Here is a 40,998-nt window from a genome sequence, read left to right as displayed (position 1 = left end):
TCTACTGGAGTAGACATCGTGTCGCTCGAATCGACTTGAACTTGCAGATCGTGACGGCAGGTAAGAAGATCTAAAACCGTCCACCATGTCTCCGAACATGTGTCCACCATGTCCCCGGTACATACACTCCCGGAGGGAGAGGGGACTGACCGTGGGATATTCGAGAGATACACCGACCTGAAAGTAATGCTTGGAATCCATAATCGATGCGATTTTTCAGGTCGATGTACACCGCAAGACACCTCGGTCGGCCCCCTCTCCCTCTGGGAGAGGGCTGGGGTGAGGGGAATGGGGTTACCGCAAAAACGCCTGCCGATACTCGCCCGGCGTCCCACCCAAAACCTGCCTGAACCGATTAGTGAAATGGCTGGCACTGGCAAACCCGCACGCCAGCGCAATTTCGCCAAGCGGCAACGCCGTGCCGCGCAACAATTCCCGCGCCCGGCTCAAGCGCCGCGCCAGCACATATTGATGTGGCGGCAGGCCGAAGCTCAGGCGAAACATCCGCGCAAAGTGGTATTCCGACAGTGCACACAGCCCGGCCAGTTGCCCGAGGCTGATCGGCTCAGCCAACTGGTTGTCGATGAACTCCACCAGTTGTCGGCGCTGGTGCGGCGCCAGCCCGCCCTTGAGGCGCAGGCCCTGACGCGCACCCACCTGGCTGAGCAGCGTGTGGCTGATCAATTCATGGGCGAGGCTGCTGGTCAGCAAGCGCTCGGCCGGCTCTTGCCAGTTCAGATTCAGCAATTGCCGGAAGCGCTGCGCCTGCTGCGGATCTTCGAGAAAGGTCTGCTCGCGTAATTGCATCTCGCGCGGTTCGCGATCGAGCAAAGTGACGCAACCGAGGGCGAATTGTTCGGCGCTGAAATACAGGTGCGCCAGACGGATATCGCCATTGATCACCCAGCCCGATTCGTGATCGGCCGGCAGGATGCACAGCTTGTCCGGCCCGCCCTTGCGGCCCGGCTGGCCACGACGGAATGTGCCGGTGCCGCCGGCGACGTAGCACGACAGCGTGTGATGACTTGGCGCTTCGTATTCCTGGGCATCGTGGTGGTTGGTCCACAAGGCCGCAGACATGCCGTCACCGAGCTCGGCGCTGTGCACAAGGCGTGCATTCGGCGAGCGGTTGAGGGCTTGAAAGACTTGCAGGGTATCGATAGCGGCCATGTTCGGTTCTCTCCAACGCCTTGCATCCTACTCCGTAGACGCCGCCCTGCCAGCCTGCCGCCAGACAAAAGCGCAAGATTGTGCAAGCGTCGAAGGCTGCCCGAGGCAGACACTCAAGGCCTGTTTAAGGAGTGTGTGCCATGAACCTGTCGTTGTACCTGCTGACCGTGCTGATCTGGGGCACCACCTGGATTGCCTTGAAATGGCAATTGGGCGTGGTCGAAATCCCGGTGTCGATTGTCTATCGCTTCGGCCTCGCCGCGTTGGTGTTGTTTGCGTTGTTGCTGCTCAGCCGACGCCTGCAACCGATGAACCGCCGTGGGCATTTGATTTGTGTGGCTCAAGGGTTATGTCTGTTCTGCGTGAACTTCATGTGCTTTCTGACGGCCAGCCAGTGGATTCCCAGCGGGCTGGTGGCGGTGGTGTTTTCCACGGCAACGCTGTGGAACGCGCTGAATGCGCGGGTGTTTTTCGGCCAGCGCATTGCCCGCAACGTGTTGCTGGGCGGTGCGCTGGGGCTGTCAGGTCTGGGGCTGTTGTTCTGGCCGGAACTGGCCGGGCATGAGGCCAGCCCGCAAACCCTGCTCGGCCTTGGATTGGCGTTATGCGGCACGTTGTGTTTTTCCGCCGGCAATATACTCTCGAGTCTGCAACAGAAAGCGGGATTGCGACCGCTGACCACCAACGCCTGGGGCATGGCTTACGGCGCAGCGATGCTGACGGTGTGGTGTCTGATCAAGGGCATACCCTTCGACATGGATTGGTCGCCGCGTTACGTCGGGGCACTGTTGTATCTGGTGATTCCCGGTTCGGTGATCGGCTTCACCGCGTACCTCACGCTGGTCGGGCGCATGGGCCCGGAGCGGGCGGCTTACTGCACGGTGCTGTTCCCGGTGGTGGCGTTGAACGTGTCGGCGTTTGCCGAAGGTTATCAATGGACCGCACCGGCGCTGGTCGGGCTGGTCTTAGTGATGTTGGGCAACGTGCTGGTGTTTCGTAAACCGAAAGTGCTGTTGTCTGCGGGTCAAGGGAAGTTGGCTTGATAAAACGAGCGCTGATACTCAGCGCTCAACTTTCAAAGTGATGTAGATCATCACCGGGAAGATGAAGTCGACAATATGCCTTGCCCAGTCCTTGGCATTCCAGGATTGCGAAGTGTCCATGTCGAACCATTCGACACCTACAGTTTGCAGACATACGTAATAAATGAAGATGGCGACCAATATGCCCATGATTGAAAACTTCTTGGCTTCATGGAATGCCGCTGGCGAGGCATCGATGTAGCGATACAACTGGTAAGTACCGATCAGGCAGAGCACGGTATAGATGACTTCCATGGTGATGATGAACCAGTAGATCCGGTGATGGATCATCGGCGAATCAATGGCCCGATACATGATGTTTTCACTGGCGTTGGTGGTGTCCATGCTCAGGATATGTGCAACGTAAGTGTAGTTGGACTCATAGTCAGTGAAGTTATGGATCATCACCAGCAGGCCAAAGAAACTTATATAAGCCATCAAGATGACTTTGCTGTAACGGATGAGTTTGTCGGTGGTCAGGGTGTTCACGGGATTGGCTCTCCATGGCAATTAATCAATAAGTTGATAAGTTGCGAGAGCTTATATTGCTGTTACTTGGTCTGGCGTTTTGTTCGGTTGCAAGTTATGTAAGGTGAAGGCCGGCGCAATGTTGCGCCGGCCTTTTTTTTCAGCCGCGCCAGACTTGCGGGTTGACCAGATCCTGCGGCCGTTCGCCGAGCAGGGCGCTGCGCAGGTTGGCCAGGGCGCGGTTGGCCATGGCTTCGCGGGTCTCGGTGGTGGCCGAGCCGATGTGCGGCAGGGTCACGGCGTTTTTCAACTGGAACAGCGGCGATTCGGCCAGCGGTTCTTTTTCGTAGACGTCCAGGCCGGCGCCACGGATGCGGTTGTTTTGCAGAGCTTCGATGAGTGCCGGTTCGTCGACCACCGGGCCGCGCGAGATGTTGACCAGGATCGCGCTCGGCTTCATCAGCGCCAGTTCGCGATGGCTGATCAGGTGGCGGGTCTTGTCGCTGAGTGGCACCACCAGGCAGACGAAATCGGCTTCGGCCAGCAGCTCATCCAAGCTGCGGAACTGCGCGCCGAGTTCCTCTTCCAGTTCGGTCTTGCGGCTGTTGCCGCTGTAGATGATCGGCATGTTGAAGCCGAAGCGTCCGCGCCGGGCGACAGCGGCGCCGATGTTGCCCATGCCGACGATGCCGAGGGTCTTGCCGTGCACATCAGTGCCGAACAGCGGGGCGCCGACGCTGGCCTGCCATTGGCCGGCCTTGGTCCAGGCGTCGAGTTCGGCGACGCGGCGGGCGCTGCTCATGATCAGGGCGAAGGCGAGGTCGGCGGTGCTTTCGGTGAGCACGTCGGGGGTGTTGGTGAGCATGATCCCGCGTTCGTTGAAGTAGTCGAGGTCGTAGTTGTCGTAGCCGACCGAGACGCTCGAGACCACTTCGAGTCTGGTTGCGCTTTCCAGTTGTGCGCGGCCGAGTTTGCGGCCGACGCCGATGAGGCCGTGGGCGTGGGGCAGGGCTTCGTTGAACTGGGCGTTGATGTCACCGGTCTTGGGGTTGGGGACGATGACGTCGAATTCTTCTTGCAGGCGTTCGATCATGGGCGGGGTGATGCGGCTGAAGGCCAGGACTGTTTTTTTCATTGGGCTTGGGCTCGTCGGGGCTTGATTGCAAGCACGCTAACATTTTCTCGCTCGGGTTGTCTTGGCGGCCTCTGGGCCGACCATGCCTTGGTTTGTCTGGTGTGAATATCCGAAGGTTTCGGTGCGGCGGCTGGCGGTTTCGCCTGACGGCGACTTACTTTTTTACAAGCGCCTAAAAAAGTAAGCAAAAAACGCTAGCTCCTACGTTCGGCCCTCGCAGGCTCGGGTCCCTTCGCTCCGGGACTGATCCGGGCGCAGCGGCTCCGGTTTGCTTCGCTGCACCTCCTTCCGCTGTGTCTGGCTGCGCCAGACGGTCGCTGCGCTCCCACGCCCGGATCAATCCCTCCACTCAGCCTTCCGACGTCGCCGGTGGATCAAGATCAAAAGCACTCGAGCTTGCGCTCATTGTTGAGTGGGGCGGCTTCGCCGCGGGCAGCTGCGCTGCTTTGCTTTTCTGTGGAAGTGAGCCTGCTGGCGATAGCGGTTTATCTGACACCTCGAGTTTGAATGTGTCGAGTCCTGGGCGGGCTCCGGCCAATTGATACGCTACCAATTCCATCCTTCTGCACTTTGTCTAGAACCAGATCGTAAGTTTCTTATAGCAAAAAATTTTGTTTTACTGTCATTTCTGTCAGGTGCGATCAGAGTTCAATCATGCAATCTTGTGTCTGCACACTATTTTCCTGTGTGTACCGGATCCATAGAGAGGGAACTTGTCATGCAAAATAAAATTCGGCTCCATTCGAAATCAAAAAAATCAGTATCAGGTTCGGCCAACGTGCTGATTGACAGCCTTCCACCGTTCAATGGCACTGTTTTGAAATTCTTGACTGATGGCAAGGAAGTCCTAGTTAGTGCAAATCAACAATTTGACGAAAAACGGTCGGCGTCGTTGAGCATCAGTTTTCCAGAGTCAATTGACAACAAAGAACATGATTACGTTAAAGACGGCGGTATCGACATTATCTATGTACTGATTGAAAAGGATGACGATGGGGAGACATATACTCCTTACTCAGCTGTTTACGGAAGCGGAAAAGTCACAGTTGCATTCGATTTGGAACGAGGCACATTCCATGCGACGTTCAATTTAAAGGTACAGAACGATCCAACAGATCCCCAGCTGGGAGCAAACGGTGCGTTCAGAGACGTTCAAGGTCTTGAGCACGTACAGAAGTAACACTCTGTCTTTATCGCCGATTAGTGCTATCGCAACGACGTTGCATTGGGAATTCCGCGTCATCGGAGCGCGGAACTCCCTCCGGGTCTTTGAAAGTCAGGTCGCAACGCGCGCGCCAGCCAGGCTCCCGCTCAACTCATACGCAACCAGTTCCGCCTGATGCGCCGCCAATATCTCCGGCAACGATCCGCGCAAATATTCCACCCAGGTTTTGATCTTCGCATCCAGGTACTGCCGCGACGGGTAGATCGCGTAGAGGTTGAGTTCCTGCGAGCGGTAGTTCGGCATCACGCGCACCAGGGTGCCGTTGCGCAGGCCTTCGATGGCGGCGTAGACCGGTAGCACGCCGACGCCCATGCCGCTGGTGATGGCGGTTTTCATGGCGTCGGCGGAGTTCACCAGGAACGGTGAGCTGTTGATGGTGACCGTTTCCTGGCCGTCCGGGCCGTCGAAGGCCCATTTTTCCAAGGGGATCACCGGGCTGACCAGGCGCAGGCAGGCGTGGTTGAGCAGGTCGCTGGGTTTCTGCGCGGCGCCGTTGGCTTTCACGTACGCCGGCGAGGCGCAGACGATGCTGTAGGTGATGCCCAGGCGTTGCGAGACGAAGCCGGAATCGGGCAGTTCGCTGGCCAGCACGATGGACACGTCGTAGCCCTCGTCGAGCAGGTCCGGCACGCGGTTGGCCAGGGTCAGGTCGAAGGTCACGTCGGGGTGGGTCTTGCGGTAGCGGGCGATGGCGTCGATGACGAAGTGCTGACCGATGCCAGTCATGGTGTGCACTTTCAGCTGGCCGGCCGGGCGTGCATGGGCGTCGCTGGCTTCCGCTTCGGCTTCTTCGACGTAGGCGAGGATCTGTTCGCAGCGCAGCAGGTAGCGTTTGCCGGCCTCGGTCAGGGCGATGCGCCGGGTCGTGCGATTGAGCAGGCGGGTTTGCAGGTGGGCTTCCAGGTTGGAGACCGCGCGCGAGACGTTGGCGGTAGTGGTGTCCAGTTGCACGGCGGCGGCGGTGAAGCTGCCCGCTTCGGCAACACAACTGAAGGCGCGCATGTTTTGCAAAGTGTCCATGGGGTGCTCTCAAGGGAGATGGCAAATTGTGACACGAAGTTTCAGGGGCTGAGACCCCCGACCAAGGGATTATCTCGTTAACCGTAACAAAGATTCACAGAAATCCCAGCTTATCGCCGCAGAGGCAGCTCCATAGAATTGCGCCGATCCTGTGCCGGCGCTGCCGAAGGCTGCGATCTGTTGATTTTGTTTTAAGGGAAGCAAGATCAAAAGATCGCAGCCTGCGGCAGCTCCTGCACGGTCCTCGATCTATCCCTCTCTCAGGAATTCGCAGCTGTGCCGCGTCGCATCAACAGAGCGCTTTTGCCGCTCAGTGTTCTGGCTTTAACCCTGGCTCTCGGCGGCTGCATCTCTACCCAAGGCATTGCCCCTCACGGCGAGGCACTCGCGGCCGATTCACTGGCCACCGACGCTGCCATTGCCGAGGCCGCCAAAGACGCCCACTGGCCCAGCGCCCAATGGTGGCAGGCGTTTGGTGACGCGCAACTTGATCGCTGGATCGACCTCGCCGTGCAAGGCAGCCCGAGCATGGCCATGGCCGCTGCGCGGGTGCGTCAGGCCAAGGCTATGGCCGGTGTTGCCGAAGCGGCCGAGGCGTTGCAGATCAATGGCGAATCGACCCTCAAGCGCCACAACTGGCCGACCGATCAGTTCTACGGCCCCGGCGATCTGGCCAACACCACCACGTGGGACAACAACGCCGCGCTCGGCTTCAGTTACGCCCTCGACCTCTGGGGCCGCGAGCGCAATGCCAGTGAACGCGCAGTGGATCTGGCCCATGTGAGCGTGGCCGAGGCGCGCCTGGCGCAACTGGAACTGCAGAACAACATCGTCCGCGCCTACATCGAGCTGTCGCTGCATTACGCCCAGCGCGACATCGTTGCCGCAATGCTCAAACAGCAACAGCAGATTCTCGATCTGGCGCAGAAGCGTTTGAGCGGTGGCATCGGCACGCACTTCGAAGTCAGCCAGGCCGAAACGCCGTTGCCGGAAACCCATCGCCAACTCGATGCGCTGGACGAGGAAATCGCCCTGAACCGCAACCAGATTGCTGCGCTGGCCGGTAAAGGCCCGGGCGCGGCGGCGCAACTGCAACGGCCGACGCTGTCCCTCGCGGCACCGTTGAAGTTGCCCTCGGCATTGCCCGCCGAACTGCTCGGCCAGCGTCCGGACGTGGTCGCCAGTCGCTGGCAAGTGGCGGCGCAGGCGCGCGACATCGATGTCGCCCACGGCGGTTTCTACCCCAACGTCGATCTGGTCGGCAGCCTCGGCTACATGGCCACGGGCGGCGGCGCGCTGGAGTTTCTGACCGGCAAGAAACTCAACTACAACGTCGGCCCGGCGATCTCGTTGCCGATCTTCGACGGCGGTCGACTGCGTGGCGAATTGGGCGAAGCGGCGGCCGGTTATGACATCGCTGTGGCGCACTACAACCAGACTCTGATCAACGCGCTGAAGAACATTTCCGATCAGTTGATCCGCCGCGAGTCGATGGACAAGCAGCAGGACTTCGCTGCCGAATCCGTGGCCGCAGCACAGAAAACCTACGACATCGCGATGATCGCTTATCAACGCGGCCTCACCGATTACCTCAATGTGCTGAATGCGCAGACCTTGCTGTTCAAGCAACAGCAGGTTCAGCAGCAAGTGCAGGCTGCGCGATTGAGTGCGCATGCCGAGCTGGTGACTGCCTTGGGTGGAGGCCTCGGTGCGGGTAATGACGTGCCGACAGCCGAGCAGACCCAGGCCCCGAAAACCCCGGCGCTCCTGCGTTGAACACAGCATCCATTGTGGGAGCGAGCCTGCTCGCGAAGGGGGCGTATCAGTCAATGAACATGTTGCCTGGGACTGCGCTTTCGCGAGCAGGCTCGCTCCCACAGGTTTCGAGTCCGCATTGCATGCCTGAGTATTTTCAATGACCTCCTTGCCCGCCCCCCTGCGCTGGCTCCACTCCCTGGAATGGCGTCGCGGTTTTTTCGACTGGGCACGCAGCGATGGCGTGACCTGGGTGTATATCTTCAAGGTGTTGCTCGCCGCGTTTCTCACCCTGTGGCTGGCGATGCGGCTGGAACTACCGCAACCGCGTACGGCGATGATCACGGTGTTCATCGTCATGCAGCCGCAGAGCGGTCAGGTGTTCGCCAAAAGTTTCTATCGCTTGCTCGGCACGCTGGCCGGGTCGGCGATGATGGTCACGCTGATCGCTTTGTTCGCGCAGAACACGGAGCTGTTTCTCGGCTCGCTGGCGATCTGGGTCGGCATCTGCTCGGCCGGTGCCGCGCGTTGCCGCAACTTTCGCGCCTATGGTTTTGTTCTCGCCGGTTACACCGCAGCGATGGTCGGTCTGCCGGCGCTGGCGCACCCGGACGGCGCCTTTATGGCGGCGGTGTGGCGGGTGCTGGAGATCTCGCTGGGGATTCTCTGTTCGACGCTGATCAGCGCGGCGATTCTGCCGCAGACCGCCAGTGCGGCGATGCGCAACGCCTTGTATCAGCGCTTCGGTGTGTTCGCCTTGTTCGTCACCGACGGCTTGCGCGGGCGCAGCAAAGCCGAGGCGTTCGAAGCCAGCAACGTGCGCTTCATTGCCGAAGCCGTCGGCCTGGAAGGGCTGCGCAGTGTGACCGTGTTCGAAGACCCGCACATGCGCCGGCGCAACGGTCGTCTGAGTCGTTTGAACAGCGAGTTCATGGGCATCACCACGCGCTTCAACGCCTTGCATCAGTTGCTTGAACGCCTGCGCGGCAATGGCGAAGAGCATGTCGTGGCGGCGATCAAACCGGGCTTGCAGGACCTCGCCGAAGTGCTCGACAGCTTCAGCGGTCGCGCCCTGACCAGCCCCGATGCGGCACGTGTGGCGACCGCGTTGGCCACCTATAAGGAAGGTCTGCCGGCACGTGTCCGAACCCTGCGCGGGATCTTTCAGGACACTGCTCCGAGCGAAGCCGAACAACTGGATTTCCACACCGCCTACGAATTGCTCTACCGCTTCGTCGATGACCTGCACAGCTATGCACAGACCCACGCGTCCCTGGCCGAGCACCGCCACGAACGCGAGCGCTGGGACGAGCCCTTCACCCCGCAAACCAACTGGTGGGCCGCAGCCGCGTCGGGAATTCGTGCCTCGTTCATCCTGATTGTGTTGGGCAGTTATTGGGTCGCCACCGCGTGGCCGAGCGGGGCGACCATGACCCTGATCGCCGCCGCCACCGTCGGCCTTTCCGCCGCCACGCCGAACCCCAAACGCATGGCCTTTCAAATGGCCTGCGGCACGTTTCTCGGCGCACTGATCGGCTTCGTCGAGATGTTTTTCATCTTCCCGTTGATCGACGGTTTCCCCTTGCTCTGCGTGATGCTCGCGCCGGTGATCGTGCTCGGTTCGTTCCTCGCCTCACGACCGCAATACGCCGGTGTCGGCCTCGGTTTGTTGATCTTTTTCAGCACCGGTTCAGTGCCGGACAACCTCACGATTTACAACCCCTACACCTTCATCAACGACTACATCGCCATGGTCATGGGCATGCTCGTGTGTGCGGCGGCGGGGGCGATCATTCTGCCGCCGAACAGTCGCTGGCTGTGGCAGCGCCTGGAGCAGGATCTGCGTGGCCAAGTGGTCTACGCGATCAGCGGCAAACTCAAGGGCCTGGCCTCGCGTTTCGAGAGCCGCACCCGCGATCTGCTGCATCAGGCCTATGGCCTCGCGGCAGGGCAACCGAAAGTGCAAAAAAGCCTGCTGCGCTGGATGTTCGTGGTGCTGGAAGTCGGCCACGCGATCATCGAGTTGCGCAAGGAACAGGCGATCCTGCCGGTGCACCCGGCGTATGCCGAATCGCAGCCGTGGCGCCAGGCAATCCGCGTGATGGGGCGCGCGTTGGTGCGCCTGTTTCTACAGCCGAACGCGAGCAATCTCGAACGCGCACTGGTGGCGGTCGATCACGCGATCAGCCGCGTCGCCGCCACCGATGAGCCGTTCGCGCCGCACTTCGATACCTCGGCGTTGCGCCGGGTGAAAAGCTACCTGCACTTCATCCGCACCTCGTTGCTCGACCCGCAATCACCCCTCGCCCAATTCGCTTCTGCCCGGCCCGAAGGACTCGCCCATGCCTCGTGAAATCGCCTTCCACGGCGTGTACATGCCGACCATGACCCTGATGTTTTTCATTGCTGCGGGACTGGCCTGGGCAGTTGACCGCTTCCTCTCGGGGTTCGACCTGTACCGTTTTTTCTGGCACCCGGCGCTGCTGCGTCTGAGCCTGTTTACCTGTCTGTTCGGCGCCATGGCGCTGACTGTCTACCGTTGAGAACATCTTGATGAAAAAGTTTTTCAGCCTGCTCGCGACCCTGCTGGTACTGGCCCTGGCGCTGTGGATCGGCCGCACGCTGTGGGAGCACTACATGAACACGCCGTGGACCCGCGATGGTCGCGTGCGTGCCGACATCATCAACGTCGCCGCCGACGTCACCGGCGAAGTGGTCGAAGTGCCGGTGCGTGACAACCAGTTGGTGAAGAAGGGCGATCTGCTGATGCGCATCGACCCCGAGCACTACCGCATCGCGGTCAAGCAGGCGCAGTCACTGGTGGCTTCGCGCAAGTCGACCTGGGAAATGCGCAAGGTCAACGCCCATCGCCGCGCCGACCTCGACAATCTGGTGATCTCCAAAGAGAACCGCGACGACGCCAGCAACATCGCCGACGCTGCGCTGGCCGATTACCAACATGCCCAGGCGCAATTGGAAGCCGCCGAACTCAACCTCAAACGCACCGAAGTGCGTGCGGCGGTGGACGGCTACGTGACCAACCTCAATGTGCATCGCGGCGACTACGCGCGCATTGGCGAGGCGAAGATGGCCGTGGTCGACATGAATTCATTTTGGGTTTACGGCTTTTTCGAAGAAACCAAACTGCCGCACGTCAAAGTGGGTGACCAAGCCGACATGCAATTGATGAGCGGCGAAGTGCTCAAGGGCCATGTCGAAAGCATTTCGCGCGGGATTTACGACCGCGACAACCCTGAAAGCCGCGAGCTGATTGCAGATGTGAATCCGACGTTCAACTGGGTGCGGTTGGCTCAGCGGGTGCCGGTAAGGATTCACATTGATGAGGTGCCGGCGGGGGTGTTGCTGGCGGCGGGAATTACTTGCACGGTAGTGGTGAAGCAGGACCTGGCAGACAATTGATTGACCGGGTCGCCCTTGAACCGGGCGACGCGGTGATCCTGCCACCTACTGAGCAATGTTGTAGCGATACAGACAACCCAGAGGATTTTCTGGATTGATGTTGAGGGCAACAATCAATTTGCCAGGGTCCTGCTGATAATGAAGCCTGGAGAGAGAGTCGGTGGTCTCCTCGCGGGGGATGACGCCACCCGCGTCTGAAAAATCGGAGTTGTAGCCACCGCTGCGTGCTTTCACACAGGCAATATAATTGCCCTTCTCGTCTCCACCAGAAACTACGATGTTATCAGCGAAAGGAACATGGTCCGCCCAGTTGACTCGCCTGTCGCTGCCGAGATCTGCTGGAAGCGGCATGATATTCGGACTGCCGAAAACGTCGAAATCGGGCTTACCTTCTTCATCGAAGGCGATCAACATGCCGTATCGCTCACTCAAGGCGTTGCCCATGTTGGTGTAGCCGGATGCCGTGAACCTATTGGGGGCTCGCTGTCTCACAGTATTGAGTTCGGCACCCCTGGAGTTGTACCGGACTACCAGAACTCCGGGTCTTTCCGGGTGACCGAAATTCTCATGGGGCGCGCCACTGTCTGAATTCAACATCACGACGAGACCGTCCGTGTTCACGTCGGGCTCGTATTTTTCGTAGCCTGCAAATAACAACAGTCCATTGTCGAGCACGCAACCGTCGCTGAGTGAGGTCGATGCATGCCGTAGCCCGTGCTTTATTTCGACTCGGCCATCTATGCCGAATGCCTTAACGGGTGCTCCCTGCGCATCGAACTTGTAAAGGTGCGCCCTGAGCACGGCAGGCGTGTGGTAATCAACGCCGACAATAACGCTGCCGTCGGGTAGCGCGAACACGAATGCCGGGCCTTTTTTCGTAAGCCGTTGTGTGTTTGGGGGATCGATGATGACTTGGCCATTGTCGCCAAAGCTGCTCACTCGATTGCCTTTGCTGTCGAGGCAGAGAATCGCGGGGCTAACCTCGCTCGACTTCCCATTGGTTGTGCTGCCCGCCATGAACAGCCGCCCATCGGCACCTTCTGCAATAGGCCCGCCAGCGGCCTGCTCATTGGCCAGGAACGAACCCATGACACGCCCTTCGACCCCAAACGCCAGGTCTACGGCACCCAAGTGGTTCAGCTTGGAAATGAAGAAGGAGCTATTGTCGAAGGTACTGGTAACCAGCAACGATTTATCGCGCAGCAGCGTCGATCCGGTGAGCGGCCGGGACTTCGCCGGGTCGTCCTGAAATATATCGTCAAGTTGAAGTTTGCCCTGGCCGCTTCCCCATGTAGCGTCGATTGTTGCCCTGATGTTCGTGGCCTTCTTAGCGGTTGTCATATACGTCCCTGCGCGGTTGTCGTGAGGTCGGATTACTCGCCGGGCTTTAACACCGCCACAACACCGTTCACCTGGCTTGAACTCACGATAGGCCTTCCTTTAGAGGGCGCCTACTGTCAACTCTGACAGGTCGGGATACCGCTCGTCGCAACAACTGGGTATCAGAGCTTTGCGCGCAATCCGAAGCGCTTCATCAACGTCGATTCCAGCAAACCCTTCGGCAACAACGCCGCCAACAACGGCAACGCCCGACTGCCGTTGCCGATGCGAACCAGCCGTGACGGCTTGCTCTGCCGCACCGCTTTCAACAGCTCGGCAGCAAACTCACTGGCCGGGGTGGGTTTGTCCTGCGATGCCTTGGCCCGTGCCCGAATGCCTTCACGCAATGGAAACCACGGCGATTGCTCGTTGATCAATTGCTCGGCTTCATGTCCGGCATTCTTCGCAAAGCTCGATTCGATGGCGCCGGGCTGGACTTCCATCACACGGATGCCAAACGGTGCCAGTTCCATGCGCAAGGCATCGCTCAATGCATGCACCGCCGCTTTCGAAGCGCAGTAGGCGCCGGCAAATGGCGTGACCAGCACACCTGACACGCTGCCGATATTCACCACCAGCCCCTTGGCCCGACGCAGCAGCGGAAACAACGCGCGGGTGACGCCGACAATCGAAAACACGTTGGTCTCGAACTGGCGCTGCATCGCCTGCACGCCGCCGTCGAGCAGCGGCCCCATCGCGCCGTAACCGGCGTTGTTGATCAGTACATCAAGGCCGCCATGTTGCTGGCTCAGACGCTCGGCGAGTTGTTCCAGCGCGGCGCCATCGTTGACGTCCAGCTGAATCGCGGTGAAACCGGCGGCGCTGAGCGCAGCGACGTCTTCAGTCTTGCGCGCACTGGCCCAGACTTCGTAGCCGGCGGCTTTGAACGCGTCGGCGAGGGCGCGGCCGATGCCGCTGGAACAACCGGTAATCAACGCAACGGGCATGGCGCATTCCTTGTGCAAAAAAGTCGGGGGAGGGGATCAGTCGGCAAAACTACCCTGCAAATGCTCGGCGCGAAACTCCAGGGTTTGCGGGCGATAGCCGGAACGCAGCGGCGGCAAGGGCAAACAATCTTCCCAGGTCGCGCCGGCCTGCAGTTCGCCGGGGCCGCGATAGCGCGGGGCGGTGTATTGATTGTCGGCCAGATTGACCGTATCGCCCGGCGCGTACGCGGCGATGCGCCAACGCAGTTCGGTCAGCGGCACATCGTTACCGTTGTTCATTTTCAATTGCAGTGGACGGTCGGCCGGACATTGTTCGGGAGCATAGGCAATGCGCAGTTCCAGGCGCGCCAGTTGTTTGATCTCGCGGTTGTCCAGCCACACCACCCACATGGCTACGAAGCCGAGGCCGATGGCAGCGGCCACCGACACCGGCAAGGCCTTGGCCGGATAGCGCAGCAGCAGGATCAGCCAGGTGATGACCAGCAGGATGCCGATGAACATGCGGGAACGCTCCGTGAGTGAGTGAGCTTCATCCTACCGAAGGTGTCGCACAATGGATATTCGGAGCGGCAACAAGCCTGCCGTTGGTCGGGACTGTAATTTCTGACAGTAGGCATCCACGTCCGGGCTTGCTCTCATGCGCGAAGGGCACACTGGGACGTTGACGCACTATGGGCATCCACCGCAATACGCCAACGCTTGCCGTGAACGATCCGCGCGGTTTGGCCATCCTCAACGTCAACTACTGGCGCGCCGATGCGGCGCTGGCAAGTGAGCCCCGAATCGAGCGGAAGTTGCGGGACGTTGCCGGGCGTGTAGTCAAACAATGGGATGCGCGATTGTGGGCGTTGCAGGTGATCGATCCGCAAGCGCCCGCCAGCCTTACCACCACCCATGCCTTGAACGATATCGCGCTGCGCTCGGACAGCAGCGATGCGGGAGTCCAGGTCCGGTTGCCGGGTTTCGCCGGCCAGACGCTGTTCAACTGGGACAGCCGTGGCACATGCCGCGAGATTGCATACGATGACTTGCTGCGCCCTGTCGCGGTGTTCGAAGAAGGCACAGGCGTACCTCGCCGCTGCGCCGAGCGTTTTGCCTATGGCCGGCCCGGCTTTGGCGAGGCGCTGCGCAATCAGCTCGGTCAGTTGATCCGGCATGACGATCCGGCCGGTAGTGTCCTGTTCGAGCAATTCGCAATTACCGGCCAGTGTTGTGAAAACACCCGACGCTTCGCGCTCGATCCGGTTGTGCCGGATTGGCCAGATGCTGACGTTGAGCGCAAGGTACCGCTGGAGTCCGAAGGGGCAAGCACGCAATGGCGCTTTTCACCGCAGGGCTCCGTGCTGGAACAGGTGGATGCCGCTGGTCATCGGCAGGTATTCGCGCTGACTCACGACGGACGATTACGCGGGGTTGATCTACGGCTCAGGTATCAGACTTCAGACCATCCTGTGGTCAGTGATATTCGGTACAACGCCGAAGGTCAGGTGACCCAGGAGCTGGCAGGCAACGGCGTTCTGACCACGCTGAGCTACCGCCCTGAAGACGGCCGTCTGCTCATGCGTCATGCTCAGGATCAAGAGGGCAACGTTTGGCAGGACCTGTTGTATGCCTATGACCCGATGGGCAATGTGCTGAGCATCGAAGACCAGGCATTGCCGGTGCGCTGGTTCGCCAACCAGCGCGTCGAGCCGGTCAGTCGCTACCGCTATGACAGCCTTTGCCAGTTGATTCACGCCACTGGCTGGGAGGCCGGCGCTGCCGGTGGCGGGCCGACCGCTGTCGCCAACTACAGCCAGAGTTATCGTTATGACGCCGGGGGCAATTTGCTCGAGCTGACTCACGTTGGCCCACAGAGTCCAGGTCATCAATTGCAGGCCGCGCGCTACAGCAATCGTTGCTTGCCGTGGCATGACGGTAAGCCGCCATCTGAGGCCCAGATCGCTGAGGCGTTCGATGCGCGAGGCAATTTGCTGTTGCTGGATCAGGGACGCCGGTTGCAGTGGAATCTGCGGAACCAGCTGAATTCGGTGGTGCTCGTGCTGCGCGTATCAGACGCCGATGACTGTGAAAACTACCTCTACGACGGCGCCGGTCAGCGGGTATTGAAAACGCGTTCGTCACGCACGGCTGCGCGCAGTCTTCTTGCACAGGTGCGGTATCTGCCAGCGCTGGAGTTACGCACCGACACTGGCACCGGAGAAAGCCTGCAAGTGCTCACCGTGCATACCGGACTCAACACCGTACGCGTCCTGCATTGGCAAAGCCCACCGCCGACCGGCCTGAATAATCTCTACCGATACAATTTCAAAGATCACCTGGGTTCGATCAGTGTTGAGCTGGACGCCGATGCGCGGCTGATCAGCCGCGAGCATTTTTATCCGTTTGGCGCGACGGCGTGGGCCAAGGAGCCCGACGTCAGCTACAAGACCGCGCGCTATTCGGGAAAGGAACGTGATGCCACGGGGCTTTATTACTTTGGGTTTCGCTATTACGTGCCGTGGCTGCAACGCTGGTTGAATACCGATCCTGGCGGGGCGATCGACGGTCATAATCGCTATCGCGCGATGCGCAATAACCCAGTCACTTACAGAGACAGCGACGGGCGCAAGCCCGACAAGCATGCTCCCGATCGGGTGTACCACGATCTTGCCGACCAGAAACTGGTCAATCCCGTGCAAGCCGCCGGCATGCAGCCAGTGCGCCGTTACTTCGAGAATGACCCCAATCCCGACGTCCAGGCCTATCGCCGCGAAATACCGGTAGCGCTGGCAGAGCTGGGAGCCCGGGACAACTCCGTGCTCAACACACATCAGGCACATGTCATTGCCGCCGCGCGGACGCACACCGCGCCACCTTCGGGGGCCGTGCTGTACCACTCCGGTGAATTCGTTTCTTCGACAATGAATCGGGTGTTGGGGGAGGAGACCACCAGCCGGATCATGGGACCCATGTCCGTTGCGTTCAACAGCCCTGTCGAAGAACCGCAAGTGCTTGCAGCCAGGCGCGGTGCCGTGGCCAAAGGCTTCCAGATCGGCGGAAATCTGCTGATGCACGCCGCTAACCCCGCAGTTCAGTTGGTGGGCTCACTGAGTGTGGCAATGGGCAATGCCATGCAGGTTTCCGAGGCTCAGACGCGGATCCAGTACAAACTGCTCAGCACACCCGTTGCCGTGCCTCTTGCCATCTCCTCGAACAGTCCGGCGGTCGACTTGCAGTCCTTCAATCGATCGACCCGGCGGCAGCCGTTGTTTGCAGAACCGGAATCAACACCCACACCGTTGGCCCAGCAACTGTTTGCAGCCGCGTTTACACAAGGTCCCGCGGGGCTGGCGCAGGGGACGGAAGGCGAGTCGGTCGATGAAGATTCACCGCTGGCGAGACGCCGCAATTCAGTCTTCGGCTAGACAAAAAAAGCCCCCGCCCAGCCCGCTGCGGATAGGGAACGCAACGGGCTGGACGAGGGCTTCTCGTTTTAGTGATCGATTACTGCGCGATGGTCTTCACCGACACGCCGCGTTCGATCGGGGTGGAGCGGCCGTAGATATCTTCGAAACGTTCGATATCGTCTTCACCCAAGTACGAACCCGACTGCACTTCGATGATTTCCAGCGGGATCTTGCCCGGGTTGCGCAGGCGATGCACCGAGGCGATCGGGATGTAGGTCGACTGGTTTTCGGTGAGCAGGAACACGTTCTCGTCGCAGGTCACTTCGGCGGTGCCGCTGACCACGATCCAGTGTTCGGCGCGGTGGTGGTGCATCTGCAGCGACAGGCACGCGCCCGGCTTGACCGAGATGTGCTTGACCTGGAAACGCCCGCCCATGTCCACCGAGTCGTACGAGCCCCACGGGCGATAGACTTCGCAGTGGTTCTGGGTTTCGCTGCGGCCCTGGGCATTGAGGGTGTTGACCATCTGCTTGACGCCCTGGACCTTGTCCTTGTGGGCAATCATCATCGCGTCCTTGGTTTCGACCACGACGATGTTTTCCAGACCGATCACCGAAACCAGTTTGCCGTTGCCGTGGATCATGCAGTTCTTGCTGTCCTGGATGACCACATCGCCTTTGCTGACGTTGCCGTTGGCGTCTTTCTCGTTGACTTCCCACAGCGACGACCAGCAGCCGACATCGCTCCAGCCGGCGGTCAGCGGCACTACGCAGGCGCGCTGGGTTTTTTCCATCACCGAGTAGTCGATGGAGTTGTCCGGGCAGCAAGCGAAGGTGGCTTCGTCGAAGGTGATGGTGTCGGTGTCCTGCTGGCTGCGCTCAAGGGTCAGCAGGCAGGTGTCGTAGATGTCCGGATCGTGCTTTTTCAGTTCTTCGAGAAAGCGGCTGGCGCGGAACAGGAACATGCCGCTGTTCCAGTAGTAACCGCCGGATTCGACGTACTCGGTGGCGCGCTTGACGTCCGGTTTTTCGACGAAGTGCGAGACGCGGCTGACGCCTTCGGGCAGCAGCGAATCGGCGGTGGATTTGATGTAGCCGTAGCCGGTTTCCGGTTTGGTCGCCGGTACGCCGAACAGCACCATCTCGCCGTTCTCGGCTGCGACAGTCGCCAAGGCCAGCGCACGTTGCAGGGCTTTCTGGTCTTCCAGCACGTGGTCGGCCGGCAGCACCAGCATCAGTTCGTCGCGGCCTTCATTGACCAGCATCATCGCGGTCAATGCTACGGCCGGCGACGTGTTGCGGCCGAACGGTTCCATCAGGATGCGCTGGCATTCCAGATTGCGCGCGGCCAGTTGCTCGTTGACGATGAAACGGTGTTCCTTGTTGCAGACCACGATCGGGGTGTCCATGCCTTCGAACACCAGGCGCTCGAGGGTTTGCTGGAACAGTGTGTGTTCGCCGGTCAGAGCGAGGAATTGTTTAGGGAACTGCTTACGCGAAAGAGGCCACAGACGCGAACCGCTACCACCTGACAAGATCACCGGAATCATAGTGTTTACTCCATAAAATCAATTTGGTTAGAGCAACGAACGTTGTGTCGTTTCACTCTTGTTTTTGTCTCGTGTCCGAAGACGCCGCATCCCTTGTAGGAGCTGCCGAAGGCTGCGATCTGTTGATCTTGATCTTCAAAATCAAAAGATCGCAGCCTCGTTTCACTCGACAGCTCCTACAGGGATCAGCGTCTCTGCGGGAAATTGGTTAGCGAGTCGACACCGGGCGTTTCACCCAGACTGGCGACAGGTTGCTGCCGTTGCCGGTGACGTACAGTACGGCTGCCTCACCACGCTCCAGAGCGACCGGTTTCACGTCGCCGACTTTCTTGTCGCCTTCGTACAGCGCCAGGCTGACTTTCACCGGGTTGATTTCACGTTCGCCACGGCCCTTGGCAGCGACGTTCGGCACCACTTCGGTCTTGCCGTCGGCGGTCTTCAGGGTCAGCGGTTTGTCGCTGAGGTTCTGCACGCGTACCAGGGATTTCTGCTTGTTCTTGAACGGCGGCTCTTCGATCAGTTGTGGCGCGCCGGAAGCGTTGTTGACCAGGGTGTAGTAGTGGTCACCGGCGAGTTTCACCGGCAGGGTCTGGCTGCCGACTTTGGCGCTGTAGTCGCCGCCTGGCATGAAGCTGAAGTCACTGCTGGCCAGTGGCGCGATATCGCTCAGGTTGGTGCTGCCGACAGTCGCGCTGACTTCAGCGTTGCTGGCGTTGTAGACACGCACGAAGGTCGAGCCTTTCGGTGCGGTCGGGCCGTACAGCGCGGCGTCGCCGCCGGCGAAGGCTGGGACGGAAAGTACGCTGAGGCCAGCAACCAGTGCGAAGCTTTTAGCGAGACGACGAGGAGTAGTAGTGAAAGTCATGGTGTACCTCTCTTTCAGTTTTGCGCCCGATCGGGCGTCTCGGATTTAGTGTTGATGGCTACGTTTTGTTGGCGGGCGCCGGCTTGTTTAAGCTCTGCGACCCACTGCGGGTCGGCGTCGCCGATTTCGTTGTTCACAGGCAGATATCGTTCAGGAAACTCCCAGATCAGCACTTGTGGCGGGCTGTTCTTGAAGTCATCGCTTTTCAGGTAGCTGAGCATCGGTAGAATCGGGCCATGGCCGTCTTCGGCGTAGTTGACGACGTCGCTGTGCAGCGCTTGCTTGAGCGCACCGACGAAGTTCCAGTTGGGGTTGGCGCTGTAGCTGGTGCCGATCAGCGCGACCGGTACTTCGCTGTTGGCGAACAGGGCGTCGTCACCGGCAGGCTGCTCGGCGGCAACGGTGTTGCGTTTGAGCAGTGGCTCAGGCGCCGGCATCATGTTTTCGAACAGCGGATCGAGCGGCAGGAACAAACGCAGATCGCCCTTGTGCGTGACCTTCTCTGCTGGCGTGGTAACGAAGCGCTGTGGCTCGCCGCTCAGCGGGAATTTCTCGGCAATGGTTTTCGCCAGCGTGTTGGCGGCGATCTCGGCGCCTTCCGGCGTCCAGTGGGTGTCGGTGCGCAGGAACACTTGCTGACCGTTCTGCTTGGCCTGTTGCAGCGGGCCGAGCAGGTCAGGGGCGAGGATCTTGTCGGCCGCGACACGGGCGTGGAAATCCTGATACAGGTTCTGGTGAATGCTCGAAGGCTTCACTTCATCCAGATGCTCCGGATACAGACGCACCTTGGCCGGCACGATCGCCATCACCAGTTTCACGCCTTTCTCTTTCAGGGTCTGGCGCACGCCTTCGACCAGCGCGTAGTTGCCTTGCAGGTTCTGCTGTTCGTTGACGATCGGGTTGAATTCCTCATCGCTGTACAACCACTGGTCGCGGCCGAGCACGACGCCCGGACGACCTTCGTTGAACAGTTTGAAATCCAGCGCGGCCCAGAGGTTGGTGCCCAGACGCTTGATCGGGAATTCATCGTCGTAGTGGGTTTCCACCGCCTTGGTCCAGCGGCCATTGAGCACCGTCGCGTCGGCGTTGGTGCTGAAGCCGAAGAAGCTGCGAATCGACCACAGACCGAGGACCAACAGCGTCACCAGGAACAGGGCGATGTAGAAGATGCGTAATGAGCGGGTCATGTCAGATCCCTCAGAACTGGAAGTAAAGGAACGGCGAGAAGCTTTGCGCCGAGAGTTTGAGAATCGAGGCGATGAACAGCAGCAGGATCAGCCCGCGCATCACGTAGCGCGACCAATCGGCGGTCCAGTAGGCCGGTTGCACCTGGGCTTCGACGCCGACGGTGTAGCCAGGTTCGTGGATGCTCGCCGGATTTTCCCCAGGCGCTGCCTTGATCATTCCCGGCGTCGCCGTGGCAGGGCCATCGGCCTCGACGTTGACTTCAGGTTTGGTCTTGGCTGGCGGCTGATTGGTGTACAGATCACGCAGGCCGAAGAAGGCCAGGGTCACGTAAGCCACCACCAGGGTTGCCACTTGCAGGCCGGTGAGGCTGGCCTGATTGAGTTCCGACAGCGACCAGTCGCCGAAGCTGAACATTGCACCGTACATGCGCCCGGCAACGTGCAAGTTCTCGGCACGGAAGATCACCCAGCCCATCACTACCAGCAGGAAAGTCAGTGCCCAGCGGATCGGGTTGAGACTGCGCGGCGAAGTGTTCAGACCGAGCATTTTTTCGATCGCCAGCCACATACCGTGCCAGGCGCCCCAGATGATGTAAGTGATGTTCGCGCCGTGCCACAGACCACCGAGCAGCATGGTCAGGAACAGGTTGCGATAGGTCATCAGCGTGCCTTTACGGTTACCGCCGAGGGTGATGTACAAATAGTCACGCAGCCAGGTGGAGAGGCTGATGTGCCAGCGGCGCCAGAACTCGGTGATCGACTGGCTGATGTACGGCTGTTTGAAGTTTTCCATGAAGCGGAAACCCATCATCAAGCCCAGACCGATGGCCATGTCGCTGTAACCGGAGAAGTCGAAATACAGCTGTGCGGTGTACGCCAGCGCACCGAGCCAGGCATCGCCCGTGGTCGGGTTCTGCAGGGCGAAGCAATGGTCGGCGACCACGGCGAGGGTGTCGGCGATGAAGACCTTCTTGATGAAACCCTGCATGAACCGCGTGCAGCCCTCGGAGAACTTGTCGAGGGTGTGCGTGCGGTTGTTGAACTGATCGGCGAGATCGCGGAAGCGCAGGACCGGGCCGGCAATCAGGTGCGGGAAGATCGCCACGAATGCCGCGAAGTCGATCAGGTTGCGCGTGGCCGGTGTGTCGCCACGGTACACGTCGATGATGTAGCTGATCGATTCGAAGATGTAGAACGAAATACCGATCGGCAGCAGCACGTGGGTGAGGATGAACGGCTCGAGACCGAACGAAGTCATGATCTCGTTGATGCTGTCGACACCGAAGTTGGCGTACTTGAAGTAGCCAAGAATGCACAGGTCGACGGCCACGCCGAGCAGCAGCCAGCGCTGCGCCGGTTTGGTTCTGACGCCAGCGGCACCGACTTTCAGGCCGATCCAGTAGTTCCACAGCGTGACCGCTGCGAACAGCGCGAGGAAGTCCACCCGCCACCAGGCGTAGAACACATAGCTGGCGATCAGCAGCAGCAGGTTGCGATAGCGTTGCCCGCTCAGGTAGTACAAGCCGAGAAAGATCGGCAAGAACAGAAACAGGAACACGTTGGATGAAAATACCATCCCGATCTCTCCATGTTTGAACCAACAGTCAAGGGCCAAAGCCCCCCCAAACCCCCCACGTAAAACCGGAGGGTCAACTCAAAAATCTCAAACCTGACACCGGCACCCGTGGGAGCGAGCCTGCTCGCGAAAGCGTCGTGTCAGTCGACATCACATTCTGAATGTCAGACCGCATTCGCGAGCAGGCTCGCTCCCACAGGTTTTGCGTCTGGCCTTACGAACCCTTATTGCCCTTTTCATGCGACGGGTCGTAGACCTTGGTCAGGTCGCCGCCAAGACGGAAGGTCTTGAACGGTTGCATGTCGCGCTTCTTCTCGATCACATCCGGCGCACAGGTGTAGAGCGTGCAGAACGGTTCGAGCCAGGCGAATTTCATGTCCTCTTTGAGGTCGGTCATGTCCTGCTTTTTGCCGTTCTTTTCTTCGAACTCGTCAGGGTCCTTGACGCCGGCCAACACGCGGTCACCCAGCCGCTTCAGTGCGCCATTGTTTTCCTGACGCAGATCGACACCATTGACTTGGGCGAAACTGGCGATCATCGCCAGCGGCGGCAGGGCGTAGTTGTGATAGGCGAGGGCGCGTTGCTGGCGCTTGAGTTCGTTGGGCAGGAAGCCATCGGCATCGACTTGATTGACGCCGACCTTGTATTCCTTGACGGCCCAGTCGAACAGGTCGCGGCGGTTGGTGGCGACGGCGGTGGCCATCACCGACCAGGCGGCCCAGTACGAGTGGTTGTTGGTTTTTTCCAGCGGCAGGTTGTCCCAGTCGCTGACCACCTGATCAGCCATTTTGCTGAACCAGGCTTCGATCAACTGCGCTTCCTGCTGGTGCTGGGCCAGTGGATGCGAGTCGGAAAATTTCAGGCGAATGTACGACGAGGCCATGCTGCCCAGCGCCCATTTGCGCATCGACTTGCCGGTGTGGTTGAAGTCTTTGGACATCAACGCGTCAGCCTTGGCCCACGCGGTCAGCCAGTCGAGCGTGCATTCGAGCTGCTCCGGGCGACCGTCGCGCATGAACTGCATGACGCGCTTGGCGGTGCCGCGCTCCAGCGTAGTGATGTCTTTGGTGGTGTCGCGAAAGGCTTTTTCCGACTGCACGTTCAGCGTCGCGCGGGCCTTGTCCGAACCTTCGTACTTGCTGCGAAATTGCAGCGGACCGGTGTACGGCGCCGGCATCGCGTCGCAGCCATCGCTGTTGTCGCCGGTCTTGAATTTATCCACCGGGGCGAAGTAGCCCTGCGGTGGACGCAATGGCGCGGCGGCCTGAGTTGCCCCGGCGAACATCGCCAGGCTCAGGAGTGTCGGTGCCAACAGATTTTTCAGTTTCGGATTTCGCATAGCAGACCTCATTGCCCGAGCTGCGCGGTCTGTTGACCGACGCCCGGGAATACGTTGCGTTTGCAGATTTTCGCTTCGACTTTTTGTGGCGCGGCGTCAGGTCCGGCTTCAGGACCCTGGACTTCAACGGCCAGCAGGTTTTGCGAGGCCCAGTCTTCGTCCGTGCGCAGCTCAAAGGCGAAACGACCGTCGGTGTCGGAGGTTTCCGGTTTCTCGATCTTGATGTCCTCGTGGCGACCGTTCATGTACCAGAGGGTGGCTTGCAGGGTTTTCACCGAGGTGTCGGCGAAGCGGATGTCGACCTGATGGTTGGCATTTTGCAAGTTCAGGTTCTTGCTGTTGACCAGCAGTTCTTGCTTGCTGCCCGGCTTCAGCGTGGCACTGGCGGACATTTGCGCGTCTTTGCCTTCGCAACCGTTATCGAGCAGCGCCATCATCTGGCGATAGATGGTTTCCTGGTCGAGGCGATACAGCGGCGAGAATTCCCAGATGAGAATCTTCGGTGGAGTCTTCTGGAATTCCTCGCTGCCCAGGTATTGCAGCATCGAACCTTCGAAACCGCCGCCGGGGAAGGCCACGTTGAGGATGTCGGCGCCGATGGCTTCTTCGAGGAAACCGGCGAAGTTGTAGTTCTTGCCGCTGTGCGATGTACCGACCAGGGTGATCTGCGGATTGCCGGAATCGCCGAACAGGTCGCCGTCACCGGCCTCGCCTTTCGGCTCGGTGGTGAACTGGTCCATGTACTGGATCGCATAGCTGGTGCCGCACAGTTGCCCGGCCATGTTGTGCAGGGTGCCGGTCTTGCCCATGCGCCCGGAGCGCTTGGTCTCGAATTCACGCTTGGGAATGTCGGCGAAGGCCGGGATCTGCTTGACCTTTTCGGCGACGATTTTTGCCGTGCGCTGGGCACCGTAAGGTGTCCAGTGCTGGTCGCCACGGAAGTAGAAATCGTGGGCGGGCAGGGTGTCCGGCAGCGATTCGTTGGTCAGTGGCGACAGGTCCGGCACCACGTAGCCCATCTTGGCGAAACGGCCAAGCATGGTCTTGTAGTTGCCCAGCGCTTTCTCGTAATCGAACGCGGCTTTTTCCTGCGGGTTGAGCTTGTTGCGGTTCACCAGGCCACGGGTCGGCTGGTAGACGATCACCAGCTCGACGCCTTTGCTCTTGAACGCATCGTGCAGCTGTTGCAGGCGCTTGTAGCCGGCTGGCGTGGTGTTGAACTCGGTGCGCAGGTCTTCCTGGGTACGGAACAGCCAGTCGCCCTGGGCCTGTACCAGGGTGGTGAAGTTCTGCTGATAACGCGTGGTGTAGTTCTTCGCGTCATGGGCCGCCGGGCACAGGTTGCAGCACGGCTCGGCGGTGAACTTCGGTGGCGTGACGCTTGCGCCGTCAGCGTCGGCGCGAGCGTTGCCGGCAGCGAGAATGCCGAGGGTCAGGGCCGAGAGGCTGAGCAGTTTGATCATGTGTGGGTGCATAAAATTATCCTCAGTCCTGCAATTCGGTCTGGCGTTCGACAGGGTCGATCAGCACGGCTTTCTGCTGGCGCACCAACAGATCGAGAATCTCATCCTGGCGCTCGCCGAGGATGCCGTTGAAGCTGATCCCGCTGGACTTGGTCGGCGCCAGCATCGACACGCGATACAGCTCGACACTCAGCGGCGAGTCGATCGACAGCGGGCCGCTGCCATTGGCCGCCAGCTCGCCGCCGACGACGATCAGCGAGACCTGCGCGTCGAACGGGTCGAGCTTGATGTCACGGTCGGTGTCGGTCAGGTCCTTGATGTGGCCGTAGATACCGGTCAGGCCGTTGGTCATGGCAACGTTTTCGTAGAGGCGGATGTTCACGCTGTTACGAATACGAATGCCGTGACGGGTATTGCTGATGACCTTGTTGCCCCACAGCAGGTTGTCGGCGGACTCGTAGAGCGTGATGCCGTCGGTGTGGTTCTTGTAGATCTCGTTGTAGGCAATGATGTTGTTGACGCTGTTACGGTCGATCACCAGGCCCGACAACTTGTTGTCGAAACTCTTGTTGTTGAAGATGAAGCTGTCGTTGACCTCACGGGAAATAATGATCCCGTGCTTCTTCTTCGTGCCGTGAACGGTGTTCTCGGCAATGATCAGACGGTGCGAGCGGTCATGCGGGTCGATGCCGTAGACGATGTTGTCTTTGTAGGTGTTGCCCTTGACCACAAAGTCGCTGGTTTCGTAGCAGTAGAAGCCGTACCACATGTCCGAGAACTCGGAGCCGACGATCCAGCCGGTCGGTTCCGGGCGTTTGAGGACCTTGGCCATGTTCGGCGTGTACTGGGAAATACTCACCCCGTACGACTTACTGTTGGCGTAACCGAAACTGGCCATCTTGCTGTTGACGATGTAGGTCTCGGTGCCGCCCCAGGAGAGCAGGAACGGACGGAATTCCTTCGGCGAACGGAAGGTCGCCGGGCCGTTGTCCTTCTCGCGCCAGCCGGTGACTTTGGTGTCACGCACGAACAGCTTGCCGTCGTTGACCAGGAACGAACCGGCTTCCTGGGACAGGCGCAGTTCCTGGGTCTGACCATCGATTTCGAGGATGCCTTTCTCGCCGACCACGATCGGCAATTTTGCCAGGTACACGCCAGGGGACGTCTCGCTGAAATACTGCTTGGGCAGTTTTTTCGCCAGATCCTTGAGGTTCATGTAGCCGTCGTCGATGAAGATGGCCTGCGGGATGCCGTGCTGACGCACCACCCATTCGGCCATCTTGTTATCGCCGCCGATGAAGTCCTTCAGGGCGTTTTCCTGCATCATCCGGCGCACGCTGATCTTGCCCGGCTTGCTGCGCACGATCTTCGCGGCAGCGGCTTCGGCGGTGAAGCCGGACAGGTCGGGCAGTGTCGGCTTGGCCAGTTTCAGCGCGTCGGTCGGCGCGCTGCTGACGGTGTAGGTCTTGGCCTGTTGCAGTTCTTTGGCCACGGTCGCAGGTTTCGCCGGTTCAACATTGGCGAAGGCGCCGGCGCTGGCCAGCAGCATCGCGCCGGCCAGCAGGCTGAGTGAGCCTGTTCTGGTGCTGATCATGTCGGGCACTCCCTTGGCGGTTTGCATCAGAAGCGCCAGATCACGTCAATGAATGCGCGGTGCATGTAGGAATCAACCTGGCTGCCGTAGGCATCGCCCGGTTTGAATACACCGCCACGGAAACGCACCAGTGCCGAAGGCTCGTCGATCGACTGGCTCAACGCCGCCGGCAACAGGCCTTGCTTGAAGTACTTGGTGACGACCAGGTCCATTTCCTGACCCAGGTCCTTGTTGCCATCTTCAAGCGGCAAGGATGTGCTGGAGAGGATTGCGCCGGTGACGTCGTCGGTGTTGTTTTCCACCGCGTTGATGCCGTTGCTGCCGACCGGCTTGTTGCCGTCGACACGCCAGAACTTGTGGTAGATCAGGCTGGCGTCGTACTCGTCGTTGACCATCCACGAACCGAACAGGGTGGCGGTCTGCATGTTGTTCATTTCGCCACGGAACGCTTCGCCGAAACGGTGCACGCGCGAGCGGGTACCGGTGTAGTTGGAGCGGTTGCTCTCCAGACCGTTCTGTTCGTAATCGGCACTGGCGCGGGCGTATGCACCGCCGACTTGCCACTGCGGATCGAGGCGCAGACGCACGCCGACATCGGCTGCCCAGCCGCTGATGTCATCGCTGCGCTTGGCTTGTGCCGGGCGCGTGCCGTCGGCGTTCAGCGCATTGACCGTGTCGCGGTCGCCGCTCATGCCGGTGATGCTGCCCCAGTAGTTGACAGTGTTGGTGTTGCGCCAGTTGTAGGCGTCGCTGTCGGCAGTCAGGCCGATCCAGCTGATGTCGCCGTTCTCGGTCTTGTCCAGCGAGTCGCGCGGGACGCCCGGCTCGGCGTAATCGAGTTTGCCATCATCGTGAGTGTGGTGGCCGCGAATGCCGACCCACTGGCCCGGTGTCCACTGGTAAGCAGCGTCGGCGTAGGCGTGCAGGCGATCCTTGTCTTTCGGCGCCAGCTCTTTCAAGTCGGTGCGGTATTCGCTGAAACGCTCGGCAACACCGGCATTGGCCCGCAGCAGGGTGGTGTCAAAGGTCCAGTTCAGCGCTTCGATGTTGGTGTCGCGCCATTGGCCGTCGTCATTGCGCAGACGCTGGCGACCGAACTTGAGCATCTCGCCCGGGTACGGGGTGAGGCCGCTGTAGCCGACCCAGAACTCGCGCATCGCCAGGTAGTTCTTCTTGGTTTTGCGATCACTGTTGTCGGTGGCTTGTTCACCGTCGGATTGTTGCAGGGTGTCGGTCTCGATGATGTCGGTCGAGGTCACCGCCTGACCCATCGCGTAGGCGCTCCACGCGCCGCTTTCGCCGTAGATCCACGGACGCAGGTCGAGGCCCACGCCATTGACGTCACCGCCGCCGGCAGTGCCGAGGTCACGGTCGTCTTCGGACTGGCCGGTGAGTTTCACTTCCAGACCGAAGTTCTTGGTTTCAGTCATCGCAGCCAGTGTCGGGCAAGACCAGAGCAGCGCGAAGGTGAGGCCAATACCGGCCTTCACGAATGGGTTCAGCTTCATAGTTTTTCCTCGCCGTCTTCTTCTTGCAGGGCGTGCAGTTGCAGCGTGTTCGAGTTCAGGGCGCCACGGCTGGCCTGTTCCTGTTGCAACAGGCGGCGGGCTTCGGGCAGGCGCTCGGGCGGCAGTTGCGCCTCGAGGGTCGCTGCCAGTTCATCGGCTTGCGGGGTGTTCTGGGCCTTGGCCAGTTGGCTGAACACGTAGGCGTTCAGCGGGTCGGGCTTGGTGCCCTTGCCTTGGGAAAACAACTGGGCGATGGCGAAGTCGGCACTGTTCTGGCCGTTGCGCGCAGCGGTCAGCAGGTGGTCCAGAGCCTTCTGCGGATAGACCTTGCCCAAGTAGCCACGACGGTAGATCTGGCCGAGGTAGTAATCGGCGGCGACTTCGCGGCCAACGGCTTTCTGGAAGTGTTCCTCGGCGACTTTCGCATCGGCCGGGACCATTTTGCCTTCGTAGTAGACCTTGCCCAGCAGCAGTTCGGCGCGCGGCTGGTCGGCGGCGCGACCGTTGTCCAGGTACTTCATCATCTGGTCGACGTCGCCCAGTTCGGGGAAGTCGTAAAGCAATTGCGCGAGGGTGACCCACGACGCCGGGTAGCCCGGAGCGATCGGCTCGAGCAACGACTGCGCGGTTTTTTCGTCGGTCTTGCCCAGGGTCGAGTCGGCCAGCACGCGGGCCACGGAGTCGACACGCTGCGCAGTGACGGTGCCACGGCTGTAACCAGCCTGCATCTGCTTGATCAGCTCGGCCTGTTGTTCCGGCTGGCCGCGTTTCTGGTAAACGGTAGCCAGTTCCACGTAGCAGATGTCAGTGGTGTTGAGCGCGGCCTTGCAGATCTTTTCCACGTCATCCAGATGCTGGTCGTAAGTGCCTTGGGTGCGATACAGCAGCACCTGCGCCAGACCCGCTTCCGGGTAGCCCGACTTGCGCCACTGATCGATCTGCTGCTGCGCGTTGATGTTGGGGAAGCTGTGCGGGTATTGCAGGTACAGCATCGCCAGCGGGATCAACGTGTTGCCTTCGCCATTGGCGGCGGCTTTTTTCAGCAGGGTTTCGGCTTCGTGGTGCTCGGCTTCGGTGGAGCCCGGCTTGGCCACCAGCAGACGACCGAGACGTGCCTGGGCACGCGGCGACACGCTGGCCGCTGCGCGGTAAGTCGCCTCGGCCTGTTTCATCTGCGCCGGGTCGCGGCTGTCGACCTGGATATCGGCCAGGCCGACTTGCGCCTCGCTGTAACCCAGATCGGCCAGTTGCTGGTAGTTCTGCGCAGCGGTGGCGGTGTCGCCACGCTTGAGCGCTTCGTTGGCCAGACGCTGATCGGGCAGCCCGGCGCAACCGGCCAGACTCACTGCCAATGCCAATGCGCACACTGACCCCATGTGGGAGCGAGCTTGCTCGCGAAAGCGGTGTGTCAGTCGGCACTGAGGCTGAATGTCAGAATGCATTCGCGAGCAAGCTCGCTCCCACAGGGTTTGTGGTGTGCTTGAGATGGGTGGAGTAGTCACAGGCATGTCCTCGACTTAAAGACCGGCAGCCATGGCTTTGTCGATCAGCCAGTTCAGGTTCGGGCCACGGTCGCTGTTCACTTCCACCGGGCGGCCGGCCAGGCTGCTGTCGAGCGGCTCGTCAGGCTGGATCTGTACGCGAATGTCGGAGGACAGGTCGGCGCTCTTCAGGCTGGTGCTGCTGACGATCTTGCCGGTGCGGGTCTTGTCTTCGCCAGCGATCTGGAAGCTCACCGGAGTGCCTGGACGCACGTCGCCGAACTGGCGATAGGAGAAGCGTGCTTCAACGTTGGCCTGGGTGTTGCGCGGCACCAGTTGGAAGATCACGTCGCCCTTGCTCGCGTACTGACCGTCAGCCACCAGTTGCTGGGCCACGGTGCAATCGCACGGCGAGGTCAGGGTGCCGGTCATTTGCTTGCCGAACAGTTCTTCAACCTTGGCCGGGGCCAGTTGGTCTTCGGCCAGATGGCCCTTGAGCACGTCGAGCATGCTGGTGCTGAAGGTCGCCAGCGGTGCGCCTTTGGCGGCAACGCCGTCGGACTTGACCAGGCTCTGCACGGTGCCGTCACGCGGCATGGTGATGTTCATCCCCGGCACGCTGACCAGACCGGCCTGGGCGTGGCTGACGAAGTACATGCCGTACACCGACTTGAAGATGAAACCGGCGGCGACCAGACCAACAGCGAAAATACCGGCGCTGAAGGTCACGGCTTTCAGGCGGCCGAACGGGGTCATGCCGGTGTCGTTGGTCTTGTTCTTGCGCGCCTTGGTGAAATTGTCGCGCTGCAGGGTTGCCAGCACTTCGCCGATGCTGACGATGTCGCCGGCCAGGTGCGAAGTGATCAGGTGGCGCAGGGTGGAAATGTCCTGCGGCTCGAGGTTCTGGAACTGGCAGCCGGCGCGGCCGGTGGCGCGGTCAAAGGAACGCACCTGCAGTTCAACGTCCATGGCCAGGCCGAGGTTGTCGATGACAAATTGCAGACGCGCCTTGTACACCTCGCCGATGGTCAGCGGCATCTGCCCGGCGTTGAACGCCAGACCGCCAGCCGACAGATCGAGGACCCGCGCTTCGAGCGGCGTCCGGTCAGGTCCGAAGAAACGCAGCTTGGCCGGGATTTTCACGCGAGCGTGCTGGCGCTGGGCTTCGGATTCATGCACTACGTTGACGTTGACGGCGGTATTCATAGGGGCGATTTCCTTGTTAATTCAATAGGAGCGGGTCAGACCATCATCAGCAGCACGGCGACAAAAATGCTGCCGGCGGAGAAGGTCATGGTCCGAGACGACCAGGTGTTGAACCAACGTTGAAAGCTGGCGAGATCACGGGTCAGGGATGTGGGCTGGCGAGTCCAGGATTGTTGGTCGAGGCGGAAGAACACGTAGATCTTCACCAGGGCGCCAACGATCTGGTTGTAATACAGAATCGCCGGGTAAGCAGGGCCGATGCGGTGGCCGGAACACGACAGCAACAGCGTCAGGATCAGGCGGGTGATGCCGATCCACAGCAGGTACACGAGAATGAACGCGGTGCCGTACTTGAAGCTGGCGATCAGTGCGACGGTCAGGCCGAGCAGCGAGGTCCACATCGACACGCGCTGGTCGAACAGCACCACCGAGGTGAATACGCCGAGGCGGCGGATACCCAGACCCAGTGCACGGGAGTTCTGGCGCAGGTTGTTGCCGTACCAGCGGAACATCAGCTTGCGGCTGGCCTTGATGAAGCTCTTTTCCGGCGGATGTTCAACGGTGTTGATCGCGGCGTCCGGCACGTAGAAGGTGTCGTAACCCAGGCGCATCAGGCTGAACCAGCTCGACTTGTCGTCACCGGTCAGGAACTTGAAGCGGCCCAGACGCCAGTGTTGCAGCGAGTCGCTTTCAACGTCGGCGATGAACTCCGGATTGGTCACCACGGAGGCTTTGAACACCGACATCCGACCGGTCATGGTCAGTACGCGCTTGGACAGGGCCATCGAGCACATGTTGATGTGGCGCTGGGCGAAACGCAGCTTGTGCCATTCGCTCATGATGTAGCCGCCGCGCACTTCGCAGAACTCGTTGGTGGTCAGGCCGCCGACATTGCCGAACAGCTGGAACCACGGCACGGTCTTGCGCACGACGCCTTCGCCGAGCACGGTGTCGCCGTCGATCACGGCCACCACGGCACGGTCGTCCGGCAGGTGACGGGAGATCGCGCGGAAACCGAAGGCCAGACCATCGCGCTTGCCGGTCCCGGGAATCCGCACGAAGTCGAGCTTGACCCGCTCCGGCGGATTCATCCGCGCCCACAACGCCTTGACCAGCAGCTCGTCGGACATTTCCACGATCGAGCAGACAATGGTGGTCGGCAGTTCGCAGTCGATGGCTTCGCGGATCACCGAGCTGTAGACCTGCGCGGTGGTCAGCGCGTCAATACGAAAGCTGGTGACCATCAGAAACACATGCGACGGATCGGCCGCTTTACCCAGCTTGCGTACTTTGCGACGCAAGTGCGGGTAAACGATGTAGAGAAAAATCATGCCGCGCACAAAGTGCGTTGCACCCATCGAGTAGCGCCAGATACCCACGGCGCCAATCAGGAAAATGAAGTCCTTCGACTCGGAGTCGAATGTGGACGTGGGCAGCATCAAGGCCAGGCCCATCAGCAGACTGAGATAAAAAAGCCAGCCGGCTGATTGCAGAAAAAAATGTTTGAGCTTGGTCATAACCGTCATCCGAAGGTGATGGAGGCTTCAAGCCGCAAGCGTGTTGCCTTTGCTTGCGGCTTGAAGCTTGAGGCTTGCCTTACCAGCAAATGCCTTCGGTGCGGCTACCGGCGCTGGTGGCCTTGGACATGAAGCCCACCAGGTCGATGACTTGCTTGCCCTGCGGCGCTTCCTGGGCCAGCGAACGGAATTTCTCGTCGCGGTTGCCGAGGATGATCACGTCGGAGTTGTCGATCACCGAGTCGAAGTCGGAGTTGAGCAGGGACGATACGTGCGGAATCTTCGATTCGATGTAGTCCTTGTTCGCACCGTGGACACGGGCGTATTCGACGTTGCTGTCGTAGATGCTCAGGTCGTAACCCTTGCCGATCAGCATTTCCGCCAGTTCGACCAGCGGGCTTTCGCGCAGGTCGTCGGTGCCGGCCTTGAAGCTCAGACCGAGCAGGGCGACTTTGCGTTTTTCATGGCTTTCAACGATGTCGAAAGCGTTCTGCACTTGCGATTCGTTACTGCGCATCAGCGAGTTGAGCAGCGGTGCTTCGACGTCCAGGGAACCGGCGCGGTAGGTCAGCGCACGCACGTCTTTGGGCAGGCACGAACCGCCGAAGGCGAAGCCCGGGCGCATGTAGTACTGGGACAGGTTCAGGGTCTTGTCCTGGCAGACTACGTCCATCACTTCACGACCATCGACGCCGACGGCTTTGGCGATGTTGCCGATCTCGTTGGCGAAGGTCACTTTGGTCGCGTGCCAGACGTTGCAGGTGTACTTGATCATCTCGGCAACGGCGATGTCCTTGCGGATGATCGGTGCGTCGAGTTCTTCGTACAGCGATTGCAGAACGTCGCCCGACGCGGTATCGAACTCGCCGATGACGGTCATCGGTGGGTGATCGTAGTCGGCAATGGCGGTGGATTCGCGGAGGAATTCCGGGTTGACCGCTACGCCAAAATCGACGCCAGCCTTCTTGCCCGAGCAGTCTTCCAGAATCGGGATGACCACGTTGGCCACGGTGCCTGGCAACACGGTGCTGCGCACGACGATGGTGTGACGGGTGGTTTTTTCACGCAGGACAAAACCGATCTCGCGGCACACGGCCTCGATGTAGTTCAGTTCCAGGTCGCCGTTCTTTTTGCTTGGCGTGCCGACGCAGATCATCGACAGGTCGGTATCACGAATCGCCTCGGCGAAATTGGTCGTACCGCGCAGACGAGCGGTCTGGACTCCCTGTTGCAGCAGTTCGCCCAAGCCCGGTTCTACAATCGGCGATTTGCCGGCGTTAATCATGTCGATCTTGTCTTTGGCAACATCGACGCCAACTACGTCATGGCCCCGTGCAGACAGGCAACCGGCACATACTGCGCCAACGTAACCCAAACCAAATATGCTGATGCGCATCGCAATTACCTCTGTATATATCAGGCCTTAGAGGCCGGAGTTAATGGTGTTCAGCGGTCACTAGTGCACTCGGAAGTGCGGCTTACAGGCGCCACAATGCCGTGTGCAGGCATACAAAGTTCCGAGTGTCTAATAAGTGCACTCAAGATGTGCGCAACTAGGCCTTGTTGTTATGACTTGCCCTGTTATGCAGCCGATCTTCCGTGCGGGAAGACTCTAGTGCAGTCGTGTAGCCTGCTCGACGTCCGGTAGGGAGCCGGTAAATCAAGCAGTTAGGTGCTCAGGCGAGCACGTTTATAGGGGCGCGGCCTTGGCCTTTGTAGGGGATATTAATGGTGCGTATCTCCTGTCCTTCGATTGTTTTGAGACTAGTTAGTCACTCAGGCAAGTTGCTGTGACAACTTGGTTACATGGCTATCAGCTCTGCGTAAGTTATCTCGTACAAACTCGGCGAGAATCGTTACCGGTGGTATGAGCAATGCATTTGGACATAGTTCCAGCCCGCTCATCGTGCCAGTCGAAATTTTTTGAAATATTGATGAAGATGGCACTGGGTGCAAATTGATAGCACTAACGATTTCGCCCTTTAGTTATCGGGGCGAAACCGGGGCCGATAGTTTTGTGCCACTACGGGTAAAAAATTTAGGTGCCACTACTGAAAAAAAACTTCAGTGTCGAGTGAAACTAAAATTAGAAAATAGAGTGTGGTTTTATTGGCGCCATTAAATTGGCGATATGTCGCGAGGGGATTTTGACTTCGGGCGGACTGCACGACTCTTGAGGAAAAGAGTCGTGCAAAGGGCATGCTTTATTCCGGGGCGTGGTCGCGCAAAAACACCAGATTGTCGGGTTTCGACTGCTCGGCGCTGTAGCGATAACCCTGTACATCGAATTGCTTGAGTTGAGACGGGTCGTTGATGCGTTCCTGAATCACAAAACGGCTCATCAGGCCGCGCGCTTTCTTGGCGTAGAAACTGATGATTTTGTACTGGCCGTTCTTCTGATCCTTGAACTCGGTGTTGATGATCCGCGCCTTCAACGCGCTGCGCTTGACCGCGGAAAAGTATTCGTTGGATGCAAGGTTGAGCAGTACGTCATCGCCTTGCTCGGCCAGCGCTTCATTCAGCCACTCGCTGATGCGCGTGCCCCAGAACGCATACAGATCCTTGCCACGGGCGTTGGCCAGTTTGGTGCCCATTTCCAGGCGATAGGGTTGCATCAGATCCAGCGGCCGCAGCAGGCCATAAAGGCCGGAGAGCATGCGCAGGTGTTTTTGCGCGTAATCGAATTGCGCCTCGCTGAAGGACTGCGCATCCAGGCCGGTGTACACATCGCCCTTGAAGGCGAGCAGCGCCTGTTTGGCGTTTTCCGGGGTGAAGGCCGGCGTCCAACTGCCGAAACGCGCGGCATTGAGGCCACCGATCTTGTCGGACACGTGCATCAACTCGCTGATCTGCGCCGGACTCAGCTCGCGCAACTGCTGGATCAATTCCTGGGAATGGTCGAGGTACTGCGGCTGGGTAAAGCGCTGGGTCGCCGGCGGTGTTTCGTAGTCGAGGGTCTTAGCGGGGGAAATCACCATCAGCATGAAGTCGTCTCCTTTAATCGTGGGGGCGATTCTAGGGGGTTGTCCGGGTTGACTCCAGCTATCAAGCCCATAGGTGATCGACGGCTTAACTCAAACCCCTTGTGGGAGCGAGCCTGCTCGCGAAAGCGGATTTACATGATCGTTCCCACGCTCCGCGTGGGAATGCAGCCCGTGACGCTCTGCGTCACAGTCGTCGGACGCGGAGCGTCCGGGGAGGCGTTACCACGCAGAGCGTGGGAACGATCATCCGTGGCTGAGGGGGAACAGGACAGGATCAGCTATAGTGCCGCGCGGGTTTTGTTATGGAGACATCCCTTTGCGCATTGTTCTTATATTCACCGCGTGGCTGCTGAGCGTCGGCGCCATGGCGGCGCCCGGCGACGCGGCGACGCTGGATCGCACGACCTGGCCGGAGCAGCTCAGCAATCCGACCCTGTTCGACGTCGCGTCGCGGGCGGAAATTCTCATGTTCGCTCGCGGCCTGCTCGGCACCGAGTCCATCGACGAGGCGGCACTGGCCCAGCGCCTGGGCCTGCGCACGGTCAATATCGATGCGGTCAATCAGCTGCGCCAGCGCCTCTGGCAGCGCTTGCTCGCCAACTACAACCACGCCCAGCAAAGCTGCGATCAGGACGCCTCGTTCTGCTTCCTCGTCGAAGACCTGCCGACCCTGCGCGAGCAGGCGGCCAAGTTCGTGGTCAGCGACGACAGTTATTACACCAAATGGGCCGAGCCGAGCCGGATCTTCCATTTGCAGTACCTCGACGAGTTGATGCGCAAGGCTGCGCTGTCGCCGCAAACCAGTAACGAGTTCGATCGTTTTGGCGACTACGAGCGCAACGGCGACGACATGCACGACCGGCTGTTTCTGCTGACGTTCGACAGCGCCGCCAACGTGCAACCGGACAACACCGACTGGCTGACCGAATACCTGCGCAAGTCCAATCTGAGCGGGACATTCTTTGTCTTGGGCAAGGATATTCAGGCGCGACTCACCGGCCGTTCGGTCAGCAGCCTGCAGGCGAGTTTCTCCCGGCAGTGCGTGGGCGTGCAGGGCTGGGAGTTCCGCTCCCACAGCCATTGGCAGGACTGGCAGGATTCGGTGCGACGCAGCGCCGATCTGGTGAAAAACAAACTGCCGGAAAATTACGTGCCGCTGTTCCGGCCGCCGGATGGCCAGCGCCGCAGTGACGCGCAGGGTTTTTTCAATAGCCAGGGCCTGCAAGTGGCGCTGTGGGACATCGATGCCCAGGACGGTGCCGGCAAGCTCAAGGGGCCGGCGAGCGCGCAGCGAGTGTTGACCCTGATGCTGCTGTGGCGGCACGGGGTGATCAATTTCAACATGAAACAGGATGCGGTGAAGACGTCCTTGCCGTGGCTGATCACCCAGACTGCGCAGAGCGGCATCGGTTGGGAAGACTGTCAGGACGCGTTTCGTTGAGAAACGACAAAAAGCCCGGAAACATTGGGCTTGGGGTAATTTTCAGGAGGAATTCGATGCAGGCGGACTTCCGACTTTAGCGGGGTACGGGGAGTCCGCCAAGGGCTTTTCGTCACTCTGCAAAATAAACTTAAAAAAACCGTCAAAGTGCTTTTTTATGTCATCGGTTTTGGAGTATTACGAAGACAGACCGCCGAAACCTGCAACACAGGTGGCGTCTTCCCAGACTCCTATTGTGTGCAGTTCATCCAGGCCCTCGTGGATGAATTCGGCAGTCACCTCGAGGCGCAGCACTGTCAAGGTATTGCGTCGAATGGCTCCCACAAAGGTGACCGAGTATGGATGATCACGGACGCAGCCCTTCCTCCAACCAGCCAATCCTGTATGTACTCGATACCAACGTATTGATTCACGATCCAAATGCCCTGCTGAATTTCGAAGAACACCACGTCGCCATCCCGATGACCGTGCTGGAAGAGCTGGACAAGCTCAAGAGCGGCCATCACAGCGTGGCCGCCGAATGCCGTCAGGCGATCCGCCTGATCGACAAGACCTTGGGCGATGCGTCCCCCGAGGACGTCGAACTGGGTGTGCCGATCCAGCGCGGCAAGGGCGGGCCGAAAGGCTTGCTGTCAATTCTGATGAGCAAACAGGCCGAGTCGAACCTGATTCTGCCCGAGCACCTGAACGACAACAAAATCATCAACCAACTGATTGATCTGCACACCCGCGATCCGCAGAAACCGGTGGTGCTGGTCACCAAAGACATCAACATGCGCCTCAAGGCGCGCGCCTGTGGCATCGACGCCGAGGACTACAGCACCGACCAACTGGTCGATGACGTGTCCCTGCTGCCCAACGGCTACCACAACATGACCGGCTCATTCTGGGACCGCGTGAGCAAGGTCGAAACCCGTCAGGATCACGGCCGCACCTGGCATCAGGTGCAACTGATCGACAACCTGCCGGCCGTGCACATCAACGAGTTCATCATCGACGAGCAGGGCTTTGTCGGCTGGATCAAGGAAATCCAGGAAGACCGCCTGCTGATCCTCGACCTGCACCAGGAACCGCTGCTGCATCAGGAGGCCTGGGGCCTGAAGCCGCGCGACATCTATCAGAGTCTGGCCCTGTATGCGTTGCTTGACCCGGACATTCATCTGGTCAACCTGTCCGGCGCCGCCGGTTCCGGTAAAACCATTCTGGCGCTGGCCGCTGCGATCGAGCAGACCATGGTCAGCAAACGTTATCGCCGCATCATCGCCACCCGCAGCGTGCAGGGTCTGGACCAGGAAATCGGCTTCCTGCCCGGCACCGAAGCGGAAAAAATGGAGCCTTGGCTGGGCGCCATCACCGACAACCTCGAAGCCTTGCACATGGATGACGAAAACACCCATGGCAGCGTCGACTACATCCTCAGCAAAGTGCCGTTGCAGTTCAAATCGCTCAACTACATTCGCGGTCGCAGCTTCCAGCAAAGCCTGATCCTGATCGACGAATGCCAGAACCTCACGCCGCACCAGATGAAAACCATCATCACCCGTGCCGGCGCCGGTTCCAAAGTGGTGTGCCTGGGCAACCTGGCGCAGATCGACACCCCTTACCTGTCCGCGACCAGCTCCGGGCTGACCTACCTGACCGAACGCTTCAAGGATTTCCCCAACGGTGTGCACATCACCCTGCAAGGGGTGCCTCGCTCGATCCTGGCCGAATACGCCGAATCGCATCTGTAACCCTTCACCCAAACCGGGCGACCCCTTAAAGCCGCCCGGTTTTTTTATGGATAAATGCATGTCTCCTGTGGGAGCGAGCCTGCTCGCTAATGCGATGTATCAGTCGACATCTATGGTGAATCTGAATCCGCTTTCGCGAGCAGGCTCGCTCCCACAGGGGGCAACGGTGATTTCATAATCAGTGATGCGGATATCTGACCCACAGGTTTACAATCCACGCTCCTGATCAGGAGTAATCCCGTGCTGACTCATCTCGATTCCCAAGGTCGCGCCAACATGGTCGACGTCACTGAAAAAGCCGTGACGTTCCGTGAAGCGACCGCTCAAGCGCTGGTGCGCATGCTCCCTGAAACCCTGCAGATGATCGTCAGCGGCGGCCACCCCAAGGGCGATGTGTTCGCCGTGGCGCGCATTGCCGGTATTCAGGCGGCGAAGAAAACCAGCGACCTCATTCCCCTGTGCCATCCGCTGATGCTGACTGGCGTCAAAGTCGAACTCAGCGCCGAGGGTGAGGACAGCGTGCGCATCGTCGCCCGCTGCAAGCTGTCCGGGCAGACCGGTGTCGAGATGGAAGCGCTGACCGCCGCCAGCGTCGCCGCCCTGACCATTTACGACATGTGCAAAGCCGTCGACCGTGGCATGACCATCGAAAGCGTGCGGCTGCTGGAGAAAGTCGGCGGCAAGAGCGGCCACTTCCAGGCGGAGCAGCCATGAAACTGACCGTGAAATTTTTTGCCCGCTACCGTGAAGCGCTGGGCGTGGATTCGGTTGCGGTTGAAGGCGATTTCGCCACCGTCGATGACGTTCGGGCGCATGTTCTTGAAATGCAGGCGCAACGTGATGGCGCCGAAGTGCTGAGCGAGCAGAACCTGATGTGCGCACGTAACGAAGACCTCTGCCAGCTCGACGAGCCGGTGGTCGATGGCGACGAAGTGGCGTTTTTCCCCACCGTGACCGGAGGCTGAGCATGGCGATTCGCGTGCAGGCCACGCCGTTCGATCCGGGCGCTGAAGTCAATGCGATGCACGCGTCCAATGTCGGCGTTGGCGCGGTGGTGAGCTTTGTCGGTTACGTGCGCGACTTCAACGACGGTCTCGACGTGGCCGGGATGTTCCTCGAACACTATCCGGGCATGACCGAGAAGGCCCTCGGCAAGATCGCCGTCGAAGCCGAGCAGCGCTGGCCGCTGTTGAAACTGGAAGTGCTGCACCGCATCGGCGCGCTGGAGCCGGGCGAACCGATCGTCTTCGTCGGCGCCGCCAGCGCCCACCGCCAGGCCGCATTCGATGCCTGCGCCTTCGTGATGGACTACCTGAAAACCCGCGCGCCGTTCTGGAAGAAAGAAAACACCAGCGATGGACCACGTTGGGTCGAAGGGCGTGACAGTGATCATGCCGCCGCTGATCGCTGGAAAAAGTAATTCCTGTAGCGCCCCTCAGTACGCCTTCGCGAGCAAGCTCGCTCCCACATTGGATCTGTGTCGTTCACAAATCCAATGTGGGAGCGAGCTTGCTCGCGAAGGGGCCATCTGTAACGGCAAAAACCTCGCAGACACTCTCTTCTCGCGGATTGACGGTTTGTACCTATAAGTCCAATATGGATTTCCAGGTACAAAAAAAGCTTCAATCCTGCCGCTCGTAGCTCCCCGCTAGCAGCTGCTCTTCTTCATCTTGCCAAACCAACAACAACCCGCGAGAGAATGAACAATGAAGAAACTCCCCCTCATCACCGGCCTTGCCTTCAGCCTGCTGGCCTGTGCCAGCACCTTTGCCGCCGAGAAAACCTTGCGCATCGGCATCGAAGCGGCCTACCCGCCATTCGCGTCGAAAACCGATAAAGGTGAAATCGTCGGTTTCGACTACGACATCGGCAACGCCCTGTGTGCGCAGATGAAGGTCAAGTGCGTGTGGGTTGAAGGTGAGTTCGACGGGCTGATTCCTTCGCTGAAAGTGAAGAAGATCGACATGGCGCTGTCGTCGATGACCATCAACGAAGATCGCAAGAAGTCGGTGGATTTCAGCCACAAGTACTATTTCACTTCTTCGCGTCTGGTGATGAAGGAAGGCGCTACGGTCGATGATCAGTACGCCAGCCTCAAAGGCAAGAACGTCGGCGTGCAGCGCGCGACCACCACCGATCGTTATGCCACCGAGGTGTTCGAACCCAAGGGCATCAACGTCAAGCGCTACAGCAACAACGAAGAAATCTACATGGACCTGGCGGCGGGGCGCCTTGATGCGATTTTTGCCGACACCATTCCGCTCAATGACTTCCTGTCGATGCCGCGCGGTAAGGGTTACGCGTTTGTCGGGCCGGAGCTGAAGGATCCGAAGTACGTCGGCGAGGGCGCGGGGATTGCTGTGCGCAAGGGCAATGCTGAGCTGGTCAGCCAGTTGAACAGCGCCATCGACGGGATTCGCGCGAATGGCGAATATCAGAAGATTTCCGAGAAGTATTTCAAGACCGATATCTACGGCGATTGATCAAGCGGTTTCGCGAGCAGGCTCGCTCCCACAGGGGTAACGCATTCCAAATGTGGGAGCGAGCCTGCTCGCGAAGAGGCC

At 59.8% G+C, this 40,998-nt stretch carries 33 protein-coding genes; 13 read left to right on the top strand and 20 right to left on the bottom strand.

All coding sequences use genetic code 11. From position 1 onward, the window contains the following. Positions 1 to 294: 294 nt before the first annotated feature. The gene (locus tag QMX86_RS14125; RefSeq protein ID WP_071174437.1) at positions 295 to 1,170 is read right to left on the bottom strand and encodes an AraC family transcriptional regulator; all 876 of its coding nucleotides are present in this window, start codon (positions 1,168 to 1,170) and stop codon (positions 295 to 297) included. 140 nt (positions 1,171 to 1,310) lie between these two features. On the opposite strand from QMX86_RS14125, the gene QMX86_RS14120 reads away from it, so the two are divergent. Continuing rightward, a complete protein-coding gene (locus tag QMX86_RS14120; RefSeq protein ID WP_122707487.1) occupies positions 1,311 to 2,213 on the top strand; it encodes a DMT family transporter in 903 nt (300 codons plus the stop codon). Between the two features lie 18 nt (positions 2,214 to 2,231). On the opposite strand, the gene QMX86_RS14115 is transcribed toward QMX86_RS14120, so the two are convergent. Then, entirely contained in the window at positions 2,232 to 2,741 is a 510-nt protein-coding gene (locus QMX86_RS14115) for a DUF2165 domain-containing protein (protein ID WP_122508262.1), read from the bottom strand. Between the two features lie 139 nt (positions 2,742 to 2,880). Then, positions 2,881 to 3,855 (bottom strand): D-glycerate dehydrogenase, encoded by a 975-nt coding sequence (locus QMX86_RS14110; RefSeq protein ID WP_071174440.1) that lies wholly within the window; start codon positions 3,853 to 3,855, stop codon positions 2,881 to 2,883. 718 nt (positions 3,856 to 4,573) lie between these two features. Between QMX86_RS14110 and QMX86_RS14105 the strand changes: the two genes are divergently transcribed. Beyond that, positions 4,574 to 5,035 carry a hypothetical protein gene (locus QMX86_RS14105; RefSeq protein ID WP_282386889.1) on the top strand — a complete coding sequence of 154 codons (462 nt, stop codon included), beginning with the start codon at positions 4,574 to 4,576 and terminating at the stop codon, positions 5,033 to 5,035. A gap of 96 nt (positions 5,036 to 5,131) precedes the next feature. Here the strand turns inward: QMX86_RS14105 and QMX86_RS14100 are convergent, their stop codons facing one another. Further along, positions 5,132 to 6,100 carry a LysR family transcriptional regulator gene (locus QMX86_RS14100; protein ID WP_024011667.1) on the bottom strand — a complete coding sequence of 323 codons (969 nt, stop codon included), beginning with the start codon at positions 6,098 to 6,100 and terminating at the stop codon, positions 5,132 to 5,134. 276 nt (positions 6,101 to 6,376) lie between these two features. Here QMX86_RS14100 and QMX86_RS14095 point away from each other — a divergent pair, with 276 nt between their 5' ends. From QMX86_RS14095 to QMX86_RS14080, 4 genes are all read left to right on the top strand, one after another. After that, positions 6,377 to 7,876: an efflux transporter outer membrane subunit gene (locus QMX86_RS14095; protein WP_282386891.1), complete on the top strand. Its 1,500-nt coding sequence runs from the start codon at positions 6,377 to 6,379 to the stop codon at positions 7,874 to 7,876. A gap of 139 nt (positions 7,877 to 8,015) precedes the next feature. Next, positions 8,016 to 10,208 carry an FUSC family protein gene (locus QMX86_RS14090; RefSeq protein ID WP_282386246.1) on the top strand — a complete coding sequence of 731 codons (2,193 nt, stop codon included), beginning with the start codon at positions 8,016 to 8,018 and terminating at the stop codon, positions 10,206 to 10,208. Then, positions 10,198 to 10,398, top strand: coding sequence for a DUF1656 domain-containing protein (locus QMX86_RS14085; RefSeq protein ID WP_016771611.1), 201 nt, complete (start codon positions 10,198 to 10,200; stop codon positions 10,396 to 10,398). The genes QMX86_RS14090 and QMX86_RS14085 overlap by 11 nt, the downstream gene beginning before the upstream one ends. Before the next feature lie 10 nt (positions 10,399 to 10,408). Next, positions 10,409 to 11,275 carry an HlyD family secretion protein gene (locus tag QMX86_RS14080; protein WP_073473686.1) on the top strand — a complete coding sequence of 289 codons (867 nt, stop codon included), beginning with the start codon at positions 10,409 to 10,411 and terminating at the stop codon, positions 11,273 to 11,275. Between the two features lie 45 nt (positions 11,276 to 11,320). Here QMX86_RS14080 and QMX86_RS14075 read toward each other — a convergent pair whose 3' ends face one another. From QMX86_RS14075 to QMX86_RS14065, 3 genes are all read right to left on the bottom strand, one after another. Next, positions 11,321 to 12,616, bottom strand: coding sequence for a hypothetical protein (locus tag QMX86_RS14075; RefSeq protein ID WP_282386248.1), 1,296 nt, complete (start codon positions 12,614 to 12,616; stop codon positions 11,321 to 11,323). Positions 12,617 to 12,777: 161 nt separating this feature from the next. Then, complete coding sequence (locus QMX86_RS14070; protein ID WP_073473681.1) at positions 12,778 to 13,602, bottom strand: SDR family oxidoreductase; 825 nt, start codon at positions 13,600 to 13,602, stop codon at positions 12,778 to 12,780. 36 nt (positions 13,603 to 13,638) lie between these two features. Then, positions 13,639 to 14,103: a multidrug transporter gene (locus QMX86_RS14065; protein WP_073473679.1), complete on the bottom strand. Its 465-nt coding sequence runs from the start codon at positions 14,101 to 14,103 to the stop codon at positions 13,639 to 13,641. 170 nt (positions 14,104 to 14,273) lie between these two features. Between QMX86_RS14065 and QMX86_RS14060 the strand changes: the two genes are divergently transcribed. Continuing rightward, positions 14,274 to 17,009 (top strand): RHS repeat-associated core domain-containing protein, encoded by a 2,736-nt coding sequence (locus QMX86_RS14060; RefSeq protein WP_282386250.1) that lies wholly within the window; start codon positions 14,274 to 14,276, stop codon positions 17,007 to 17,009. A 79-nt stretch (positions 17,010 to 17,088) separates the two neighbouring features. Here QMX86_RS14060 and QMX86_RS14055 read toward each other — a convergent pair whose 3' ends face one another. The 13 genes from QMX86_RS14055 to yaaA all read right to left on the bottom strand — a co-directional run bounded on the left by QMX86_RS14055 (position 17,089) and on the right by yaaA (position 35,260). Beyond that, complete coding sequence (locus tag QMX86_RS14055; protein WP_016771606.1) at positions 17,089 to 18,540, bottom strand: mannose-1-phosphate guanylyltransferase/mannose-6-phosphate isomerase; 1,452 nt, start codon at positions 18,538 to 18,540, stop codon at positions 17,089 to 17,091. Between the two features lie 208 nt (positions 18,541 to 18,748). Then, a complete protein-coding gene (locus tag QMX86_RS14050; RefSeq protein ID WP_016771605.1) occupies positions 18,749 to 19,405 on the bottom strand; it encodes an alginate O-acetyltransferase AlgF in 657 nt (218 codons plus the stop codon). 14 nt (positions 19,406 to 19,419) lie between these two features. Further along, entirely contained in the window at positions 19,420 to 20,592 is a 1,173-nt protein-coding gene (locus QMX86_RS14045) for an alginate O-acetyltransferase (RefSeq protein WP_016771604.1), read from the bottom strand. A gap of 10 nt (positions 20,593 to 20,602) precedes the next feature. Continuing rightward, on the bottom strand, positions 20,603 to 22,168 hold the full coding sequence (locus QMX86_RS14040) for an MBOAT family protein (RefSeq protein WP_024011674.1): 1,566 nt from the start codon (positions 22,166 to 22,168) through the stop codon (positions 20,603 to 20,605). 214 nt (positions 22,169 to 22,382) lie between these two features. Then, on the bottom strand, positions 22,383 to 23,507 hold the full coding sequence (locus QMX86_RS14035; RefSeq protein WP_073473675.1) for a mannuronate-specific alginate lyase: 1,125 nt from the start codon (positions 23,505 to 23,507) through the stop codon (positions 22,383 to 22,385). An 8-nt stretch (positions 23,508 to 23,515) separates the two neighbouring features. Beyond that, positions 23,516 to 24,982 carry an alginate O-acetyltransferase gene (locus tag QMX86_RS14030; RefSeq protein ID WP_122751910.1) on the bottom strand — a complete coding sequence of 489 codons (1,467 nt, stop codon included), beginning with the start codon at positions 24,980 to 24,982 and terminating at the stop codon, positions 23,516 to 23,518. 10 nt (positions 24,983 to 24,992) lie between these two features. Next, positions 24,993 to 26,564: a mannuronan 5-epimerase AlgG gene (gene algG, locus QMX86_RS14025; RefSeq protein WP_073473915.1), complete on the bottom strand. Its 1,572-nt coding sequence runs from the start codon at positions 26,562 to 26,564 to the stop codon at positions 24,993 to 24,995. Between the two features lie 26 nt (positions 26,565 to 26,590). Beyond that, the gene (locus QMX86_RS14020; protein WP_073473673.1) at positions 26,591 to 28,072 is read right to left on the bottom strand and encodes an alginate export family protein; all 1,482 of its coding nucleotides are present in this window, start codon (positions 28,070 to 28,072) and stop codon (positions 26,591 to 26,593) included. Then, complete coding sequence (gene algK / locus QMX86_RS14015; protein WP_282386421.1) at positions 28,069 to 29,574, bottom strand: alginate biosynthesis TPR repeat lipoprotein AlgK; 1,506 nt, start codon at positions 29,572 to 29,574, stop codon at positions 28,069 to 28,071. The genes QMX86_RS14020 and algK overlap by 4 nt, the downstream gene beginning before the upstream one ends. A gap of 15 nt (positions 29,575 to 29,589) precedes the next feature. Next, a complete protein-coding gene (locus tag QMX86_RS14010; protein ID WP_024011680.1) occupies positions 29,590 to 30,759 on the bottom strand; it encodes an alginate biosynthesis protein Alg44 in 1,170 nt (389 codons plus the stop codon). Between the two features lie 35 nt (positions 30,760 to 30,794). Next, positions 30,795 to 32,276 (bottom strand): mannuronan synthase, encoded by a 1,482-nt coding sequence (alg8, locus tag QMX86_RS14005; RefSeq protein ID WP_161806094.1) that lies wholly within the window; start codon positions 32,274 to 32,276, stop codon positions 30,795 to 30,797. A gap of 79 nt (positions 32,277 to 32,355) precedes the next feature. Continuing rightward, a complete protein-coding gene (locus QMX86_RS14000) occupies positions 32,356 to 33,672 on the bottom strand; it encodes a UDP-glucose/GDP-mannose dehydrogenase family protein (protein ID WP_122601887.1) in 1,317 nt (438 codons plus the stop codon). 808 nt (positions 33,673 to 34,480) lie between these two features. After that, on the bottom strand, positions 34,481 to 35,260 hold the full coding sequence (yaaA, locus tag QMX86_RS13995; RefSeq protein ID WP_110646408.1) for a peroxide stress protein YaaA: 780 nt from the start codon (positions 35,258 to 35,260) through the stop codon (positions 34,481 to 34,483). A gap of 316 nt (positions 35,261 to 35,576) precedes the next feature. Between yaaA and QMX86_RS13990 the strand changes: the two genes are divergently transcribed. The 6 genes from QMX86_RS13990 to QMX86_RS13965 all read left to right on the top strand — a co-directional run bounded on the left by QMX86_RS13990 (position 35,577) and on the right by QMX86_RS13965 (position 40,917). After that, a complete protein-coding gene (locus tag QMX86_RS13990; protein WP_282387595.1) occupies positions 35,577 to 36,701 on the top strand; it encodes a polysaccharide deacetylase family protein in 1,125 nt (374 codons plus the stop codon). Positions 36,702 to 37,039: 338 nt separating this feature from the next. Then, positions 37,040 to 38,434: a PhoH family protein gene (locus tag QMX86_RS13985; RefSeq protein ID WP_024011685.1), complete on the top strand. Its 1,395-nt coding sequence runs from the start codon at positions 37,040 to 37,042 to the stop codon at positions 38,432 to 38,434. A 240-nt stretch (positions 38,435 to 38,674) separates the two neighbouring features. Further along, the gene (gene moaC / locus QMX86_RS13980) at positions 38,675 to 39,148 is read left to right on the top strand and encodes a cyclic pyranopterin monophosphate synthase MoaC (protein WP_008080206.1); all 474 of its coding nucleotides are present in this window, start codon (positions 38,675 to 38,677) and stop codon (positions 39,146 to 39,148) included. Continuing rightward, positions 39,145 to 39,399, top strand: a complete 255-nt coding sequence (locus tag QMX86_RS13975; RefSeq protein WP_041479493.1) for a MoaD/ThiS family protein — start codon at positions 39,145 to 39,147, stop codon at positions 39,397 to 39,399. The genes moaC and QMX86_RS13975 overlap by 4 nt, the downstream gene beginning before the upstream one ends. A gap of 2 nt (positions 39,400 to 39,401) precedes the next feature. Next, on the top strand, positions 39,402 to 39,854 hold the full coding sequence (gene moaE, locus QMX86_RS13970) for a molybdopterin synthase catalytic subunit MoaE (RefSeq protein WP_282387594.1): 453 nt from the start codon (positions 39,402 to 39,404) through the stop codon (positions 39,852 to 39,854). A gap of 286 nt (positions 39,855 to 40,140) precedes the next feature. Beyond that, positions 40,141 to 40,917: an ABC transporter substrate-binding protein gene (locus QMX86_RS13965; protein ID WP_122707150.1), complete on the top strand. Its 777-nt coding sequence runs from the start codon at positions 40,141 to 40,143 to the stop codon at positions 40,915 to 40,917. The last annotated feature ends 81 nt before the right edge of the window (positions 40,918 to 40,998 follow it).

The organism is Pseudomonas sp. PS01270 (genome assembly GCF_029959775.1).
Taxonomy (GTDB): Bacteria; Pseudomonadota; Gammaproteobacteria; order Pseudomonadales; family Pseudomonadaceae; genus Aquipseudomonas; species Aquipseudomonas atacamensis.
This window is presented reverse-complemented; position numbering and strand designations above follow the sequence as displayed.

Excerpts from the sequence above, each read along its gene's own strand:
- QMX86_RS14125 (WP_071174437.1), bottom strand. The coding sequence starts at position 1,170 with ATGGCCGCTATCGATACCCTGCAAGTCTTTCAAGCCCTCAACCGCTCG.
- QMX86_RS14120 (WP_122707487.1), top strand. The coding sequence starts at position 1,311 with ATGAACCTGTCGTTGTACCTGCTGACCGTGCTGATCTGGGGCACCACC.
- QMX86_RS14110 (WP_071174440.1), bottom strand. The coding sequence starts at position 3,855 with ATGAAAAAAACAGTCCTGGCCTTCAGCCGCATCACCCCGCCCATGATC.
- QMX86_RS14105 (WP_282386889.1), top strand. The coding sequence starts at position 4,574 with ATGCAAAATAAAATTCGGCTCCATTCGAAATCAAAAAAATCAGTATCA.
- QMX86_RS14100 (WP_024011667.1), bottom strand. The coding sequence starts at position 6,100 with ATGGACACTTTGCAAAACATGCGCGCCTTCAGTTGTGTTGCCGAAGCG.
- QMX86_RS14090 (WP_282386246.1), top strand. The coding sequence starts at position 8,016 with ATGACCTCCTTGCCCGCCCCCCTGCGCTGGCTCCACTCCCTGGAATGG.
- QMX86_RS14085 (WP_016771611.1), top strand. The coding sequence starts at position 10,198 with ATGCCTCGTGAAATCGCCTTCCACGGCGTGTACATGCCGACCATGACC.
- QMX86_RS14080 (WP_073473686.1), top strand. The coding sequence starts at position 10,409 with ATGAAAAAGTTTTTCAGCCTGCTCGCGACCCTGCTGGTACTGGCCCTG.
- QMX86_RS14075 (WP_282386248.1), bottom strand. The coding sequence starts at position 12,616 with ATGACAACCGCTAAGAAGGCCACGAACATCAGGGCAACAATCGACGCT.
- QMX86_RS14070 (WP_073473681.1), bottom strand. The coding sequence starts at position 13,602 with ATGCCCGTTGCGTTGATTACCGGTTGTTCCAGCGGCATCGGCCGCGCC.
- QMX86_RS14065 (WP_073473679.1), bottom strand. The coding sequence starts at position 14,103 with ATGTTCATCGGCATCCTGCTGGTCATCACCTGGCTGATCCTGCTGCTG.
- QMX86_RS14060 (WP_282386250.1), top strand. The coding sequence starts at position 14,274 with ATGGGCATCCACCGCAATACGCCAACGCTTGCCGTGAACGATCCGCGC.
- QMX86_RS14055 (WP_016771606.1), bottom strand. The coding sequence starts at position 18,540 with ATGATTCCGGTGATCTTGTCAGGTGGTAGCGGTTCGCGTCTGTGGCCT.
- QMX86_RS14050 (WP_016771605.1), bottom strand. The coding sequence starts at position 19,405 with ATGACTTTCACTACTACTCCTCGTCGTCTCGCTAAAAGCTTCGCACTG.
- QMX86_RS14045 (WP_016771604.1), bottom strand. The coding sequence starts at position 20,592 with ATGACCCGCTCATTACGCATCTTCTACATCGCCCTGTTCCTGGTGACG.
- QMX86_RS14040 (WP_024011674.1), bottom strand. The coding sequence starts at position 22,168 with ATGGTATTTTCATCCAACGTGTTCCTGTTTCTGTTCTTGCCGATCTTT.
- QMX86_RS14035 (WP_073473675.1), bottom strand. The coding sequence starts at position 23,507 with ATGCGAAATCCGAAACTGAAAAATCTGTTGGCACCGACACTCCTGAGC.
- QMX86_RS14030 (WP_122751910.1), bottom strand. The coding sequence starts at position 24,982 with ATGCACCCACACATGATCAAACTGCTCAGCCTCTCGGCCCTGACCCTC.
- algG (WP_073473915.1), bottom strand. The coding sequence starts at position 26,564 with ATGATCAGCACCAGAACAGGCTCACTCAGCCTGCTGGCCGGCGCGATG.
- QMX86_RS14020 (WP_073473673.1), bottom strand. The coding sequence starts at position 28,072 with ATGAAGCTGAACCCATTCGTGAAGGCCGGTATTGGCCTCACCTTCGCG.
- QMX86_RS14010 (WP_024011680.1), bottom strand. The coding sequence starts at position 30,759 with ATGAATACCGCCGTCAACGTCAACGTAGTGCATGAATCCGAAGCCCAG.
- alg8 (WP_161806094.1), bottom strand. The coding sequence starts at position 32,276 with ATGACCAAGCTCAAACATTTTTTTCTGCAATCAGCCGGCTGGCTTTTT.
- QMX86_RS14000 (WP_122601887.1), bottom strand. The coding sequence starts at position 33,672 with ATGCGCATCAGCATATTTGGTTTGGGTTACGTTGGCGCAGTATGTGCC.
- yaaA (WP_110646408.1), bottom strand. The coding sequence starts at position 35,260 with ATGCTGATGGTGATTTCCCCCGCTAAGACCCTCGACTACGAAACACCG.
- QMX86_RS13985 (WP_024011685.1), top strand. The coding sequence starts at position 37,040 with ATGGATGATCACGGACGCAGCCCTTCCTCCAACCAGCCAATCCTGTAT.
- QMX86_RS13975 (WP_041479493.1), top strand. The coding sequence starts at position 39,145 with ATGAAACTGACCGTGAAATTTTTTGCCCGCTACCGTGAAGCGCTGGGC.
- moaE (WP_282387594.1), top strand. The coding sequence starts at position 39,402 with ATGGCGATTCGCGTGCAGGCCACGCCGTTCGATCCGGGCGCTGAAGTC.
- QMX86_RS13965 (WP_122707150.1), top strand. The coding sequence starts at position 40,141 with ATGAAGAAACTCCCCCTCATCACCGGCCTTGCCTTCAGCCTGCTGGCC.